The sequence below is a fragment of the Sandaracinaceae bacterium genome, assembly GCA_020633055.1.
Taxonomy (GTDB): domain Bacteria; phylum Myxococcota_A; class Polyangia; order Polyangiales; family Houyiibacteriaceae; genus JADJJE01.
The window spans coordinates 56297-113967 of the sequence record JACKEJ010000012.1 but is presented as its reverse complement, the minus strand read 5'-3'; the positions used below and the strand labels follow the sequence as shown (position 1 = coordinate 113967).

Here is a 57671-nt window from a genome sequence, read left to right as displayed (position 1 = left end):
CCTCGACGAAGGCCTCGTACTCCTCCTTCGTGAAGGGGCAGTTGCCGTACGCGTCGTCGCCGCCCTTGTCGTAGCGGCTCTGGCGGAACGCGACGTCCCAGTCGATGCTGTCCGCCGTGACGACGGGCGCGATGGCGTCGTAGTAGGCCAGGTGGGCCTCGCCGATGGCCGCAGCCAGGTCAGCCGCGAGCGCATCGCCCGTCAACGGACCGGTCGCGAGCACCACGGGGCGAGCGTCGGGGATGGCTTCGACCTCGGTCGCCACGCGCTCGATCAGCGGGTGCGCGTCGATGCGCCGGGTCATCTCCGCACTGAACAGGTCGCGGTCCACCGCGAACGCGCCACCCGCCGGCACCTGCGTCGCGGAGCCCACCGACATGACGAGCGACCCGACGCGCCGCAGCTCTTCCTTGAGGAGCCCGACCGCGTTGCCCAGGTCGTTCCCGCGAAACGAGTTGCTGCACACCAGCTCGGCCAGCGTGTCCATGTGCTGCGCGGGCGTGCGCTTGAGCGGCTTCTGCTCGAGGAGCCGCACGTGCACGCCACGCTCGGCGAGCTGGTAGGCACACTCGGTGCCCGCCAAGCCCGCCCCGACGACCGTCACCGTGGTCGCGATGGGGGTGCTCATCCCGAGCCGGTCTTCTTCTTGGCGGCGGCCTTCTTGGGCGGTGCGCTCTCCTCGGCCTCGGCGGCTGCCCGCTTCTCGGCGCGCTCCGCCGCGCGCTGCGCCTCTTGTTCGGCCTCGAACGCGTCCGGGTCGAACGGCGTCTCGTAGTCACAGGTGGGGTTCACGCACTTCAGCGTGGGGCTCTTCTTGCCGCCCATCCACACCAGGAACTGCGCGTCACACTGCTCGCAGGGCACCCCGATGGGCTTCTGCCACGAGCGGAAGTCGCACTTCTCGTCCGAGTTGTAGTTGGTGCAGCCGTAGAACGTCTTCCCGCCGCGCGAGCGGATCTCGATGATGTCGCCGACCTTGCACTTCGGGCAGTGGAACCCGAGGGGCACTGGTCGGGTGGCCTTGCACGTGGGGTAGCTGGAGCAGCCGAGGAAGAACCCGTTGCGCCCCCAGCGCTTCATCATCTTGGCGCCGCACTCGGTGCAGTCGTAGTCCGTCAGCTCGGGCTCGCGGCTCTGGTCCTCCTCGCCCTCCTTCGGGATGTTCCGCGTGTACTTGCACTCGGGGTAGTTCTCGCAGCCGATGAACACGCCGTTGCGGCCCCAGCGCTGCATCAGCTGCGCGCCGTCCTCGGGGCACGCCTCGCCGATGGCGAAGGGCTCGGGCCACCACTTGTCCTTGGTCTCGTTGGCCTTGGCGATTTGCGCCTGCAGCCGCTCGTGGAACGGCGCCAGCACGTCCAAGCGCTTGGCCGACGCCTCCGCCACGGCGTCGAGGCTCTCCTCCAGCTTGCGCGTGAACCCGATGTCGGCCAGGTCGAAGCCGTCCTCCACCAGCTTCTCGATCACCAGGCGGCCCAGGTCGCTGGGACGCAGCTGGTTGCCGACCTTCTCGACGTAGTCACGCGCCTGCACCTTGCTGATGATCTCGGCGTAGGTGGACGGGCGTCCGATGCCCTCCTCCTCCAGCTTCTTCACCATGCTCGCCTCGTTGAAGCGGGGCGGCGGCTCGGTAGCCTTGTGTGTGAACTGAGCGCCCGGCGGGTCCACCAGCGTCAGTGTCTCGCCGTCGTCCAGCAGCGGGAGCGTGCCGGACTCGGCCACCACCACGCCGTCCTCGCCGTTGCCTTCGACCTCTGCGTCGCTGGGCTCGCTGGACTCGGCATCGCTCTCGTCGCCCTTGCTCGCCGCGGCCAGCCACACCTCACGCCAGCCGGCCTTCTTGAGCACGCTTCCCGAAGCACGCAGCCCGTAGACGCTGCTCCCGCCGCGGGCCTCGATGTCCACGCTGGTCTGGTCGTAGACCGCGGGCACCATCTGCGACGCCACGAAGCGGTTCCAGATCATGCGGTAGAGCTTGAGCTGGGGCTCCTTCAGGTACTTGGCCACAGCCTCCGGCGGGTACTCCATGCTGGTCGGGCGGATGGCCTCGTGAGCGTCCTGTACGTTGGCCTTCTTCTTGGAGCTGAAGTCGTTGGGCTTGGGAGGCAGCGCGTCCTTGCCGAAGGTGGTCTCGATGTAGCCACGGCAGGCGGTGATGGCGTCGTCCGAGACGCGCGTGCTGTCCGTACGCATGTAGGTGATGAGACCGACGGTCTCGGCGCTCTTGCCCTTGCCCAGCTCGATGCCCTCGTAGAGCTGCTGTGCCACGGACATCGCGCGCTTGGGTGCCATGCCGAGCCTCGTGCTGGCGTCCTGCTGCAGCTTGCTCGTGATGTACGGCGCCGGGGCCTTGCGGCTCGACTGACGCCGGCCGATCTCGCGGATGCGGTAGGTCGCGGAGCGCAGGTCGCTGACGTAGCGCGCCGCGGCGGGTTCGCTGGTGGCGGCAGGGCGTGAGCCGACGCGCTCGAGCTTCTCGCCGTTCACCTCGACCAGGTTGGCGGCGAACGCCACGCCGCTCTTCCCGATCAGCTGCGCGTCGACCAACCAGTAGTTCTGCGGGACGAACGCCTCGCGCTCACGCTCGCGGTCGACGATGATACGCAGCGCTGGCGTCTGCACGCGCCCGGCCGACAGGCCGAACGTCAGCTTCTTCCACAGCAAGCTGCTGAGCGGATAGCCGCCGATGCGGTCGAGCACGCGCCGAGTGCGCTGCGCCTCGTACAGGTTGGCGTCCAGCTCGCGCGGCTCCTCGAGCCCGGCCAGGACGCCCTTCTTCGTGATCTCGTTGAAGAGCACGCGCTGCACCTCGACCTCGGGGTTCACGTCCTTGACGATGTCCCGCAGGTGGAACGCGATGGCCTCGCCCTCGCGGTCCGGGTCGGTCGCGAGCAGCACCTTGCCCACCTTCTTCGCGCTCGTCCGGATGGCCTTGATGATCTCGGCCTTGCCCTTCTCCTCGAGCAGCTCGTAGCTCTCCTCGAAGCCGTGCTCCATGTCGACCCCGCCCTTCTTGGGCAGGTCCTTGATGTGGCCCTTGCTGGCGAGCACGTCGTACCGGTTGCCCACGTACTTCTTGATGGTCTTGGCCTTGGCGGGGGACTCGACGATGAGGAGCGCTTTATCCATTGGCTTCCTTACTTGGGGCGTCTGTGGGGGCCGACGATTCCATACCGGCCGCCACTGCGTCCTTCGATCCAGCCTTCCATCTCGAGGGCCGTCAGCACGCTGAGGGCCTTGGGCGCCGACCATCCGGTCGCCTTGCAGAGCTCGTCGAGCGTGCGGCCCTGACCCCCGAGCGCATCGAGGGCGGAGCGCGCCGTGTCGTCGATCCTGTCGAGATTGTTGGGTTTTTGGCGCGAAGAGACGCTCCGGCACCGCACTCTGCGGGTCTCCGGAGCGATGACCGATAAGACATCTCCGGCCGATGTGCAAATCCTCGCCCCCCCGAGCAGGAGCCCGAGACCCCCCTCCGCGCGTCGTTCCCATGGCGCCGCCGGGACCACCCAGACGGGGCGTCCGAGCTTCGCGGCGAAGGCCGCCGTGGACAGCGTCCCGGAGCGCCGCGGGGCTTGGACGACGATCGTCGCGCGCGCGAGGGCGGCGATGAGCCGGTTGCGATGCAGGAAGCGGAAGCCGGCCATGACAGCGTCGTCGGGTGCCTCGGTGACCAGGGCGCCGTGCTTCGAAATTTTTTCGAACAGCGGGCCGTGGCTGGGTGGGTAGGGCGTGATCAAGCCGCTCGCGAGCACCGCGACCGTCCGGCCAGAGCCCAGCAGCGCCCCACGGTGGGCGGCAGCATCGACGCCGAGGGCGCCACCCGAGATGATGACGCACCCCGCCTCCGCCAGCTCCTGCGCGAGCCCGAACGTGAAGTCCAGCGCCTCCGGGGAGGCGCGCCGAGTCCCGACGATGGCCACAGCGCGGTCGAGCGACGGGAGGCGTCCCGAGACGCGCACGGGCCCATGGTCCGGCAGCGCCCGGAGCTCGGTTGGGTAGCTGGGGTCGAGCGGCAGGAGCAGCTCGGGCGGCGGCAGCGTCATCGGTGGCATGGCGCGCTTATCGCGTCGGCGACGGCGCGGTTTCGAAAACGACGGCCTTGGCGTGCCCCGTGCGCACATCGCGCTAGATCAGGGCGTGCTCCAGAGTCCCCTCCCCGTCCCCGACGTCCCGGAAGCGCAGCGCACCCGGGCCGCGTTCCCCCTCCGCTACGCCGACGTCGACCAGACGGGTGCGCTGAAGTTCACCGCGCTCCCGCTGGCCCTGGAGCGGTGCGGCTGGGACCACGTCATGCAGCCGGGGGCGCCCATGGAGCGACTGGCGCGCGAGCATGGGACCCTGGCCATTCTCACCCGCTTCCGCATGCGGTGCGGCACCGGCCCGATCTCGGTGAGCGACCCGGTGGAGGGCCACGGAGCGTTCACCTGGTCCCACACAGCGGATGACAACGACACCGCCAACCGCATCCTCTTCACCATCTTCGCCTCACTGTCGGGCAAGGTCGGACATACGCACGGGGAGCCTCCGCCCAACGCCGGAGACCCCGTGGCGCTCGGCGCGGTCGAGGCGGAGCACGTCTTCACCCGCCCGTTCGGGGCTCCCAAGGACCGGCGGGTCATGTCGCTGCCAGAGGGCTGCGGGCTCCCGAGCGTCCCAGGTCCACGCGCCACGTGGCGTGTCCCAGCGCGCCTGGTCATCCCGCCTGACGACGCGCGGCGCCTCGACCGCGAGCCGCGCCTAGCGCGCCGCGTGCTGTTCGGTCTCACCCACACGGACAGCAATCGCCACGTCAACTCGCTGGTGTATCCAGCGCTCTTCGAGGAGATGGCGCTCGAGCGCCTGCACGACCTGGGCGTCGCGACGGGCGATCTCCAGCTCCGCGACCTCGAGATCGCTTACCGGAAGCCATGCTTCGCCGGGGAGCGCGTGGAGGTGATGGTCCAGGCGCTCCGCAGCGGTGAGCGCTTTGGGGCCGTGGGCTCGTTCGTGCCGCTGGACCGGGAGGACCGCCGTCCGAGCTGCTACGTGCAGGTCTGGTTCTGACGTCGCGCCCCCCAGCTGGGAGAGGGTGCCGGACGGCCCATCGAGCGCACGCCGATGCGGCCCCGACGACGAGGGCGGGAGCGCGCACAGAAACGTGGCGGTCACCGCTCGAAACAAAAAAAACGGGGTGGTCTCGAGCGATTGCAAGAGACCACCCCGTCGGTGGAAAGTCACTGCCGGATCCACGACTTAACGAAGAGTCCGACGGCGTGCGCGCACGGTTTCCCGCTGGCGCACTACGCGCGTTGCTTGTCGAGTGCCACAGCTCCCTCCGACGCTTTGTCGTGCGGCGTCCATGTAGAACGGCCGCTCGGGCGTCACTTTCGGTGGAGTGGCCGAGACCGAGGCCTCGACGATGGACCGAACCAGGGCTCGGTCCGACTCCGGAGGTCACACGCCAGCCGAAGCTGGTGAGCGCCCTCGGGCACACGCGTTGGCCGAAGCCGGTGCGTGAGCCGTGGCCCATGCGTTGGCCGAAGCCGGTGCGTGAGCCGTCCTCCACGGGCGCCTAGGACCCGCAGATGAAAGTGGGTTCGCTGTGGTGGCCAGGGTGTTTCACCCGACCACGTGCTCAGTCGCCGCTCCGTTCGCCCGGGTTTAGCGGGCGGCGGTCCTGCGACCTGCACTTGCCATGCTCTCCCCGCGCTGACGACTAGCGTCAGGCGACCGCGGTGGACTCGCCCGAAGGCGCGCACCACGACGCGGGGTGTCGAACGTGAGCACACGAAGTGCCCATGACGCGTCCCGCCAATTCCAGAGGAACTGCTTCGCCACGTCCACGTGTAGACAACCTGTGGAGAGATGTCTGCAACTCGTATTCGATTTTCAAGCTCCGCGATTTGACCGCCGACCGAAATCAGCGGCCTCGTATTTCGCGACCTTCCAACAGTCAAGGTGCCAGAACGAACAGGAGACCGTCAACACAATTCGACATGAGCCCACGTTTTTTCTCACAGAGGCCCTCGCGAACGCGTATCCACAACTTATCCACAACCCGCATTTGTAGGTGCTTTCGCTACGATGGAACCCATGCGGCGCGGGCTCAGCGCGACAGATATAGCAATTGATTTTCGCGCGTTGTACAGCGTTTGAGTTCACCAGGAGAACGAAGACGTCACACAGTCGTGGTATGCGTACGAAATCATGAATTCGCCACTCGCCCACGCCACTCAAACCTGGTTGGTGCCGCTCCTCCTCGGCGCGCTGTTGGTGGCGTTCGCAGTCGCGATCGCGCTGTCCGTCAGGACGCTGGTCCGCAGCGTGCGCGCGCGAAGCCGAGCACGGCGCGCCCTGCGCGGCGAGCGGCGCGCAGCCTCGCTCCTGGCCGCCCATGGCTACCGTGTCCACGATGCACAGCTCTCCGTCACCTACCACCCCACCCTGTCGGGCATGGGGTTCGCCGTGCCTCTGCGGGCCGACTACCTGGTCTCCCGACGAGGCAGACGATACGTCGCCGAGGTCAAGACCGGGGCTCGGGCGCCGTCCCTCGCCCACGCGCCCACACGACGTCAGCTACTGGAGTACTCGGTGGCCTTCGACGTCCAAGGCGTGCTGCTCGTAGACGTCGAGGCTGGGCGCGTTCAGGAGGTGCGCTTCCCGCGGGGGCCTGCGATGCGGCACCGCCCGGGGCTCGCATGCGTCATCGCGGCGGTCGGCGCGCTGACGGCGGGCACCCTCTTGCAGGCGCCTCGGGGTGGCTACGCACGAACACTCGAGGCTGCGTTCCAGCGGGGCCGCACCATGGCGATTGAGCTATGGTCACGTCCATGAGCGCAAGTGTGTCGCCCCTCGGTCGCCTCGTGAGCGTCCTGCTGGGCGCTCTCGTGCTGGTCGCCGTAGGCGCGGGCATCGCCGGCATGACGTTGGACAATCACTTCCAGGCGAGCGCCAGCGTGATCATCGCCGCGCCGCGTCAGGCCGTCCACGCCTTCGTCGCGTCTCCCCGCCAGCATGCGACCTGGATCGGGTGGGACGACGGCGTGGATCCGTCGTTGCAGCGTACCTACGAGGGGCCCGACGCGGGCGTGGGCGCAGCGTCGCGCTTCGAGGGAGAGCTGGTGGGGGCTGGGTCGCTGCGCGTCGACGCCGAGGACCCGGACCGCGGCGTCGAGTGGACGCAGGCGCTGCCCAACGGCGTCCGCTCACGGGGGTCCGTGCGGTACGAAGCGCTCGCGCCCGACAGGACCCGCGTGACATGGCGAGAGGAAGGCACGATACCGCGGCCGCACGGGCCGTTCTTCGCGGGGCTGGTGTCCCGGAGCCTGACTCGCCACCAGGAGCGCGCGCTCCTGTTCTTGTCGGCCGCCGCCGAGGGGCGCCCGCCCCCAAACCGAAACCCGCGGTCTCCGTAGACACCCCGGAGGGACGCTGTGCGCGCTGCGAGCCCTCCGCGGAGCCATCCACGGATGGGGATGAAACGCTACACGCGCTGGCGATCGTCGGACAATCCGAGTATCAATGGGGGAGATGCTCACGCAGACGCTCTCTCCCCGCAGCGCCGCGACCTGGGTCGCGCTCGCTTGCTCTCTTGTCTTGGCTCCAGCTGGCTGTGGTACCTCGGGCGGCACGACGACTGACGGTGGCTCTGATGCGACCGTCGCGGACGCCGGGCCCGACACCGGGACAGAAGACATGGGACACGACGCGGGCGTCGACCTGGGTACGCTGCCCGACCTCGGCGCTGGGTGCGAAGGGGTGGTGTGTGACGTGCCCTTCTTCAGGTGTGTGGCAGGGACGTGCACTGAGTACGCCCGCTGTTTCACGTCGGCCACGTGCCCCAGCGGGTCCACCTGCACAGGGTTGCACTGCGTGCCCGACGACGTGGACGTGGACGGGGACACCTACCCCGCCGCGACCGACTGCAACGAGGCCGACCCCGGCGTGAACCCTGGCGCCACCGAGGTGTGCGGCCTACTGGACGACAACTGCTCCGGCACGGTCGACGAAGGCGACCCTGAGGTGCTGTGCGCTGCAGACGCCGCGGGCGACGTGTGCATGGCTTCGGTCTGCTGCCCCTACGGCCTCTACAACTTCGACGGTGACCCGGGGAACGCGTGCGAGTGCAGCGCGGCGCCAGCACTGAACACCGGCGCGACCTGCGGCGCGGCCATCAGCGTGGGCTCGGTCTCCGACGCGGGCGCGGGGCAGACGGTCACGGTCCTCGACAACGCCCTCCCTGCGGGTCGCGAGGTTTGGTACCGGTTCACAGCGACGGACTCCCCAGACACGACGTGCGACAACTTCCACGTGCGGGTGCGGTTCGTGCAGAACCCCGGCAACCGCTATCGCTTCAACCTGTACCGCGGCTGCGGGACGGTGCTCTGCGATGGCAACACGGGCTACGTGGACTCCAATTTCGCCGTGGACGCCAACGGGGCGGGGCGCGTCGGACAGTGCCCGTGCACCAACAACAGCAGCACGCAGAACTCGTGTGGCTCCGACACGCAGGACTTCATGGTGCGGGTCACCTGGGCGGACACCTCGGCGCCCTCCTGCGACCCGTTCGAGCTCGAGATCACCAACGGCGTATTCTGAGCGCCGCTGGTCTGGGCTCGCCCCGCGCCTGCGCTCGGGGCGAGCGTGCTCCGCTCAGTAGTGCCAGGGGAACTTGGAGTAGTCCTGCGGGCGCTTCTCCAAGAACGCGTCGCGGCCCTCGATGGCCTCGTCCGTCATGTACGCCAAGCGCGTGGCCTCACCCGCGAAGAGCTGCTGCCCGACCATCCCGTCGTCGATCATGTTGAACGCGTACTTCAGCATCCGCATGGCCGTGGGGCTCTTGCCGTTGATGATGCGCGCCCACTCGAGCGCGACCTCTTCGAGCTGCGCGTGCGGCACGACCTTGTTGACCATGCCCATCGCGGCGCCCTCTTCGGCCGTGTAGTTGATGCCGATCATGAACAGCTCGCGGGCCTTCTTCTGCCCGACCTGGCGCGCGAGCAGGGCGGACCCGAAGCCGCCGTCGAAGCTGCCCACGTCCGGGTCGGTCTGCTTGAAGACCGCGTGCTCCGCGCTGGCAAGCGTCATGTCGCACACAACGTGCAGCGAGTGCCCGCCACCGACGGCCCAGCCCGGGACCACCGCGATGACGATCTTGGGCATGAAGCGGATCATCCGCTGCACCTCGAGGATGTGCAGGCGGCCGAGCTTCGCGGGGTCGGCCGTGTGGGCCTCGGCGCCCTCGTACTTGTAGCCGTCCTTGCCGCGGATGCGCTGGTCGCCGCCGCTGCAGAAGGCCCAGCCACCGTCCTTGGGAGACGGTCCGTTCCCGGTGAGCAGCACGCAGCCCACGTCGCTCCAGCGCCGGGCGTGGTCGAGCGCCTCGTAGAGCTCGTCGACCGTCTTCGGGCGGAAGGCGTTGCGCACGTCGGGCCGGTTGATGGCGATGCGCACCGTGCCCTGGTCCTTGGCACGGTGGTAGGTGATGTCCTCGAACGCGAAGTCGGGGACCGCGTCCCACTTGGTGGGATCGAAGATGTCGCTGACCATGTGCTGTCTCCTCAGATGCGGCGGGCCTGATCGGCGGCGTTGCCGACGTACGTCGCGGGGGTGAGCGCGCACAGGCGCGCCTTCTCGGTGTCGGGGATGTCCAGGGTGTTCACGAACGCCACCACCTCGGCGGCGCTGATGCGCTTGCCACGCGTCAGCTCCTTGAGCTTCTCGTAGGGCTTCTCGATGCCGTAGCGGCGCATCACCGTCTGGATGGGCTCGGCCAGCACCTCCCAGTTCTCGTCCAGGTCCGCCGCCATGCGGTCCGGGCGCGCGTCCAGCTTGCCGAGCCCCTTGAGGGCCGCCTTGTAGGCGAGCAGCGAGTGGGCGAGGCCGAGGCCCAGGTTGCGCAAGACCGTGCTGTCGGTGAGGTCGCGCTGGAAGCGCGAGACGGGCAGCTTGGACGCCAGATGCCCGAGCACGGCGTTGGCGACGCCCAGGTTGCCCTCCGAGTTCTCGAAGTCGATGGGGTTCACCTTGTGCGGCATGGTCGACGAGCCGACCTCGCCCGCCACGACGCGCTGGGCAAAGTAGCCGAGCGAGATGTAGCCCCACACGTCGCGATCGAAGTCGATCAGGATGGTGTTGAAGCGCGCGACGGCGTCGAACAGCTCCGCGATGTAGTCGTGTGGCTCGATCTGCGTGGTGTACGCGTTCCACTCGAGCCCGAGCGAGGTGACGAACGCACGCGCGTGCGCCTCCCAGTCGACGTCCGGGTACGCGCTCAGGTGGGCGTTGTAGTTGCCCACGGCGCCGTTGATCTTGCCCAGCAGAGGCGTCGCGGCCACCAGCTGCCGCTGCCGCCCCAGGCGCGCGACCACGTTGGCGAGCTCCTTGCCGAGCGTGGTCGGCGAGGCCGGCTGCCCGTGCGTACGGCTCAGCATCGGGACGTCCGCGTAGCGGTGCGCCAGGCCGCGCACGGCCTCGATCAGCTCGTCCATGACGGGCAGGACCACCTGGTCGCGGGCGCCCGTCAGCATGGCGCCGTGCGACAGGTTGTTGATGTCCTCGGACGTGCACGCGAAGTGCAGGAACTCCGTCACGGCCTCGAGCTCCGCGTTCCCGGCGATGCGCTCCTTGAGGAAGTACTCGACGGCCTTCACGTCGTGGTTGGTGGTGCGCTCGATGGCCTTCACGCGGCGCGCGTCGTCCTCGCCGAAATGGTCGACGATGCCCTCGAGCACTTGCACGGCGGCCGCGGAGAACGACGGGACCTCGGGCACGCCCGGGTTCTCGGCCAGCGAGAGCAGCCAGCGCACCTCGACCCGCACGCGATGGTGGATGAGCCCGAACTCGCTGAGGAAGGGGCGCAGGGCGTCCACGCTCGAGGCGTAGCGGCCGTCCATGGGAGAGAGCGCGGTGAGGGTCGAGAACTCCATCGGCGGGGCTTATCAGCGCTTGGCCCCACCCGCAACGACCGCGCGGCCACCGCTGACCCCATGGCCCGCGAGGGCGCCGCGCGGCTCCGGACGGACGCGCCGGATGGTCCCGCAGACGCGCCGCACCGTCGACACATACGCATCACGTGGCGCGCGCGAGCGCACTGTACCGTCTGCGTGAGGCTGCTATCGTCCGCCGCATGCCGACCGTTTTCGCGACACAAGATGCCCTGCGGGGCGCAGCCGGGACCGACCTGGGGGTCACCGACTGGCTGACCATCACCCAGGAGCGGATCAACCAGTTCGCCGAGGCCACTGGGGACCACCAGTGGATCCACGTCGACCCCGAGCGCGCCAAGACCGGGCCGTTCGGCACGACCATCGCGCACGGCTACCTGACGCTCGCGCTGTCGAACCTGTTCCTGCCGCAGCTGCTCGACGTGCAGGGCATGAAGATGGGCGTCAACTACGGCTGCGACAAGATCCGCTTCCCCGCCCCCGTGAAGGTGAACGCGCGCGTGCGCGGGCGGGGTGAGATCAAAGAGGTGATCGAGGTGAAGGGGGGCCTGCAGGCCACCACGGTGATCACGATCGAGATCGAGGGCGAAGACCGCCCCGGCTGCGTGATCGAGTCTCTCAGCCGGTACTTCTATTGATGGAGCCGGTCTCGTTCGTCCTGGGCGCGGCCCCCAAGGCCGTCGACACCGCCATGAAGCTGGTGGGCGCGTATCGGGCGCACCAGGACGCACGCGAGGCCGAGCTGCGGCTCTTGCGCCTGTTGTACTTCGAGGTGTGTCGCAACCTGGGCGTGCTCGACCGCTTCTACGTGGCCGACCGTGACGGCATCGCGTCGAACGACGACGCCTATCGAGGCGTCGCCAAGCTGCTGGACGTGGACGCGCACCTGGCGGTGGTGCTGGTGCGGCGTGAGGACGACGACGAGCGTGAGGCGGTGACGCGAGAGCGCGCCCGCGCCTACGAAGAGCGGCTGCTCGCAGCGGAGGACGCAGCGCGCGCAGCAGAGCGAGCGCTCGAACGCGAACGAGCGGAGCAGGCGCGCCACGAGCGCCTCGTCGCGTTCCGCGCCGTGTGGGGAGACCTGTGCGACGAGACCTGGGTGCTCGACGGCGGGGATGTGGATCCCGTCGACGACGACGCGCCAGCGCCGTCGGACGCGGCTGGCGCGCGAGAGGCTTCCCGCGCCGCGTCCAGCAAGCTCACCACCATGCTGCGGTCGCTGGCATTCGTCAGCGTGAAGGTGCCCACCCTCGCCACGCTGGGCGAGGTCGACGACGCGACGCGCGCGGTCATGCGCGACGTACGCATCGCGGTACGCCTCGAACAGATCCGTCAACACGAGAGCGCGCTCAAGCGCCGTCTCGAGTCGCTCCCCGCCATCGCGTCCGTCCGCGTCTGAGCCGGTCGGTGACGGCAGGTGCGTCCCTCGCGTGCCGTCACCGCGCAGGCGCCTGTCGTGCGAAGTCAGCGCGCAGGCGAGGCTCCGCGGCCTGCGCGGACACGGGCGACCACCTCGCGCAGCGCGTGCACCCCTTCGACCAGGCGCGGGCCAGGACGCCCCAAGAACGCCTCCGGCACGCAGTAGACGTGGCCGTCGCGAACGGCCGCCAGCTCGCGCCAGGCCTCGCGCCGCAGGACGACGTCTGGCCTGTACTTCGCAGCTGGGACCCCACACCAGCTGATGACTACGGCCTCCGGGGCGAGCGCCACGGCCTCCGCGTCGGTGATCGGGGACGACTCGACCGGCCGCTCACCCATCGGGTTGAGTCCGCCGGCGGCGAGCAGCTGCTGCGTGACCCAGCTGCGCTGCCCGGGCACGATCACGGGGCGCGGCCACCACTCGACCAGCACACGAGGCGGTGCGGCAGCTTCCGGTCGCGCGTCCAGCACGCTCTGCATGGACGCGACCAGCGCGGCCGCCTGCGAGGCCCGCCCGAGCAGCGCGCCGATGCGCGTGACGTCTCGGTACACATCGAGCACGGACTTCGGCTCGAGGACCTCGACGGGCAGACCCTCGGCCAACAGCGCCGCGACCACGCGTTCGTGACCCGGCACGGTGAGCGAAGCGAGCACCAGATCCGGGCGCAGCGCGGCCACGGCCCGGGCATCCACGCTCAGGTCCGGCCCAACCCGCGCCAGTCGACCCACCACGTCCACGGGGAAGTCGCTGTGGTCGTCCACCCCCACCAGCACGTGCGCCGCGCCCAGCGCACACACGATCTCGGTGTTGGAGCAGGTGAGGGAGACAACGCGCATCGAAGGCCCACCCTACCCCACGGACGCGATGGGCGCAGGCCAGCGCGGGGAGGCACGTTGGCGTCGCCACCTCGCAGAGGTCCGTGCGACGCCGCCTACCCCAGAGGCGCAGGCGGCGCAGGCCAGCGCACGCTCGGGTGCGGGTAGCCCGGCCGGGCCAGCAGGTAGCCCTGCACGTACTGCGCGCCCGCGTCGATGCAAGCGTGCAGCTCACCCACCGTCTCGACGCCCTCGGCCACCACCTTGGCGCCGAGCTGCCGGCACAGGTCGACCAGCCCCTTCACCAGGATCTGCTGCCGCCGCTCGCGGTCGAGCCCGGACACGAGGGAGCGGTCCAGCTTCACGACCGACGGGTGCAGGTCGACGATGCGCTTGAGGTTGCTGTACCCCGCTCCGAAGTCGTCGATGACGAGGCGCGCTCCCATGCGGTCACGCACTTCGCGGAGGACGTCCATGCAGAGCTCGAAGTACGCGAAGGCGGCGGCCTCGGTGATCTCGAGGAACACCTCGCCCTCGTACAAGCACAGCGGGTCGTCCGGACGCACCAGCCAGCGCTCGCTGAGCTCCTCCGGGTGGATGTTCACGAAGATCGGCCCGCCATCCGCGTCGCGCACCACCACCTCGCGGATGCGTCGCCCGAGGCGCCCCGTGCACTGCTCGTTCGTGGCCGCCTCGAACAGCGCGATGGGACTCTGGAACATGGGCACGTCGCAGCGGACGAGCGCCTCGTGCGCGAACGTGCGCCGCGTGTCGACGGCCACGATGGGTTGGAACACGACGCGCAGCTGTTCCGTCGTGACCTCCCTCACGCCGGAGCGAACGAACGAGAGCCCGGTTTCGGGGTCTATGGTCCAGTTCTTCTGCGACACGGACCGAGACTAGCAGGCCCGTTGCCATCTCAACAGGACTCGTTCACGCTGACTGGACAATTGTCCTACTTGAGGAAGGGCAACAGCTTCTTTTCCAGCGCCTGAAGCGTGGCGGCGTCTGTGAGCACTCGCCCACGTTGTAGGTCATCACCCGACGTCTTCACGAGCTGATAGTCCTTCAATGCCTTCAGCGCGGTCTCGAGCTTGGGCTTCGAGATGCTCTCGCGGCGGATGATCTCGCCCGCCAGGTACATGCGCTGGCCAGTCGCGAGCGCCTGCTTGAACCATTCTTTGCGCGAGATCTCGTCGCGCTCGAGCAGCGCGCCCGAGCTCCGCAGCGCGAGGATGTAGGCCTCGAAGTAGGACCGCAGCATGGACGCGTAGATGTCCACGATGGCGCCGGGCCTCCCCGGGGCGGGCCGCACGTCGTCCCCGTCGAGCACCAGCTCCTCGTGGGCCACCATGCTCGCCAGCGCGTCCTCGAAGATGTCCTCGAAGGCCGCGTCGGCGCGGAAGTGGAACTCGTACTTGAAGAGCTTCGAGAGCTGCCGCACGCGCTCGCGCAGCGTCTGCACGGTGATGGTCTTGCCCGAGCTGACCATCAGCGCGGAGGCGATGAGCGCGCTGGGCACGAAGAAGTGCAGGACGTTGTTGTTGTAGTACTCGAGCGCGATGCGTCGCTCGCTCGGGATCTTGTAGATGGCCTGCTCGCCCTCGCCGTGGCGCTGGATGAGCTTCCCGTCCAGGAACAGCTCGATGGCCTCGTGGACCGTGTCGGAGCGGATGGTGCCGTGTTCGTCGCGCAGCTGACCGGCCGTGCGCGCGTGCTGACGTTCGAGGGCCGAGAGCAGACACTCCGCCGTGTGGAGCAGGTCGGCGTGCGTCATCCCGCGCTGCTTGTGGGTGAGCAGCGCCATCGCGACGAGGGCCGCAGGGGTGACCACCGTCACCCGGTCGATCTGGTAGGTGACCAAGTGCGCCAGCCGCTGGATCATCACGCGCCGCTCACGCGGGCTCAGGTCCTGTCTGTCGCGCTGCGACGCGAGCACCACCCCGTCCCCACCGCTCGAGGGCTTGAGGGCGACGGAGCCCGACAAGATGGCTTCGGCGTCGAACTCGCCCGTCTCGTCGGCCAGCGGCTCGGCCAGCGCGTCGTCGAGCAGGTCGTCGAAGGAGATGATCTCGCCGAAGTGGACGTACAGCCGCCCGTACTTGGAGCGCAGGATGTCGGACGACCGCAGGAGGCCCCCGACGTTCTCCTTCTGCTTCTCGCCCCCGCCCAGCTCGTGCATGTAGGAGCGCTCTTCGATGATGCGCTCGTAGCCGATGGAGATGGGCACGAAGAACACCTTGCGCGCGCGCAGCAGCAGCGACGCGTCCACGACCATGGAGAGGAGGCCGTACTTCGGCGGGAGCAGCTTGCCCGTGCGTGAGCGCCCACCCTCGATGAAGAACTCGATGGGGAAGCCCTCCACGAGGAGGCGCCGCATGTAGCCGTCCACCAGGGCCGCGTAGAGCTTCTTGCCCCGGAAGCTGCGCTTGATGAAGAAAGCGCCGCCGCGCCGCAGGATGGGCCCCAGCGGGAAGAAGCCGAGGTTCTCGCCGGCGGCGATGAGCGGGGGCAGCAGCTGGCGGCTGTAGAGCACGGAGCTGAGGACCAGGTAGTCGACGTGGCTCTTGTGGCTGGGCAGGAGCACGATGGCGCCCTCGCGCGCCTTCTCGCGCAGGCGTTCGATGCCCTCGTCGTCGATGACGATGCCGTCGTAGATGCGGTTCCAGACCCAGTCGAGGAAGCGCGCCAAGAGGGCCACGACGTAGGGCTGCTGGTTCGCGCACAGCTTGCTGAGCTCCTTGCGCGCCTCCTTCTCGACCTTGGCGATGGAGCGCCCGGACCCCTTGGCCTCCGACTCGATGTGCTTGCGGATGCGGGGGCTGCGGAGGAGATCGTCCTGGATCCGCCCGAGGGTCTTCTTGGTGGGCCCGAGCACCAGCGTGCGCTCGCGCTCCATGCGGCGCAGGAGGGCGTAGCGGACCTTGTCCGCGAGGTCGGCGTCCTCGAGTTCGGGGTGCTCCACCAGGAACGCCTGGAGGTCGAATGGGTCGCCCGAGCGCAGGAGCGCGTTGCGGTAATTGAACAGGAACTGCAGCAAGACCCGCACGCGGCCGGGCCACTCGACCGTGCCGAAGACGCCGTCGAAGAGCCCGCGGCGGGCCTGGGGGGGGCGCTTGGTCCACACGAACGTCTGCGGCACCAACAAGATGGGCTGCGTCGTACGCCGCTGCGTCTCGATCAGCGTGCGGATGAGGTCCGTGTCGAGCTCCTCGCCGCGACGCTTGGGCCTCCCGAGGCGCGGCGGCCGACGTAGGAAGAGCAGCGCGCTGAACTGACTCTCTACCACCTCGTTGAGCGCGGCGTGCTCGGGGATCTGCCGCCGCAGCCGCAGGCGGCGCTCGCCCTTCCCGAACGGCTCGAGGATCCAGAGCCCGAGATCGTTCACGAAGCGCACGAGCGGCAGCCCGAAGCGCTTCAGCAGGAAATCCAAGCAGAGGAAGTCGAGCAGCGAGAGGGAGCGCATGACGTACACGACCACGCCCTTGCGAGCCGCGTCGCGCACGACGCCGCTCCAGCGCTCGTCGACCTGGATGTGCGTGAAGAAGCGCCTTAGTAGACTCCAGCGCAGCAGCCAGTGCGGCTCGGCGTAAGGTCAGGCACCCTCGATGGCCGTCCCGGGCGTCTCCCCCTTGGAGCTCGACTCGCTGGCGGCTCATGGGGCGACCCTGGCAGCAGTCCGTCCCGGCACTCTGCGCGGCAGCCCGCGGGGAGACGCGTGGGGCGATTGTGCTGGCGAGTGTCCGGGAGCTGCGCTAGACGCCGCTCGCGATTGGAGCCCTTCCATCGCGGTGTGGAGCCCCCGTCCCGACGGGGCCAGGTTTCGCACGCCTTGACACGGTGCCCCCAGGGGCTACTAAACGCGCCCCAGAGCGGAAGACCCGCCGGGAAGAGGTTTTGTCATGCGCACGCTCAGCGCCAAAGAATCGCAAATCGATCGCACCTGGTACGTCATCGACGCTACCGACCAGCCCCTCGGGCGTCTCGCCTCGCGCGTGGCCACCGTCCTCCGCGGCAAGCACCGCCCGGACTACACGCCGCACGCAGACGTGGGTGACTTCGTCGTCATCGTGAACGCGGGAGAAGGTGCGCCTCCACGCACCAGGTGGCCAGCAGACGGTTCACTACCGTCACTCCGGGCACCCCTGGGCGGCCTCACCTCGCGGACCTTCGGTGAAGAGGTGGCCACCGCGCCGGACCGCTTCGTCGAGCGCGTGGTCAAGGGCATGCTCCCGAAGACCAGCCTGGGTCGCCGTCAGCTGCGCAAGCTGAAGGTGTACCGCTGGCGCAGCGCACCGCGCATTACGGCGCAGCAGCAGCCCTTCAACTTGATCCGCGACCCGAGACCGAGATACGCAGATGTCCAACGCCAAGATCATCCACGGCCGCTTCTACGGCACCGGCAAGCGCAAGAACGCTGTCGCTCGTGTGTTCCTCTCGCCCGGCACCGGGACCGTCACGGTCAACGGCCGCACCTTCGAGGACTACTTTCCGCGCGACATCCTGCGCATGATCATCGAGCAGCCCTTCGGCGTCATCGAGCGCCCTGGCCAGTACGACGTGCGCGTCAACGTGCATGGCGGCGGCATCGCCGCGCAGGCCCAGGCCGTTCGTCACGGCATCTCGCGCGCCCTCATCGGCAGCGAGGAGGCGCTCCGCCCGCCGCTCAAGCGCGCCGGCTTCCTCACCCGCGACGCACGTGAGAAGGAGCGCAAGAAGCCCGGTCAGCCGGGCGCGCGCAAGAAGTTCCAGTACTCGAAGCGCTGATTCGCTTCGTGCATGTCGAAAGGCCACCTCCGGGTGGCCTTTTGCGTTTCCGTCGACCCCTCGGCGCGCGCGGCGTTCAGTGGCTGTAGGGCTCGTTCCGGAGGATGGTGAAGCCCCGGTAGATCTGCTCGGCGAGCAGCAAGCGGGCCAGTCGGTGCGGCAGCGTCATGGGGGACAGCGAGAGCTGCAGATCCGCGCGCTGGGAGATGGCCGGCGGCAGCCCGTACGCACCGCCGATCAAGAACACGGCGCTCTGCACGCCCTCCCCCTCACAGCGGCCCAGGTGCTGCGCGAGCTGCTCGCTGGACCAGCCCTTGCCCAGCACCTCGAGCGCCACGACGCGCGCCCGGTCCGGGATGGCCCGCTCGAAGCGCTCGCGCACCTCGTCCTCGGTGCCGTCCTTGAGCTCCACCTCCTCCAAGCGCGCGTAGCGATCGATGCGGGCGTAGTAGTCCCGCAGCAGCTCGCGGGTGGCCTTCTCCTTGATCTTGCCGACCGCGACGATGCGCACCTTCACGCGCAGGCCCTCACGCGCGAGGGCGCCGCGCGCTCACTCGTCGTCACCGTCGTCGAGCGGGTCGAAGTCGTCCAGCGGGCCGAGGGAGCGCGTGCGCTCCGCGCCGGGCACCGAGACGCGCGCCGCGTCGATCCAGAGCGCCTCCAGATCGTAGTAGCCACGCATGTCGTGGTGGAAGACGTGCACGACCACGTCGCCGAAGTCGAGCAGCGCCCAGTGCCCCTGCTGGAGACCCTCCGCGCCGAGGCAGCGCACGCCGTGATCCGTCCGTAGGTCACGCTGCACGCCCTGCGCGATGGCCGCGACCTGACGATCGCTGCGACCGCTCATCAGGACCACGTAGTCCGCGTAGTCGACCTTGCCGCGCACGTCGATGATCTCGACGTTCAGGGCCTTCTTGTCCAAGCCCGCGGCGGCGATGTGCAGCGCCATGGCGCGCGAGGACTCACCCTCGCGGTCGGTGTCGGCCGCGGGGCGAGGGGTGCTGGCGAGGGCGCCACGGGGACCGCCCGTGGGCCGATTTTCGTCTCGAGATGTCACTGTCGAACCTGACCACTACCGTAGCCCACCCACTTGGTGGTGCACAGCTCATTGAGGCCCATGGGGCCGTATGCATGCAGCTTGGAAGTGGAGATGCCCATCTCGGCCCCCAACCCCAGCTGAAAACCGTCGTTGAAGCGCGTGGACGCGTTCACCAGCACGAGGCTGGCGTCCACCTCGCGCACCCAGCGTCGCCCCTTGGCCACACTGCGGGTGATGATGCTCTCCGTATGATGGCTCCCGTGGCGAGCGACGTGCGCGATGGCCGCGTCGAGATCGTCCACCACGGCCACGTTGAGTTCGAGCGCCAGGTACTCGCTGTCCCACGCGCCCTCGGGAGCCTCCGTGGCTCCATTTCCCAGGAGCGCGAGGGCACGCGCGTCCGCGTGCATGTGGACGCCACGGTCACGCATGGCGGCCCCGAGGAGCGGCAGGAACACGTCGGCGACCGCTTGGTCGACCAACAGCGTCTCCATCGCGTTGCACACCCCGGGACGCTGCGTCTTGGCGTTGAGTGCGACCCGCAGCGCCACGTCGAGGTCCGCCTCACGCTCGACGAACACGTGGCACATGCCCTTCGCGTGGTGGATCACCGGCACGCGCGCGTGCTCGGCCACGAAGCGCATGAGGCTCTCGCCGCCGCGGGGGATCACGAGGTCGAGCACACCGTCGAGGCCGATCATGATCGAAGTCGCCTCCCGGTCCGTGGTGGGCAGGAGGGTGGCGCAGCTTCGTGGCAGGCCCTCCGCCTCGAGGGCCGCCCCGAAGACGGCGGCGATCGCCGTGTTGGTGCGGAAAGCCTCGGAGCCACCGCGCAGCAGCACGGCGTTGCCGCTCTTGATACACAGCGCCGCGGCGTCCGCCGTGACGTTCGGGCGTGCCTCGTAGATGATGCCGATCAACCCGAGGGGCACGCGCATGCGGCTCGTCTCGAGGCCGTTCGGCAGCCGCCGCGGCTCGAGCACGTCACCCACCGGATCGGGCAGCGCCGCGATCGCTTCGATCCCCTCGGCCACGTCGTCGAGGCGCGCCCGGGTCAAGGTGAGTCGGTCGACCAGCGCCGGCGAGAGGCCTTGCCGCACCGCCTCCTCCACGTCCACGCGGTTCGCGGCGACAGCAGCGTCCCCCTCCGGACCACGCAACGCAGCCGCAGCCCGCAAGAGCACCATGTTCTTGCGTGTGGTCTCGGCCACGGCAAGCTCTCGCGACGCTCGCTTGGCCTGCGTAGCGAGGCTCGTGACGAGCGCTGTGAGGTCTTCTGCCATGGAACCGCCGAGGGGTAGCAGGGAACCTCGGCTCCCGAAAGGCGACGTCAAGCCGCGTGACGCGTTCCCGGGCGAGACAAGGCCGGAACGCGTCACGCGGTCCCTACGTATGGGGCGTGTCGCCCACCATGTTGACCATGTCGTCCTTGTGGACGAGCACGTCACCGTCGTGCCGGCCGATCCGGTCGCTGATCTCGCTGCTCTTGGCGCCCGCGAGACGCGCCGCGTGGCTGGTCCCGTAACGCGCGAGCCCGCGCGCGATCTCCACGCCGTCGACGTCCTGGATGGACACTGCGTCGCCCGCCTCGAAGTCGCCGCGCACGCCCACGACGCCGCGCGGCAAGAGGCTGACCTTGCCCGCAGAGAGCGCCTTGGCCGCGCCCCGGTCCACCACCAGGGCCCCGCGGGGCTTCAAGGTGTACGCGATCCAGTGCTTGCGGCTCGCGAGCGGGGCTCCTTTGGGGAGGATCAAGGTGCCGACGTCCTCACCGCGCAGGACCTTCTCGAGGAGGTCGGGGTCACGCGCGTCGCCGATGACCACAGGGACGCCGTAGCGAGTGGCGCGCCGGGCCGCCTCGAGCTTGCTCGCCATACCCCCCAGTCCCACGTCGTCCGTGGGCGGACGCACGAGCTCGGCGACGTCCGTTGTGTCGCTGGCGACGCTCACGCGCTTGCCGGCGTAGTCGAGCACGCCCTCCACGTCGGTCATGAGGATGAGTAGATCGGCACCAGCCAGGTTCGCCACCATGGCCGCGAGCTGGTCGTTGTCGGAGAAGCGCAGCTCATCCACGCTGACCGTGTCGTTCTCGTTGATGATGGGGATGACGTTCAGCTCGAGCAGCGCGTCGATGGCGCTGCGCGCGTTCAGGTAGCGGTCCCGGTCGGCGAGATCGGCGTGTGTGAAGAGCACCTGGGCCACATCCACGCCGTGTTGTTCGAAGGCGTCCTCGTAGGCGCGCATGAGCCTGCTCTGGCCGGTGGCGGCGGCCGCCTGCAGCTTGTCGATGGCCTTCGGGCGTTCGGTCATGCCGAGTCGCAAGCGGCCAACCGCCACAGCGCCACTCGAGACGAGCACGGGTTCGCGTCCCAGCGCGCGCTGCGCCGAGAGCTGCCGCGCCAGCGACTCGTAGCGCTTGGTTCCGTCGGCCATCAGCGAGCGGCTGCCGATCTTGACCACCAGGCGACGGGTCTCGTGCAGGGATCCGCGCGCGGCCGAGAGGTCCGCTGGAGGGAGCTTCGGCTGGCTCATCGCGCGCTCCTCGGCTTGGCCTGATCGCTGGCGAGCGCCTCGTCGAAGCGTTGACGGATGGCATCGGACACGCCGTCCGGGGCGTCCGCCAACGCGTCGAGCAGCGCGTCCACCATACGCTCGACGGCAGGCCGTCCCTCTGGGTCGTTGGCCGTGGCCGCGTCCACCCCGGCCTTGAGCGCGATGAACGTGGACATCGGGACCCCACGCAGCGCGTCCGCGGCGCCCTTGCCTGCCGCGCCCTTCATGGCCCGCTGGATGGTCCGCGCCTCGTCCTCGTCCAGCGGAGCGCCTTCGCGTCGGTCGGTCGTCGTGAGATAGTGGTCCAGCAACGCCGCGGCCGAGAAGGCCCCCAAGGCCTCCTCCGCGCGGTTCCAGATGCGCAGGGGGGCGACGAACCGGCCCACCAGGCTCCGGACGACACGCAGCCCTTTCTCCGTGCGCAACGAGTCCTCACCGCGCGCGAGCACCTCACGCGCCGCTGGCGTCAGCCGCACGCCGTGCCGCTGAGCGACGCGACGCATGGCCGCGCCCCGGGCGAGGCTCGCCAGCAGCGAGTCCAGGAACGGGACGGGGAGCGCGGAGAGCACGCCGGCCGCCGCCGCGTACATGCCCACGTGTCCGTCTCCTCGACCCCCGGCGACCAAGTTGGACGGGGCGGTCTCTCGGAGACCGCCGGTGGGAGGTTCGGCGTGCGCGCCGGCGGAGGATCCACGCGTGTCGTCTTCTGGTTCGGTCACAGCGGCGTAGTGTACCTGCGGACCGCGGCGGCACCACCGCCGACCACACGTCCTGCCACCAGTCGCCGCACAAGCAGCTGGCGTGGCCGCGTCCGTTCGTCAGGCGACGCGGCCGCTGATATGGTCCGGGACGATGTACGCCAGTGAACTTCCTGAAGCGCTCGTCCGCGCGATCGCGTTCGTGTTCGGGGCGACTTGGGGCAGCTTCTTCAACGTCTGCATCTATCGCTGGCCACGGCACATGTCCGTGGTGAGCCCACCGAGCCATTGCCCGGCCTGCGGCGCGCCAGTGCAAGCGTGGCGGAACGTGCCGATCCTCGGCTACCTCTTGCTGCGGGGCCGCGCCGCGTGCTGCGGAGCCCCCATGACGCCGCGCTACGTCGTCGTCGAGGTGCTCGGCGCCGTGTTGTGCGTCGGGGTCGCCGAGCGCTTCGTCGTACACGCGGGCCCGGGCGCGGAGCTGCTCCCCGCGTCGCTGTCGGCCCTGGCCTACTTCATGTTCGCGGGTGGACTGCTCGTCGCGACGTTCATCGACCTGGAGTGGCTGGTCATCCCGGACGAGGTGAGCCTCCCCGGGGCGGCCCTCGGTCTGATGGTGGCTGGCAACGGCATCGGGCTGGTGAGCGCGGAGGACGCGGCGCTCGGTGCGGCGATGGGCTTCCTGTTCGTGCAGTTGGTCTTCGTCTGGGCCTACGAGCGCTTCACGGGCCGCCGAGGGATGGGCGAGGGTGACCCGAAGCTCCTCCTGATGATCGGCGCGTTCCTGGGCTGGAAGGGCGTGTTGTTTGCGGTCGTGGCCGGGTCGATGCAGGGGCTCGTGGCCGCGGCGGTGGCGTTCGTCGCCGGCCACTCGCTGCTCCCTCCTCCCGCCGACGACCCCCTCGACACCTGGGACCGTGAGAGCCTGTTGATGTATCTGAAGGACCTCTTCGGCCGACACCCAGAGCTGCAGCGCGGCGAGGAGGCGCTGCTGCGGCTCCGCTTGACGGGCGCGGAAAACGGGGGTGCGGCCGCTGGGGAGGCTGCGGGGGAGGCGCTGGCCGAGGACCCCGCGGACACCGATGGGCGCGATTCGGACGACCGCGACCGGCCGATGATCCCCTTCGGTCCCTTCCTGGCCCTGGGCGCCCTCGAGTTCTTCTTTTTCGGCGAGCGCGTGATCGACGCGTACTTCGGACTCTTCGAGTAGGCGCCCACGTGCCGCCGAGGCGGGGACGTACAAAGGGTCCGTTGGGGCGCTCATACGGAGCAATCCCAACGATGGTGCAAAAATCCACTTTCGCCGCACGCGATGGTTCGCTAGCTTACGGTCACGCGCCGCGTCGGGCGGCGTGCAGGGAGTGTGAACCGTGTCGCCAATCACCAGCCAATGCGGGCCCCAAGGGGCCCCGCCTGCGAGCCGCACCCGCCCGCACGGCAGAAGCGCCCACGCGGCGCTGTCTCTGATCGCCACCTTCGCGGCCCTGCTGGGGTCTTTCGCCCCAGCTACCGCGCAAGCCCAGACCTGCCCGGCCGGGCGGCGCTGCTACTACGTCCCGCCGCAGATGCCGACCCCGACCAACTACATGGGGGTAGGCTGGGACCTGGTCATCGCGAGCTCGACGGGAACGGCCACTGGCACGTACCGCTTCGGCAACGGCACACCCGTCGCGTTCACCGCGACGGCGGCGGCACCCGCGATCGTCGCGCTGTCCACCGCCAACGGGGTCGCGGCGAGCTACCACACGGTGGAGACGCGCGGCATCTTCATCGAGTCCGACATCGACATCTTCGTGGCGGCGCGCACCATCGCAGGCCCCTGGCAGAGCTCGGCGTCCATCAAGGAGGCGTCCTACGCCCTCGGGACACGCTTCCGCGCGGGCGGCTACAACTTGAACGCCGACAACACGCCGAACACGGGACACGACACCCTGTCCTTCTACGCACCCACCGGCGCGAGCGTGACCGTCACGGCCCCGCCCGGCGCCATGGGCAACTTCTGGCAGGGTGTGACCGGGCTCACCCACACCTTCACGCTGGCGGCCGGCGAGACCTTCGTCATGCGGAGCGTGGCGGACACCTGCAACAACGAGATCGATGGCGCGCTGATCACGGCCACGGCTCCCATCGCCGTGCTCAGCGGCGGCCGCGGCTGGAGCGGCACGTGCAGCGTCACGGGCAGCTGCGGCGACGACGGCCTCGACAACATCCTGCCGACCACCCAGTGGGGCAGCGTGTTCACCGTCACGAACTACCCGGGCGGTGACACGCAGGGCGAAGACGTGCGCGTCGTCGCCGACACCGACAACACCGAGGTGATGGTCAACGGCTCGCTGGTGGCCACGCTCGACGCGGGCGAGCGCCACCGCTTCGTGCCCGCGGCCGGGGCGACCTTGATCGAGACGTCCAACCCCGTCGCCGTGTACCAGAACGCGGCCCAGACCGGCTGCGAGATCGGCCTCAGCTTCCTGCCGCCCACCGAGTTCCGTGGGTCGACCTCGCTCAACGTGGCCGTCGACGTGGACGGCAACGGCACCGCCGTGGTGACCATCGAGACGAACCGCGTGAGCTCGCTGCGCCTGGACGGCGCCGTCCTCTCGAGCCCCACCCTGAACGTCGTCCCCGGGCGCCCGGACGTCACCATGGTGCGCTTCGCGATCGCCGACGGCGTGCACATCGTGTCGTCGTCGGGCGACTTCCAGATGGGGCTCGTGACCGGGCGCAGCGGCACCGGCTTGTTCGCGTTCTACAACCCCTTCCGGGTGCCGGGCTGCGGCAACGGCCAGATCGACGCGGGTGAGGGCTGCGACGACGGAGGCGTCATGAGCGGCGACGGCTGCTCGGCGAACTGTCGCATCGAGATCGGGACGATGGGCTGCCTGTCGGACGCGCAGTGCGTCGCGGGCGGTCACTGCGACGCCATGGGCGTGTGCCGCGCGTGCATCACGGACGCGCACTGCAACGACGGCAACGCGTGCTCCACGGACACGTGCGTGGCCAACGTGTGCGTGAACACCTCGCTCATGGCGGGCGTCACGTGCCCCGGGGGCGTGTGTGACGGTGCGGCGATGAACCCCTCGTGCGTCACGTGCATCGACACCGCCGCGGGCATGGGCCAGGACCTGGGCTGCACGGCGGGCGCGCCGCAGTGCACCAGTGACGGCATGGGCGGGTTCGCCTGCGTGGGCTGTCTGCTCCCGACCGACTGCTTGGACGGGAACCCCTGCACCACCGACCTGTGTGTCCTCGGGACGTGCTCCAACCCGCCCGTACTCGCGGGTCTGCCGTGCGCCGGCGGCGTGTGCAATGGGAGCGTGGGCGCCCCCGAGTGCGTCGTGTGCATCGACAGCACACCAGGCACTGGGCTCGACGCCGGCTGCACGCTCGGCACGCCGATGTGCGACCGCTCTGGCAGCCCCGCGGTCTGTGTGGAGTGCATCACGTCCACCAACTGCGGCAGCAGCGGCGACATCTGCGTGGGTGGCACGTGTGACGCGCCGAGCATCACGCTGAGCGCGCCGACGGGGACCATCACGGCCCTCAGCACGACGCCGAGCGGCGGCGCGACGCACCTCCCGAACGGGACGATGCTCAGCGTCACCGTCACCAGCACGACGAGCAGCGACATGTTCACGTGCACGGGCTTCGTGATGGGCACGACGTGGACGTGCGCGGCGGGGTCCATCAGCGGGCTCACGGCCGGCACGACCTACGACGTCAGCGTCACGGGGACCGTGGACGGCGTCATGGTGTCCGCCACCGGGTCGTTCTCGGTGGGGGGCTGCGCGGGCGCGACCGCGGGTGATGCGTGCACCAGTGGGGCGTCGCCGGGCACCTGCCAGGGCAGCGGCACGCTGTCTTGCTGCACGGGCTGCTGGGACGGATCGACGTGTCGAACCGGCAACACGGTGCTGGCCTGTGGAACGGCAGGCGGCGCGTGCGCGGCGTGCGCGGACGCCAACGAGTGCACGGACGACGTGTGCGGCGCGGGCGCTTGCACCAACCCGCCCACGACCGAGGGCACCACGTGCAGCACGGGCGTGTGTGACGGCCTGGGCTCGGCCCTGTGCGAGGTCTGCGTCGACGACGGCAGCGGCGTCGACTCGGGTTGCAGCGCAGGCGCGCCGGACTGCATCGGGGCCAGTGGCTCGCGCGAGTGCGTGGCCTGCACGGCGGACGCTCAGTGCGACGACGGGAACGTGTGCACGACCGACGCGTGCGTCGGGAACACGTGCATGGCGACCCCGGTGGCGGCTGGTGACGCCGGCATGTGCATGGGCGGCGAGGTGTGCTCCGGCGCGCCGAGCAACATGTGCGTGACCTGCGCCGACACCGACCCGACAGGCACGGACGCCGGTTGCACAGGCGGCGCGCCGTTCTGCGTTGTCGGCATGTCCGGCGCGACCTGCGAGCTGTGCGTCGATGACGGCGCCGGTACGGACACGGGCTGCGACGCCGCCACCCCCAACTGTGTGGTGGGCAGCGGCGGCGCGAACGAGTGCGTCAGCTGCGCTGCGAACAGCGAGTGCAGTGACGGCAACGAGTGCACGGACGACGTGTGCTCGGCCGGCATGTGCAGCAACCCGACCGTCACGGAGTTCACGACCTGCTCGGCGGGCGTGTGCACCGCAGCGGCCATGTGCGCCGCCGTGCAGGTGACGATCACCTCGCCGGCGGACCAGAGCGTGTCGAACAACAACACGCCTACGCTGACCGGCACCGGCACGCCGGGCGCGACCATCGAGCTGAGCCTCGACATGGGCGGGCCGCTGACGACGACGGTGGACGCCTCGGGCAACTGGTCGCTGACGCTGTCGTCTCCGCTGGAAGACGGGGGCCACGGCCTGCTCGCGATCATCAACGTGGCGCTCCTGAGCGACACCGACATGGTGAACTTCGCCATCGACACCATGACCGACGTGGCGATCACCGCGCCGGCCGACGGAAGCACGTCGCTCGACGCCACGCCGACCATCACCGGCACCGGTGAACCGGGCGCGACGGTGGTCGTCAGCATCGACGGCACCGAGGTGGGCACCACCACGGTCGACGGCAACGGCGCCTGGACCGTGACGCCCAGCACGCCGCTCACCAACGGGCAGCACGACGTCGAGGTCGTCGCGACCGACGTGGCTGGGAACAGCGCGTCGGACGCCGTGACGTTCACGGTCGACTCGAACACGGACGTCGCCATCACCCAGCCTGCCAACGGCTCGGTGACGAGCGACAACACGCCGACGGTGTCGGGCACGGCCGTGCCTGGTGCGTCGGTCGAGGTGACCATCGTGGTCGACGGGTCCGACGTGTCCCTGGGCACCGTGATCGCCGACGCGAGCGGCAACTGGAGCGTGGACGTCACGAGCGCCCTGCTCGACGGCACCTACACGGTCACGGCGACGGCGACCGACACCGCCGCGAACATGGCGCAGGACAGCGCCTCGTTCACGGTCGACACCGCGACCACGGTCTCCATCGACACGGCGGACTCGGTCACCGGCGTGATCACCGGGACGGGCGAGCCCGGCGCCACGGTGGTCGTGAGCATCGACGGTACCGTCGTCGGAACCGCGACGGTGGACGGGAGCGGGAGCTGGACGCTCACGGTCGGTCCGCTGAGCGCCGGCGATCACACGATCACGGCCGACGCCACCGACGTCGCGGGCAACACCGCCGACGACATGCTGCAGCTGACGGTGTCCGTCATGGACGGCGGCGTACCGGACGGCGGCTTCGCGCCCGACGGCGGCGTGAGCACGACCGGCGGTGTCTCGGGCGGCGCCCTCTGCGCCACGCACACGCCGACTGGCGAGGGTTGGCCAGCGCTGCTCGGTCTCCTCGCGGTGGGCCTGGTGGTGAGCGCGCGTCGGCGCCGCCGCTGACCCCCAGGGCCGTCGGCCCGACCTACGAGCGCGGGCCGTCGGCCCGACCTACAAACGCGGAGAGCCGCCTCGGACCGAGGCGGCTCTCCGCGTTCTACGACCTGCCCGAGAGCTGCTTCAGGACCCGTAGGATGCCATCGGCATAGCGCTCCAGCTTCTTCTCGCCGACCCCGGGCACCGCGCCGAGGTCCGCACGTGTCGCTGGTGAAGCGATGGCTACCTCGCCCAGCTGCCGGTCGGTCAGCACGCGGAACGCCGGGACGCGCTGCTGCTTGGACACCCCCAAGCGCCACGCGCGCAGCGCCTCTACGACTTCGGCCGGGGCGTCGATCTGCGCGAGGGGGCTGACCCGGGTGACGCGGGCCCCCTTGCGGACGCCGCCGGCGCTCGACCCCTTGCGCGCTCCTGTCGCTGAGGCTGCGGCGCTGCCCGTGCTGGACCGACGTCGACCGCGCTTGCTCGTGGCCCGGGCTCCCTTGCGCGCACGGCCCGCGGCGCCGCGCGGCGGAACCAACCGCACGGCCCGGAGATCGTCCTCCGTGGGCGCCTCGTCCCCGACGAAGAGCAAGTGAGCCCGACGAAAGCGGATGACCTGTCCGTCCTTCTCGAACTGGTCATCGTCGCAGCGCACGAGCCCCGCGCGCGCGAGCCCGTCGAGCAGCCGCTCGACATCTGCGCGAGCGATGCCTGCACCATGCGGGCGGTCGGTCAGCTCGCGGTGGAGACGCCCCGTCGCCTGGCCGTTCCACTCCAGCAGGAGCTCCACGAGTGCACGCATGGCGCTCCGCTCGTCGTCCGTCGGCGCCGAGAGCTCGAGCAACGCCGTCTGCCCGGGAGCGCACACGTCGCACATGCCGCACAGCGTTCCGTCGTCGGCGCGATCGCCGAAGTGACCGACGAGGTCCAGCATGCGACACCGGGTCGAGGCCACGAAGCCCTGCACCGCGTCGAGCTGCGCCACCTTGTGGGCGCGCTGGACCTCGTAGCGGGCCATCCAGCCAGCGCTCCCACGGACCGCGCCGCCGTCCTCGTCGAGCACCGCGCCCCCCGCCACCCACAGCTTGCTCAGCCAGCGCTCCACCTCGTCCAAGTCGAGCCGCGCACGCACCGCCAGAGCGTCCGGTGTGGCAGGTTCGCTCGAGAGCGCCATGAAGAGCGTGTTCAGACGGCGCGCCTCGGGGTAGTCCCGCGCCAGGAAGAACTCGTGTGTGCGGCGGTCCGCGAAGGAGTGCATCAGCACCGCCCGGCTCGGCGCGCCGTCACGCCCGGCGCGGCCGATCTCCTGGTAGTAGCCCTCGAGCGTGGCGGGCAGCGCCGTGTGCACCACGGTGCGGACGTTCGCCTTGTCGATACCCATACCAAACGCGATGGTGGCGACGACCACGTCCAGTTCGCCCGCCTGGAACGCCGCCTGCACCGCGTCACGCTCGGGAGCCGGCAGACCCGCGTGGTAGGCCCCCACGCGCAGCTTCTTGCCCAGCGCCCTGGCCTGCTCTTCACACGCCTTGCGGGTGGGGGCGTACACGATGGCGGGGAGCCGGCCGGGCCCGCGCAGCAGCGCCGCTGCGCGCTGCACACGCTCCGGGATACTGACCTCGACCACCTCGACGGCGATGTTGGTGCGCCGGAAGCCGAACGTGAAGGTCTGCGCTGCGCGCCCGGCGCCGGTCAGCCCCAGCTGCTGGAGGATGTCGGCCTGCACCCGCGGCGTGGCCGTGGCCGTGAGGGCGACGATGGGAACGTCGCGCAGCGCTGCGAGGCGCTCGTGTAGCATGCGGTAGTCCGGCCGGAAGTCATGGCCCCAGTCCGAGATGCAGTGCGCTTCGTCGATGGCGATCAAGGTGGGCGGGCGCTTGGCCAGCAGCTCCGGGAAGCCCCGCACGCCCAGGCGCTCCGGTGCTACGAAGAGAAAGTCCAGCTGCCCTTCGACGTACTCGCGGCACACCGCGCGGCTCTGATCGCGGCCGCGCCCGGCGTGGATGCGCTCCGCCTGTAGGCCGAGCCGTTGGAGCTTCTGGACTTGGTCCTCGATCAGCGCGACCAGCGGACTCACGACCAAGGTCGTCCCTCCGCGCGCGAGGCCAGGGAGCTGATAGCACAAGGACTTGCCGGCCCCCGTCGGCATCACGACCAGCGCGTGCGCACCCCCGCTCACCGCGGCACAGATGTCTTCCTGGTGCGGCCGGAACCGTTCGAAGCCGAAGACGTCCTTCAGCCACGCAGACAAGCTGCGCCCGTCGCTCGGTGGCCCCGGCGGCCTGGCTCCGCGGGCTTCCCTCGCGCTCGCCGAGGGAGCGTGCACCGCTGCCCGTGCCTCGACCGGCGTGCATGTCGGCGCCCGATTGACGGTCGACCGGGCCACCGGCGGCAGGCCCTCCGCGACGCCACCGCCGCGGACCGAGCCCTCGCCTGCGGGAGCCGCCCTGGCCGGAGAGGATGCCCCCTGCCCCGCGTGCCCGCGCGGCGCATGCCCCTGCGCTCGAGGCTCATGGGCGCTCCCCGACGAGGCCGGGACACCCCGCCGGCTGGGGGGCGGGCCGCTCTCCTTCACGTGCCCGACGACGTCGCGTACGAACGCCTCGATGTCCTCCATGAAGCGCTCGAAGGGCTCGTCGCCGCGCTGCATGCGGGCGAGGCGCAGCTCCCACTCGCCCGTCAGCTCCGCGCTGCGGACCCGCTCGTCCACGCGCGCGATGAGGTCCACCCCCTTTGCCGTGGCCCGTATGAGCTTCTTGCCCTCTCGCGCCAGGTACCCGCGTTCCAGCAAGGTCTCGAGAATGGCGGCGCGTGTGGCGGGCGTGCCAAGGCCACGCTCGCGCATGGCGTCCGACATGGCCTTCTCGTCCAGCGTGCGCCCGGCGGTCTCCATGGCCGTCAGCAGCGTCGCCTCGTTGTGCGGCTTGGGGGGCTGGGTCTGCTTGTCCTCGATGCGGACGCTCCGCAGCGACGCCGCCTGCCCCACCCGCAGGCCGGCGGGAAGGTCGGGCTTGGGAGGGCGCGCGCGGGCCGTGTGGACGTCCAGGGTGCGGAAGCCCACCTGCTCCACGCTGGAACCGCGGCTGCGAAAACGGTCCACGCCACCTGTCGCGCCTTCTCCCAGGGCAGCGGCGCCAGCGGCAGCGTCACCCTCTGTTTGCGCAGGCGCGACGCCAGCGGCAGCGTCACCCTCCGCTCGCGTGGGCCACGCGACCTCGGTCAGCACGCTCGTGAGCGCCTCGACGTGGTCCGGCTGGTAGGCGGCGAGGAGGCGGCGCGCGACCAAGTCGTACACCTTGAACGCGTCGCTCTCGGAGCGGAGCGAGCACCTGGCCTCGGTCGGGAGGATGGCGTGGTGGTCCGTGACTCGCGCGTCGTCGACGAAGCGCCTCCCCAGCGGCCGCGTGAGGCTCCCCGCGGCGAGCGCGTCGGCGTAGCGGGGCCCGACCGCGGCCAGCACCGGCGCGAGTCCCCCCGCCACGTCCGTCGACAGAAAGCGGCTGTCCGTGCGCGGGTAGCTGATGAGCTTGTGCTTCTCGTAGAGGTCCTGCGCGACGTCGAGGGTGTGCTTGGCCGAGAAGCCGTAGAGACGGTTGGCCTCGCGCTGCAGCTCGGTCAGGTCGAAGAGGGCCGGAGGAGGCGTGCGCCTCCGCTTGCGCTCGACCTCGGCGATGCGGATCCGGTCCTCGCTGGCCCCCGAGACGCGCGCGAGCACCGCCTGCGCCTCACGCGCACCGTCGGCCCCCAGCAGCTTGCGCTCCTCGCGCACGCGGCCCCGCTCGTCGGGGCGCGGCACGACATAGACGCCCTCGTACTCGCCCTGCTGGGCCCCGAAGCCGGCGTGGACCTCGTGGTACGGCTCGGGCACGAAGCGCAGGATCTCGTCGTCACGCTGGACGACCAGCGCGAGCGTGGGCGTCTGCACGCGCCCCACCGACAGGTGGTCGTCGTAGCGCAGGCTGTAGGCCCGCGAGAGGTTCATGCCCACCAGCCAGTCGGCCCTGCTGCGCGCCCTGGCCGCGCTGGCGAGCGTGTCGTAGTCGGCCGCGGGCTGCAACGCCGCGAACCCGCGCCGGATGGCCTCTGGGGTGAGCGACGAGACCCACAGGCGGCGCACCGGCTTCCGACACAGCGCGTGCTCGTACACGTACCGGAAGATGAGCTCCCCCTCACGCCCCGCGTCCGTGGCACAGACCACCTCCGACGTGTCGCGCGCGTTCAGCAGCTGGGTCACCAAGGCGAGCTGGTCGCCCACGCGCTCTCGCGCGACCAGCGGCCAACGCCCCGGCAGCATGGGCAGCTCGGCGTAGCTCCAGCGCGACCACGCCGGGTTCATGGCCCCGGGCTCGGCGAGGCCGACCAAGTGGCCCAGTGCCCAGGTGACACGGTAGCCCGAGCCCTCGAGGTAGCCCTTGCGCTTCTGCGTGGCGCCCAGCACCTCGGCGAGGTCCCGGGCCACGGCAGGCTTCTCTGCGAGCACGACGGTGAACATGCTGCGAGCTGTATCGGACCGGTGTGACACCAGTTGCGGTTCTAGCGCTCATTGCGACACTGAACAAGCAATCAGATACGCGCCCCTGGTCGCTCGGTTGGTCCGCTCGGCGCGTGGTACGCGACGCACGCACGACGAGCCCGGCCTTCCCGATACCCCACCGCTTCCCTGGGTGTCCCTTGGCGCGTAGCCTGGCGAGGTACTCATGACTCCGACCGCCCCCGAGAGGGCTCGCCGCTATGTGCCGGAAGAGCTCGGCCAGCTCGACCTCGCGTGGGTGGACCCACGGGTGGCGTGGGCGACGAGCGCGACGGCCTCGTCGGAGTGGAGCAGCTCGTACGCCGCCGCCGCGGCCTGCGGTCCGCCGTGTGTCTTCCCCAGACATGGCGATCACGAGGGCACGTGGCTGCCCGACTCCTCGGACCAGCGTCCGCACATCGACGTGACGCTCCCCGAGGCCACGCTCGCCCACGCCGTGGTCGTGTGCGAGACCTGCGGCACGGGCTCGGTGCGCCGGATCCGGGACCTCGACCGGGAGACGGTACTGTTCGATGATCAGGCGCCGCGTCCGAAGGACCGCCGCAAGGCGCAGTTGCTCGTCGTGCCACTCGCGCCGAGCACACCCGCGCCACGCCGTCTGCGCGTCGAGCTGCGTGGGCGCAAGGAAGACTACGAGGAGATCGACGCGATCGGTCTCCTGCTCGCCCCGCTCTCCGAGCTGATGAACACCCGCCCTGCGCCAAGCGAGGCGCGGCACGCGCGCTACGCCCCCGACGAGCACGGCGTCGACGACCTACGCGGCGACTGGCGGCTGTCGTGGGCCAAGGCAGGGCGAGCGTCCTCCGAATACTCGTCCGACTACGCCGCGCGCCATGCGCTCGGAAAGCCGCGCGTGTTCCCGAAGGGAGGTGACCACGCGAAGACGTGGCTCTCGGACAATGACGACCGGTACGCATGGCTCGAGGTGTCGTTTCACGACGAAGGCCCCTGCCACGGCTTCATCGCGCTCGAGACGTGCGGCGCGGGCGCCGTCGTACGTGCCACGGACCCCTCTGGCGCGGAGCTGTGGCAGGGAGCCGTCGACGAGGCGCCGAGGCGCGAGGCGCGCCTGCTGTGCGTCGAGTTCACCACCCCACGCGAGCTCACGGATCTGCGACTCTACGTCTCGCCCGCCATCAGCGACTACCGTGAGATCGACGCGGTCGCCCTGCTTCGCTGCCCGTTCGAGGAGCTTCGACGGCCCGCACCACCGCGTCCGCCGCCGCCGCCCAAGCCCGTCCCGGGAGAGCCGAGGGGAGGCTTCACCCGACTCGGGGGGACCTTGCGAGGTCCGACGCCGGAGGCGCCCCTGCTGCACCTCACGCTCGCGCACGCGGGCGGCACGCTGAACGTGAACCACGGGGGGCCGGCCACGCTGCGACTCGCAGATGGCCACGAGCTGTCACTCGAGCTGGAACGGACCGTCATCTACGGTGCGCCTCTGCAGCGCCACACGGCACCCTTTGGCGAGCTGGTCGCTTCGCTCCCCCCGCTGCGCGACGCGCTGGGGTCGCTGGCCCTGCCCGACGACACCGTGGCCACGTTGGTCGGCACGCAGCTGGTCGGAGGCGAGCACGTGCTGGTCGCGGGGACCCCCGTCGTTGCGGACGCGGGCTTCCGCGAGGCCGCAGGTCGGCTCGAGGGCATCCGAGTGGCGGCGCTGAGCACCCGCCCGTGGGACCAGACCACGTTCGCGGCGCGTGGCATCCACGACTTCGAGCGAGACGTGCGCGCCACGGGTGGCGCGGCCGAGGCACGTACCGAAGGAGCGTTCGAGCGCTGGCGACGCATCGCCAACCGAAGCGCCAGCCTCGCCGCGGTGCTGTTGTGCGCGGCGTCCTGGTACGCGGCGCGTACGACGATCTTGCAGGGCTGGGCGGCCACTCTGCTGACGGCCACACTGCTCGCGACGGTGACCAGCGCGGTGTTCGCCTTGGAGCTCCACGGTCGCGCGCGCTTGGTCACCGTGGTCGAGGACGGCGGACGACGACGGCGGGGGAGGATTCGCGGGACGCCACCCGGGTGGACGGCGTTCGGCACGGGGTTCTTGCTGTGCTTTGCGTTGCTGGTCGGGGGCATCGCGGTAGGTACCGCGGCGGCGCGCGTGGGAGAGCTGGTCCTACGAGTGGTCTTCGCCATCGGCGGAGCCCACGCGCTCGTGCGCCTCGTGATGTGGCGCTGGGCCGACCGCGGTGCGCTGCGGGCGACGCTGCCGCTGCTGCTCGGGCGACCGGCTGCGCTCGTGGAAGGCAGCCGTGGGTTGCTGGCAGGAGCGCTGGGCGAGAGGCACCGCACGACGGAGGCGCTGAGTGCCCACTCCGAGCACTTGGGGAGCTACGAGTCGACCGACGAGCAGGGCCGCGTCACTGTGCACGAGCAGTACCGAAACTGGAACGAGTCGCACCTGAGCTGCGATGCAGGGCAAGGGACGCGCATCTTCCTGGCGGACGGCACACTCGTGGTGGCTGGGAACGTGCGGCGCGTCGTCGACGCTGGCGTTTCGCCCCGGAAACCGAAACGCGACGAGGACTACGCGCGCTTCGAGAGCCAGCACCAGGAGGGCGACCCCGCGGTGCTCCTGGGTCGGCTCGTGCGTCGGGACGAGCATTGGGAGGTAGACGACGCGGTGCTCTTGCTGGGGAGCCGAAGCCAGCTCTGGCGAGAGACGGCGCCCCAGCTGGTGGGCGTGCTCGGGCTGACGGTCATCATGGCGGCGGGTGTCATCGCGGCGACGGGTGTCATCGCGGCCGTGGGTTGAGCGCGCGGGGTGTTGCGGGGCTTTCGGGCTTGAACTAAGAGGTCCCCACCGTCTCATTGAGCCCCTTGTCCTCCATCAGGAACGTGCGACCCATGGCCGAAGAGCCCACCCCCATCCCCAACGCGTTCGCCCCTGTTTCGCGCGACGATTGGCGCGCCAAGGTCGAGGCCGACCTGCGGGGAAAGCCCGTCTCCTCTCTGAGCACCGAGCTCGAGCCGGGCATCACGCTGCAGCCCCTGTACATGGCCGAGGATCTCCCCGCGTCAGCGGTCCCGTTCCCCGGGCTTCCGCCGTTCACGCGCGGCGGGGAGGCCCTTGGCAAGGCGGGTGACGGCTGGCTGGTGTGCCAGGAGTACGATGACCCCCGCATGGAGGTCGCCGGGGCCATGATCAAGGCGGACCTCGAGAATGGCGCGGGGGGCGTGTGGGTGCGCATGGCCTGCGACGCCGGAGTGCGTGTGCTGACGGCAGGCGACGTCGAGACGGTGCTCGAGAGCGTCGACCTGCGGAAGCACGCGGTGCACCTCGAGTCGCAGAGCGACGTGTTGCTGGTGGCGTCGGCGCTGTTCGCCGTGGCCGAGGCACGTGGCGTGCCGCACGGCGAGCTGCGCGGCGGGCTGGGTGCCGACCCGCTGGCCACCCTCGCGGAGACCGGCACCCTGCCGGACGGTTACGAAGCGGCGGCCCGCACGATGGTGGAGCTGGCGCGCTTCTGCAGCGAGCGCGCGCCGGGGGTCAAGGCGGTGTGCGTGTCGAGCCGTCCCTACGCGGACGCAGGCGCCAACGCCACGCAGGAGCTGGCCTACGTGCTGGCCACGAGCGCGGAGTACCTGCGGCGACTGATCGGCGCGGGGCTCTCGCCCGACGCCGCCGCGCAGCAGATGAGCCTGTCGCTCTCTGTGTCGTCCGACTTCTTCGCGCAGATCGCCAAGCTGCGCGCCGCACGCACGCTGTTCGCGAAGGTCACCGCCGCGTTCGGCGCGAGCGCCGAGGCACAGACGACCACGCTCCATGCGCGCACCGCCTCGTTCAATAAGACGCGCCGCGACCCGTGGGTGAACATGCTGCGCGCCACCACCGAGACCGCGGCGGCCGCCATCGGGGGCGCCGACAGCGTCGCGACGGGCGCGTTCGACGAGCTGTGCGGGCCCTCGGACGGCTTCGCGCGGCGCGTGGCGCGCAACACGCACGTGGTGCTGCGCGACGAGTCGCACCTGAGCCGTGTGGCCGACCCCGCGGGAGGCAGCTGGTTCATCGAGTCGCTCAGCGACCAGCTGGCGCGCGCCGCCTGGGCCCTGTTCCAGAGCATCGAGGGCAAGGGCGGCATGCGCCGCGCCCTCGGCGCCGGCCTGGTGCACACGGCCCTGGCCGAGGGCAGCGCCGCCCAGCGCCGAGCGGTCGCCACGCGACGCACGGCCGTCGTGGGCGTCAACGAGTTCCCCAACCTCACCGAGCAGAGCCTGGCGCGCTCCCCGGTGTCGCTGGAAGACGTCGAAGGCGAGCTGGGCAACCCGTTCGGGCGCGGCACGCCCGACGAGCGCCAGGACCTGCTGCTCCGCCTCGCCCGCGCGGCCCGCGGCACCTCCGAAGCGGGCACGCTCGTGCCGGCCGCCATCGCGGCGACGCTGGCCGGGGTCGACATGATGAACCTCGGCACCATGCTGCGCGACGGCTTCCCCTCGCTGCACGTGGAGCCCCTCCCCCGCTGGCACGTCGCCGACGCCTGGGAGGCCCTGCGCGACGCGAGCGACACCACGCTGGCCCGTGACGGGCGTCGCCCCCGCGCCTTCCTGGCGCAGCTGGGTCCCATTCCCGAGCACAAGGCGCGCGGCACCTGGACCGCCAACCTGCTCGCCGCGGGCGGCATCGAGAGCGCCGAGAACGAGGGCTTCGCGGACGCCAGCGCCGCGCTCGCCGCGTACGACGGCAGCGAGGTGGTGGTGTTCGTCGGCAAGGACGAGCGCTACGACGACGCGGTCGAGCTGAGCGACGCCTTCCGCAAGGCCGGCGCCAAGCAGATCGTGGTCGCGGGCAAGGTGCCCGACAAACAAGAGCAGTTCCGCGCCCAGGGCGTGGACACCTTCCTCTACGCGGGCGCCGACGCGCTCGAGACCCTGTCCAAGCTCCACGCGGAGCTGGAGGTGGCGCGATGAGCTCCTTCCCCGACTTCAGCACCCTGCCCTTCGACGGCGTCGCCAGCAGCTCCTCCACCGCCAGCGCAGACGCGTGGCGCGCCTTGGCCGGCGCTGCCGCCGAGCGCACCGAGCCGACCCCCGAAGGCATCCCGGTCAAGCCCGTGTACAGCGCGGCGGACCTCGAAGGACTCACGCACCTGGGCGGCGCCCCGGGCATCGCGCCCTACGTGCGCGGCCCCTACTCGAGCATGTACGTCCAGCGCCCCTGGACCATCCGCCAGTACGCGGGCTTCTCCACCGCGGAGCAGAGCAACGCCTTCTACCGCCGCAACCTCGCCGCGGGTCAGAAGGGCCTCAGCATCGCCTTCGACCTCGCGACGCACCGCGGCTACGACTCGGACAACCCGCGCGTGGCGGGCGACGTCGGCATGGCGGGCGTCGCGATCGACTCCATCAAGGACATGCGCATCCTGTTCGACGGCATCCCGCTCGACCAGATGAGCGTCTCCATGACCATGAACGGGGCTGTGCTGCCCATCCTCGCGCTGTTCATCGTGGCGGGCGAGGAGCAGGGCGTGCCGCCCGAGCAACTCGCCGGGACCATCCAGAACGACATCCTCAAGGAGTTCATGGTCCGCAACACGTACATCTACCCGCCCACGCCCTCGATGCGGATCATCGCGGACATCTTCCGCTACACGTCGGAGAAGATGCCCAAGTTCAACAGCATCAGCATCTCCGGCTACCACATGCAGGAGGCTGGGGCGTCGCTGGACCTCGAGCTCGGGTACACGCTGGCAGACGGGCTCGAGTACCTGCGCACGGGCATTGCGTCGGGCCTCTCGGTGGACGCGTTCGCGCCGCGCCTCTCGTTCTTCTGGGCCATCGGCACCAACTTCTTCATGGAGATCGCCAAGATGCGGGCCGCGCGCCTGCTGTGGGCGAACATCGTGAAGGGCTTCGACGCGAAGAACAGCAAGAGCCTGGCGCTGCGCACGCACTGCCAGACCTCGGGCTGGAGCCTCACGGCGCAGGACGTCTACAACAACGTCGCGCGCACCTGCATCGAGGCCATGGCGGCGACCCAGGGGCACACCCAGTCGCTGCACACCAACTCGCTGGACGAGGCCATCGCGCTGCCGACGGACTTCAGCGCGCGCATCGCCCGTAACACGCAGCTCTATCTGCAGATGGAGAGCGGCACCACGCGCGTCATCGACCCGTGGGGCGGCAGCTACTACGTCGAGCGCCTCACGCACGAGATCGCGCAGCGCGCCTGGGCGCACATCCAGGAGGTCGAGGAGCTCGGCGGCATGACCAAGGCCATCGAGAAGGGCCTCCCCAAGCTGCGCATCGAAGAGGCCGCGGCGAGGACGCAGGCGCGCATCGACTCCGGACGTCAGGTCATCGTCGGTGTGAACAAGCACGTGCTCGAGAAGGAGGACGCGCTCGAGGTCCTCAAGATCGAGAACGCGGCGGTGCGCGAGGCGCAGATCGCGCGCCTGAAGGAGCTGCGCGCAGAGCGCGACGAAGCGGCGCTGGCGGTGAAGCTCGAGGCGCTGACCAACGCGGCCGCGTCGGGCGAGGGCAACCTGCTGGAGCTCGCGGTGGACGCCGCCCGCCAGAACGCGACGGTGGGCGAGATCAGCCTCGCCCTCGAGAAGGTCTACGGCCGCCACGAGGCCACCATCCGGAGCATCCAGGGCGTGTACAGCAGCGAGGCCAACAAGGGCGGCGACGGGACCGACGGCATGGAGGCGGTGCGCGCGCGCAGCGCCAAGTTCGGCGAGGATCACGGGCGCCGGCCGCGCATCCTGGTGGCGAAGATGGGCCAGGACGGCCACGACCGCGGTCAGAAGGTCATCGCCACGGCCTTCGCCGACCTGGGCTTCGACGTGGACATCGGGCCGCTGTTCCAGACGCCGGCCGAGACCGCCCGTCAGGCCGTCGAGAACGACGTGCACGTGGTGGGCGCGAGCTCGCTGGCCGCCGGTCACCTGACGCTGGTGCCGGAGCTCAAGCGTGAGCTGGCCGCGCTGGGCCGTGAGGACATCATGGTCGTGGTGGGCGGCGTCATCCCGCCGCAGGACTACGACGAGCTGTACGCGGCGGGCGCCGCGGCCATCTTCGGGCCGGGCACCGTCATCTCGAAGGCGGCCCTCGAGCTGCTGGACAAGCTCGACGCCATCGTGGCGGACGACTGAGCGCCGCCGTGGCCACGCGCAAGCGCCTGAGCGTCGACGACTACGTGGCGGGCTTCCGAGCGGGTGACCGCGCGGTGCTCGCGCGCGCCATCACGCTGGTGGAGAGCGACGCCCCGCGGCACGTCGCGCTCGCGCAGGAGGTGCTCACCGCGCTCCTGCCGCAGACTGGCGGCGCGCGGCGCGTGGGCATCAGCGGCGTGCCGGGCGTGGGCAAGAGCACGTTCATCGACGCCTTCGGCACCCTGCTCACCCAGCAGGGGCTGAGCGTGGCCGTGCTGGCGATCGACCCGAGCAGCAGCGTCACCGGCGGGAGCATCCTCGGGGACAAGACGCGCATGGCGAAGCTGTCGCGCGACGACAAGGCCTTCATCCGCCCTTCCCCCACCAGCGGCACGCTGGGCGGCGTCCACCGCAAGACGCGCGAGACCATGCTGCTGTGCGAGGCCTTCGGCTTCGACGTGGTGCTGATCGAGACCGTCGGCGTGGGCCAGTCCGAGACGGTGGTGGCCGACATGGTGGACTTCTACCTGGTGCTCATGCTCGCGGGCGCGGGCGACGAGCTGCAGGGCATCAAGCGCGGCATCCTCGAGGTGGCCGACATGCTGGCCATCAACAAGGCCGACGGCGAGAACGAGATCTACGCCAAGCGCGCGCGGGTGGAGTACGAGACGGCCCTGCACTTGATGCGCGGGCACGGAGGCTCGTGGCACCCGCCCGTGCTCACCTGCAGCGCGCTGCTGGGTGTGGGGCTCGCCGAGCTCTGGGCCAAGGTCGAGGAGCACCACAAAAAGCTGAGCGCGACCGGCGAGCTGGAGGCCCGCCGGCAGAAGCAGCTGGTGCGCTGGATGTGGAACATGATCGAGGAGCGGCTCATGTCCGAGCTGCACGCGGCCCCCGCCGTGCGCGCCTTGCTGCCCACGCTGGAGCAGCAGCTGCGCGGCGGTCAGGTGACGGCGACCACCGCCGCCACCGCCGTCCTCGACGCCTTCGAGCACCACAAGACCCACGCGTAGAGCGCGGTCCCCGACCGCGCGTTCGACCACGGCTCAGGGGCGCCATGCGCTCGCGCGGCTGCACGACGTGCGCCGCGCCGCGACCGCCGGGCGCACGTCTGCACCTCGAGTCAGCGCCGTCGCCGCACGCGCACGAGGCCGATGACACCGAGCACCAACCAGAGCGCTGCGGTGCCGTCTCGGCCCTCCGTTCCCACCGCACACCCGGAGCCGCCGCTCAGGCCGCCCATGAACGACACGTTCTCCGACGATGGGTCGAGGTAGTCCGGGACCCCGTCACCGTCCACGTCCGCGCGCCCCTCGGTCATGTCGGGGATACCGTCCCCGTCCGAGTCGGTGTCCAACCATGCAGGCACGCCGTCGTCATCAGGGTTGCCATGGCGTCCCACGTCCATGCGCTCGGTCGCCGTGGGGATCCCGTCCCCGTCGTCGTCGTCGTCCAGGTAGTCCGGCACGGTGTCCATGTCGGTGTCCACGTCCACGTCGCCGGGCCGTTCGTCACGCGTGAGCAGCGTGTCCCCGTCGTCGTCACTGTCGCGGTGGTCGGGGATGCCGTCGCCGTCCGTGTCGCGGGCGACCCCGTCGGGCGCCTCCACGGCGGTCGGGACGCCGTCCCCGTCGTCGTCATCGTCGAGGTAGTCGGGGACGTCGTCCCCGTCGGTGTCGACGTCGCTGGGGATCTCGAGGACCGTGGGGACGCCGTCGCCGTCGTCGTCGGGGTCGGCGATGTCCGGGACACCGTCGTCGTCGGTGTCTGGGCAGGTCCCAGCCGCATCAGGGCACTCGACGTCGTCGGGCACGCCGTCTCCATCACGGTCGCCGGTGTCCGTGCCGTTCATGACGGTGAAGCTCGCGCTGTCCATCGACACCGCTCCTCCTGGGGTCGTCGCCGTGACGACCACCGTGTGCGCTCCATCCGCGAGCCCGGCCCCCGGCCGGAAGCTGAAGGTGCCGGTCACGTCCGCCACGACCGTACCTGCAGACGTGTCGTCGATGCGGACGACCACGCTCGCGCCCGGCGTCGCGAGCCCGGCGACGACGGGCCGGTCGACGCCCAGGTGAGCGCCGTCGACGGGTGAGAGCAGCAAGACAGAACGCTCGGTCGGCGTGCTCGTGTCGACCAGGAAGTCGCGCGTCACGCTGCTCTGGTTCCCGGCGGAATCCGTGGCCGTGACCACGACCTGGTGCGCTGCATCGCTCAGGTCGGTGGGCGGGGTGAACGCGAAGCTCCCGTCGTCCGCGACCACGACCGTGCCAGCGACGTTCCCGTCGATGGTCACGCGGATCTGGTTCCCGGGCTCGCCCGTGCCGACGATGGCCGGGCGTGGCTCGGACAGCTGTTCATCCTGGAGCGGGGACGTGACGGTCAGCGGCGGGGCCGTCAGATCGACGGTGAACGCGTGCGTGTCGGTGGCGGGCGCGCCTCCGTCGGTCGTGGCCGCGACGACGCTGTGCGCCCCTTCGCCCAGGTCGCTGGGCGCCGTGAGCGCCCACTGCCCGGCCGCGTCGGCGGTGGCAGTCCCAATCGCGCCACCGTCCAGCATCAGCGACACGCTGGCCCCTGGCGCCGCCGTCCCGGAGATGACCGGTCGGACCATGTTCGTGAAGCCCTGGTGGGCGGGCTGAACGATGTCGAGGGGTGCGAGCCCGGCCACCACGGTGAACGCGACGCTCGCGCTGGCGCTGTTACCCGCGCCGTCCGTCGCGACGACCATGGCGGAGTGCGCGCCGTTCGAGAGAGGCGTGCCCACCACGGTCGACCACTCGCCCTGTGCGTTCGCCACGACGGTCGCGATGACCCCTGCGTCCACCGAGACCTGCACGGAAGCGCCAGGCTCGGCTCGGCCCGCGATGCGCGGCGTGCTGTCCCCCACCTGCGCTGCGTCCGTCGGCTCGTCGATGGTGACCAGGGTCATGAGGTCGACGCTGACCTGCAGCGTGCGCGTCGCGGTGCCGCCGTTCGGGCCCGTGGCGACGACCTGGATGGCGTGGGCACCGTCCGTGAGTGGCGTGCTGACCGCGACCATCCAGCCGCCCCCGCCGTCGGCCGTATCGGAGCCCACCATCACACCGTCGACACTCACGACGACCGTCGCGCCCGGCTCTGCCGTACCGCTGACCGTAGGCGTGGCCGTGCCCAGCTGGGCCCCGGCGAGAGGCGAGGTGACGACGAGCGCGACGCACGTGCTGCCATCGCCCGTGAAGCCCGTGGCGCACTGACACTCGAAGCCCCCTGGCGTGTTGACGCAGGCAGCGTTCGCGCTGCACCCCGCTCCGCCGAGGGCGCACTCGTCGATGTCGGTACAACCCGCAGGCAGGGGGCTGATGCTGCAGGTTCCGTCCCCGCTGGGGTTCGCTGGATTGTTGTTGCACAGCGGAACCCCAGCGTAGCCGGCAGGACACGTCACGCCGGCGCCCAGCAACGTTCCGTCACACGCCTCGCACGCGTCGACCGAGCCGTTGTTGCAGCCGGGGAGCGTGCCGCCCCACGAGCGGATGCGGAACACGCCTGCCTCACCCACGTTGGAGCGCGAGGTGAGCATCAGCACGCCCGGTGTCCCCGAGCCGGGCAGCGCCTGGGCCGTGCCGGCGCCGTCATCGAGCCCCGCGGTGGCCTCGGTGCCCCCGAGCCCGCCGTTGCCAGAGCTCGCGTCCCCCGTGGTCCATGTCAGGGCCGCATAGCGAAACTCCACGTCCACGCCGCGCGTCGCGGCACCCGTGCCACATGCGACGTCCGGGACGCTGAGGATGACCTGGAAACTGTTGAGCTGATCAGGACGAAACCCGTTGGACGAATTGTAGTAGGTGACATTCTCCCAGGTGACCATGATCCTGTCACCCGGTGTCTGAACACCACTGTTCAAATCTGACACAACGCAGAGATAGACGGTTCCTGGGTTTGGAATGTCCGGCAGCAGAAGGCGATTGAAATCGCGCAGATCGACGTCGGCGAAGTACGCCGCCACCGACGCCGTGCGAAGGCCCGGGATAGCCGTCGGCGTGTACGTGTAGACCGGCTCGCCGAACGAGATGGTGCCGTTGACGTTGACGTAGAGCTCGGTGCTGTTCGACGCGAACGGAATCCCGTCCGTGCCGAACACGTTCAGGATGTCGGCCTCGGGGATGCGATAGGCGCCGTCGTCGCGGGCCGAGCGCGAGATGCCACTGTTCGTGAAGAGCGCGTCGAGCGGTGTGCCAAAACCGGACACCCCACACGTCCGAAGCGTCGCCTGTGCCAGCGCGCCCGGTGGTCGCGAAAGGCATCCGACAAACAACGCGAGCGCGACGCCCACGAATCCCATGAACCGAGACACAGAGGTCTTTGATTTCTCCACGGTTCCCCCTTGGTACGAAACAACTACTGGAATAGAACAGTTCCAAGATGAGAACGGTTCGCTATGGTTGTTTACCCTTATCTATCAGCCGTGAATGAGGACGCTCATGCGCGCCGATCAATCATGACGATCCGCTCACGGTCCATCGCGAGACACACGTCGCCGGCCATGAGGCGCGCGAGCGAGCGGCCGAGGAGCTCGTGGCGCCACCCGTCCGCGAGGGGCGTGCCGGGCTGTCCGGACACGTACGCGGCGATGTCCTCTCGCTTGGCCAAGCGCGGCAGGTCGATGCTCTCGTCGTCGGCTCGCTGACTGGCCCACGCCATCGCCAGCGCGATCAGCCCAGGTGGCGCGGTGGCGGGTGTCGCGGCCGGGGGCTGATGCAGCTCGGCGAGGTCCAGCTGCTGACCCCGCGCGAGCGCCGCCAACAGTCCGGGCTCGTGGGACCGCAGCGCGCGCCGATCCAGCCCGCGCACGCGCTCGAGGTCACCCGCCGTCTTGGGAGGCCGGTCGATCATGGCTTGCACGGCGACGTCCGGGATCACGCGCCGCACGGGGACGTTCATCGCCATCGCCGTACGTTCTCGAAACGCCAGCAGCTCTTGCGCCACCGCGGCGGCGCGGGGGCGCAAAGACGAGCTGCCCTTCACCTTCCACCAAGCCGTCTCGGGGTCACGCGACACACGCGCGCTCGCTCGCACACGCTCGCACTCCTCCTCGCACCAAGCCAGGCGCCCGCGGTCACGCAGACGCGCGACGAGCACCTCCGTGAGCTCGATCAGGTGCAGCACGTCATCGGCGGCGTATTGCAGCTCGTCGGACGCGAGCGGCCGGCGCGTCCAGTCGGCGAGCTGTGCGCCCTTGCGGAGCTGTCGCCCGAGACCCTCGAACACCAGCTTGCCCAGGTTGGGCATCCCCATCCCCAAGAACGACGCAGCGATCTGAGGGTCGAACAACCTGCGCGGGGCCCGCCCCACCTCGCGCAGGAGAATCTCGAGGTCTTGGGAGCAGGCGTGAACCACGCAGAGGCCTGGACCTGCGAGCAGCGGCTCGAGCGCCCGCAGGTCTACGCGTAGGGCGTCGACGAGCACCACGCGGTCCAGAAAGGCGAGCTGCACGAGGCACACCTTCGCGAAGTACGTGGTCTCGCGGTGGAACTCGGTGTCCAGCGCGTAGGTGGGTGCTGCGGACGCAGCTTCGACGATGCCCGCGAGAGCCTCGGGCGTGTCGACGTACTCGAAGTCGGCCGTGGTCATTCCGGGAGCTTGTCACGCTCCGGCGCCGCTGCATCTACGACGGGTCTCGACTCGCGCGCTTCCGCGTCTGGCTCACTCGTCTCGGACGCCCCCTCCGAGGCGACGTGCTCCTCTGTGCGCTGCGTGTCGCCCGCGTCGCCCGCGGGCGCGGGGTCGTGTCGGTCGCCCGCATCGCCAGGCGCGGGGTCGTTCACGGCGCCCGAGCTGGCGGGCGCCGGGCCGTCCCCATCGCTCCGCACCAAACGGAAGGTGAGCGCGCCGAGCAGCAGCACGACGACGACGAGCACCACCAGCAAGGCGGTCTCGGTCACGGCGTCGCGGCTGGGGCTCGGAGGCGCGTAGCCCGGGTTCGCCTCGAGCGGCCCGAGCTCCGCTGAAGCAGCGCGCAGGGAGAGCACCAGCTCACGGGCGCTCTCGAGGTCGTAGGAGGGTGAGTCGATCAGCGCGTTCCCCACGAGCAGCTGGTACTCGCCCGCGGGCGCTGCCATGAAGAGGTCTCGGACCTGCACCACGACCGACGCGGCCCGGACGCGTAGCGGCTGCTCGTCGCCGTCCCGCACACGCAGCTCGAGCGCCCGCACGGTGGCACCCACCGAGACGCGGAGCTGCGGGTCGCGGGTGCTCGGGCCGCGCTCGATCGTGCTGGTCTCGAGCAGGTAGGGCTCTCCCTCGAGCGAGTCGCTGCCCCACACCTCGACGCGTCGGCTCACGAGCGCGGCTTCGACGTCGAGCAGCACCTCTTCCACACGCACGACACCCGGGAGCTCAAGGCGGAACGTCGTGGCGCGCTCTGCCGGACGCGGCGTGGCGGTGAGCGTGACCTCCATGGCGCGAAGCTCGGGCTCGTCCCCCCACAGATACGGCCACTGCCGCCCTTCCCGGTCCACCACACGCACGTCGTCCGCGCCCGTGCGCGCCTGCGCCAGCGTCTCGACGTCGAGGGGCACGCGCACAAGACCCTCCGGCGTCTCGGGCACGTGCACGGCCCGCGTGTGGGAGAAACCCGCGGTGTCGACCGGGGCGCCTGGCCTCATCGCGAACGCGAGCACGGGGCCTGCGTGGAAGCGCGTGTTGTCCGTGGCGGGCCGCACCCGGGCCTCGGACACCGCGGCGCCCGGCGTGAAGCGGCCCTGCAGCTCGCGCAGTCCGTACGCCGGGCGCGTGGCGCGCGCGCCCCCGAAGTACAGCTGCGCCTCGCTCCCGTAGGTCTCGAAGACCAGCGCAGGCTGTCGGACGCGCGCCGTGACGCGCAGCTCCGCGAGCGGCGGGGCGTCACCATCCAGTACGCGCACGCGCAGCTGGTCGCCCGTCGCGGCGCTGATGGGGAGCGACAAGAGCGCCTCGTGCCAGCTGGGGATGTTGTACACGACGGCTCGACCGATCTCGGCCCCACGCGCCCCCACGCCGGTGTCCTCCACGACCACCTCGCGGTGGAACGCGCCGCTGCTGGTCGCGAACACGAGCGCGTCGGGGACGACCCCGCGTGGCCGCTGCACCGTCAGCACGGTCTCCTGCTGATCGGCGCTACGCTCCGACGCCAGCACCTCGAGGGGCACGCTCAGCTCGCGCGGGTTCGTCGGCGAGCTCTCCGTGTGCAGCGTCACCGTCGGGCGTTGGGCTGGCGCGGGCCCTCGGAGCCGGAGCCGCAGGCGCGCGCCGGGCAGCGGTTCCACCCGCACCGAGAGCTTCTCGCGCAGTGGCCCCTGCATGCGGAACAGGGTGGTGTCCGCGAGGGGCGACTCGGCGCCCGCCTCGTCTACACGGTGGATGCTGAGCTCTCGCACCAGCTCGCCGGGCGCCATGCCGAAAGCAAGCCGCCACGCGAGGGGTTCGTCGTCCGTCGTGACGGGAGCGTCGCCGGGCAGCTGCACGTCCCATGTCTCGACCACCTGCGGCTGGGCGCGGTCACCCATCACCTGCTCACGCACGTCGAGGGGCGCGAGGGGCCAGGTCGTGCTCGGCGTGCGAGGGGGGTCCGCCTCGATCACGAACTCCACGGACCGCCCTGCGACGAACACGCGCACGTCCGCCAGGTCGGCCCGCACCGCCGCGAGCACCTCGGCCGGGAGCGGGGCGCGTACGAGCCCGTCGGCGCCCTGCGTGTCGATGTCCGCCACCCTGGGGAACAGCGCCCGCAGGTCGTCCTCCGAGGCTTGCGCCACGACGCCCGACACCACGAGCGCGAGGCACAGCGGGACGGCCAGACAGGCCAGAGCCCGCGAGGTCACGCGCCGGCCATCGTCGAAGAAGCGCTTCATGTCGGTCCACCTTCCTGCTCGCTCGTGGCCGCAGGGGGGAACACGAAGCGGCGGTACGCTAGCGAGATGATGATGAGAGAGAACGCGAGGCCCACCAGGGACGCGACGCGGTAGAGGTCCTGCAGGTTGCCGAGGTCCACCAGGAAGACCTTCCCGATGGTGAGCATCACCAGGCACAGGCTGAGGCCACGCAGCGAGGTGCTCTTGCGCCACATGCCGAGCCCCAGGAGGCCAGCGCCGTAGACCGCCCACGCGAGGCTGAGCGTGAGGTCGCGCGCCGGGCGCCGATCGAAGTCGAGCTCGAGCGGGCCCTCGGGCGCGAAGGCGTCGATGATGGTGAGGTTGACCCACGCGAACCCGATGGCCACGGCGAGCACACCGAGCGCGTTGGCCAACAGCGTGACTTGCTTGGGCATCAGGCTGGCCTCGAACGGGCGCCTTCGCGCGATCTCGATGTCGCGCAGCCACATGAACCCCAGGCAGGCGGCCGCGGCGGGCACGAGGTAGGTGTAGGCCAGCCAGTTGACGAACGGCCAGGCGGACACCGGGTGGTACTCCAGCACGTAGGGGTTCAGCAGGAGGCGCACCCCGACGGCCGCGAAGTGCAGCAGCGCGAAGTACTTGAGCCCGGCGTGATCGATACGCCGGAAGAGCGCGAGCAGACCGGCGCCCAGCAGCGCCCAGCCCACGGTGACCCACTCGTTCTCCAGCTGCAGCGGGATGGCCACGCTGGCGAAGCCGAGGGCTGTCGCGGCCGGCCACGCCATTGCGGAGACGCGCACCGTCGCAGGCGCTCGGACGCGCGACACGGCCAGCATCGTGAGCACGACGGCGCTGGACAGCACGGCGGGGATGCCGTCCGTGTGGCGCCCGAACACGTCGCGGTAGGCCTCGAGGATGGGCAAGAAGAACAGCGGCATGGCCAGCGCGCTCCCACGGTAGAGCCCGCGCGACGCGCGTGCCCGCGCCCCCAACGCCAGCATCGGTACGCAGGTGGCGCCCGCGGCCACCAGCACGAGGACGGTCAGCCACGACCCCTCTGCGCTGGCGATGCTCTCGTGCCCATCCAGCCAGGCGGCGCGGATGGAGAGCGCGAGCACGACCCAACCGAAGGAGGCGCCTGCCCCCGAGCGCGCGAGGGGCAACCAGACCGCGACGAGGGCGACCGCGGCCGCCACGGCGAACAGCCCCACCGTGACCGGGACGCCAGGCGGGAGCACGGTCAGGTGCACCGCGAACACGAGCGCGGCGATACCCGCCGCGTGGTCGAGCGGAGAGCGCTTCTCGACGTCGCGCACCAGCACCCCCACGTTCGCGCCGAGCACGGGCGCGATGGTGAGCACCAGCCACACCCACTCGCTCGGTCGTCCTGGCAGCGCCCCTTGCGTCACGTGCAGCGCAGCGACCGACACCGTGGCCAGCGGCGCGACCAACGCGGCCAGCCAGCGCAGCGGTGACGCCGCGGCGACGCCCAAGCTCGTGATCACGATGAGGAGCGCGGTGAGGGTCCCAGCGAGGGGAAGCACCCGCTCGGCGCCCATGAGCAGCGCGAACGAGGCGGCGACCGCGAACAACACCGCGGCGTGACTGGGCTGGAACGAGAGGCCGAGGGGACTCGGCGTGTCCGACGAGGGCGCGGCCTGTGCTCGCCCTTCGGTGCGGACGAAACGCAGCACCACCCCCGCATGGACCAACGTCAGCGCCGCGATCAGCGCGCAGAAGGCTCCGCCGAGCGCGGCCTCGTGCGAGGCCACGACGTGCATCAACAGCGTGACGCCGCCCGCCGCCGCAGCAGCCACCTGGATCCAGAACGCGCGCGTCGCGAGCGCGACCACGCCTGCCCCCACGGTCAGCGCGCTGACGAGGACCAGCGTGGGCCAGAGGTCCATGCGCAGGTCACGGTGCGTCGCGAAGAACAGCGGGAACAGGAACGGCAGCAGGAGGGCAAGGGCCTGGGTGGCCTGCGCCATGAGCGTCTCGAGCGGCCGCGGCGCACCATCTGCGGGCGCTCCCGCTGCGGCCCGCCGCCCCGCGAGCACGGTCCCCAGCGCGAACACGGAGGTGAAGAGCGCGATGATGACCACGCCCCACCACACGCGCTCGGCCCCCATGCGACCCATGATCCATCCGAGCTGGTACACGAACGTGCCCAGCACGCTGAGCAGCGCCAGCAAGCCCCAGCGCGTGCGCTGCGCCACGGCCAGCAGGGCCACGTCCAGCAGCAGCAGGTAGCCGAACAAGGCGAGCGGACGGTCCTGCCCCGTGGACAACGAGATGGGCGTCACGAAGCCGCCGAGCAGACCGATCAACGCGATGCTCTGGGCCTTGTGCCGCAGCGCCAACGCGCAGCAAGCCGCCGTGGTCACGCCCATCAACCCGAACGCCAGGGGCCGCGGCACGAGGTCGTACAGCGCCGCGCTGGCCCAGCTCGCGAGATAGAGCAGCGCGACGCCAGCACCGGCGATGAAGTTCGCGAGCAGCTCGTGCCGTGCCCGCAGCGGCTTCTCGGACGCGCCGATGCAGGCGACGCCCAGGATCAGCCCGACGATGACGCGCATGGCGGGGGTGATGAGCCCGTGCTCGACCGAGTAACGGAAGAAGTACACGCCGGCGATCACCAGCGTCAGCGCGCCGACGAGCGCGATGCCACGCACGCCGAGCCACTCTTCGAGCCCAGGCCCCTTGCGGGGTGGTGGCGCGTTCGCCCCAGGCGGTGAGGGCGCGCGCCCCCCAGCGCCTGATGGCCCATGGGCAGGCCCAACGGCCGTCGAGCCGGCCTCCGGCGCCGACTGCGCCACCTCTCCCGTCTCGACCGTGGGCGGCTGGTCGACGCGCACCACAGCTCCCGGCGAGGTCAGGTCGCCCTCACCCCGCGCGTCCATCGACGCCGAGGGCTGCGGTTCCTCCGACGGCACGTTCGCCGTGGAGGCCACGAGGTCGGGCGGCACCGTCAGGGACGCCGCGAGCGGCTCCGATCCGACCGCGGTCGAGGCGGCTGTTTCGGGCGTGGCGCCCGCGTCGTTCGACGGGACTCTGGAGACGCCGACCACGGCGGACGTGGAAGCCGGGGTGCCCAGGGGCGACGTGTCCACCCGTTGCGCCGTGGGGATACGCCCCACCTCGGTCGGCACCTCCGTCGCCACAGGTCCCTCGCGCGCCTCAAGCGCCGTCAGCTTCTGCAGCAGCGCCATGTGGCGCACGTGCAGCTGATCGAGATCGACACGCAGCGCCGCGGTCTCGTTCCGGCGCTGCCGGTTTGCGCTCGCCGCGACCAGTCCAGCCACGACGAGAAACATCAGGAGGACAGGTCCTCCGCAGAAAAACGTAACGAGTGCGAGTTCTTCCATCGATGTTCCTCTTCGGCGCCGGACAGGGCGGCACAAAGCAGGTTCCACGCCAACCTACGGACGGAGCGTCTCACATCTTCGTTTTGCGCGGGGTCTGCATGCCTCTCACGCCGTATGACCCTGCCCCCATACGTGCCTTCCCAGCGTTGGTCACACACAATCCGTGCATGGCGTGTACATCGAACGCGCGCTGCTGACGCCCACGGTTCACCCGGGTGTCGGTCACGTTTTTCGTGCCGTCGCGCGGACAACCCGTTACCCTCTCGGGCCATGACTAGGGTTGTGTTGGTAGTTGCGGGGTTGCTGGCCTTGAGCGCGTGTTCACCAGGACTGAGCGCGGCCAAGCGCCAAGCCGAAGTAGACTTCGCGTGCGACAGCTCGGATCTCGAGACCACGCGGCGCAGCAATGACACGTACATCGTGCGCGGCTGCGGCCGGACGGGCGTGTACCAGTGCCCGACCGGGGTCGGAACGGATCACCGTTGGTGCTCCAACCTCACCATCCTCGCCAACCAACGCTTCGCGGCAGAGTTCTCCTGCGCCGAGTCGGAGCTCTCGGTGTCCGAACTCAGCCCGTACGTGTTCCGGGTCTCCGGTTGTGACAACCAGGCCACGTACCACTGCAGCGCCGCCGACGGTAGCCCTCGGTGTACGGTCGACGCCGCGCGCTGAACGCGCTCATTGGAAGCCGCGCGCGTTCAGCGCGCGTTGGAGCACGCCTGGCCCCACGGTGACCAGGCGCCCCACCCCGACGCCCGTCCCACGGTGACGAGGCGTCGCGTCCGAGAGGGGAACGCCTCAGCGGCAGACGCCAGGTCCCGCCGGGGGCCGCATCCACGCATCGCGTGCGTCGAGCCACGCGCGCACGTCCGGATGCATGGGGCCTGCAGCGCGCCGCGCCTCGGCCGCCGTCGTGATCGGCGCGCGCAGCCTCTCGGGGCCTGCCATGCGTGGCGTCGCGCCGGCCGACGCCAAGCGTGCCCGGTGCCAGGGTGGCATGGGTCCCGAGTCCCGACACCCTGCGGCCAGGTCGTCCACGCTGCAGAACACGCGGATGTGGAAGTGGTCGTCGTGAGGATAGCCAGGCTGGCACGCCACCTGCTCGAAGCGCCGTAGGACCGCCCGTGACGCCCCTGCGCGCCGCCCGTGCCTCAGCAGGCGTTGCCGCAGATGGCGCGCCACGAACATGCGTTGGACCCAGGCGTCGGGGTCCGACAGCAGGGCCTCCACGAAGGCCCAGGTGCGCACGACGTCGAGCTGGACCGGGACGTCGTCCGCCGCGACGCTCAGGTCCTGAAAGTCCACCCCCCGACCCGCGAGGTCGAGCGGCGCCCCCACCGACGGCCGGGGCTCTCCCTCCGCCGTGAGCGTGTAGAAGAGCACGTCCACGTCACGCCCCCCCTGGTGGCTGCCGTGGTGCGCGATGGGCCCGCCCGAGATCAGGCTCAGGTCGTTGACGACGAGCTCCCCACCGTGGCGGGCGTGCACGGCGGCTCCCGCGCGCAGGAGCGCCTGCACCAACTCGACGGTGCCGTAGCGCGCCCGGGCGTCGCGGCGGGGGTTGAAGTGCGCCCCCTCGGCCTGCAGCGGAAAGGGCACGCCGCCCTCGAGAGAACCGGCGCTCGGCCCGCCACGCGAGGTGCTGGCCGTCGGGAGTAGCCCGAGCACGTGCTGCACCTCTGGGTGCGAGTCTCTGGTCCCGACCGGAGGAGCGGGCCCGTCCTGTGCGCCGTCACCCGTTCGTCTCGGAGCCGGGCTCGCCGCGGTGACGTTCCGGCCAGCGCCATCATCCTCCCCGTCAGCGGTGGGCTGCGCGACGGCGCCATCATGGTCGGGCGCGAAGGTCGTCACGGCCAGCAGCGCGAGCACACCCACGACCGCTCGCGCGCGAGGAGACGAGCAGACCTGTCGGATGCGCGTCAGCGCTGGACGGTGGAGAACAGGGCGATGCATTGACGAACGATGAGGTCGGCCAGCGCGTCCCGGGAGATGCGCTTGTGCTCGACCCACTCGATGCTCACGGTCTCGACGTAGCCGATGTAGCCGCGCAGCGTGATGTCGACCTCGGGCGACTGGGGCAGGAGGGCCGCTGCGTCGCGAACGCGCTCGAGGAACGCCATGCGCGTGCGATCGACGATGGCTTGCACCTCTTCATCCACGCCGTCCCCGCCACGCACCAGCAGCAGGTAGTTGCGCGCGTGGCGGTCGACGTAGTCGAGGTAGCGCGTCACGCCCTCGCGCATCTCGTCCATGGTCGGCACGTCGCCCACGGTCTCCACCTCGGTCGACTCCAGCAGGCTCTCGGCGGCGGCCTCCACCGCCGCGACGAAGAACGCGCGCTTGCTGGAGAAGTAGTGGTAGAGCAGCCCCTTCGACACGCCCGCCTCCTTCGCGATCTCGTCGATGGAGATCTCGTCGTAGGGGCGGTTGCCGAAGAGCTCGAGGGCCAGGTCGAGGAGCTGCTTGCGTCGCTCGTCGACGCCGAGGCGATGGCGCGCGGCTTGATTCACGGACCCCACCTAGCAGCTGTGCGGGGCGGAGTCATCCAGCCGGTACATGTCGACACCGTGTCAGCGTACCATCCCAGGATGCAGTCAGACAGCCCCAGCCGCACGGCCATGCTGGTCGCCGCGTATCGCGCGCTCGCCACCGAGGCTCCCGAGCCCATCTGCCACGACCCGTTCGCGCGCCACCTGGCGGGTGACGAGGGCTTCGCGTTCGCGCGCCAGATGGACCGCGTCGCGCCGAACATGCAGCTCTGGATCGCCGTGCGCACCGCCTACCTCGACGCCGTGGTGCGCGAGCACACGCGCGCTGGCACGCAGCAGGTGGTGATCCTGGGTGCCGGCTTCGACACGCGCGCCAAGCGGCTCGCGGCCGAAGGGGTGCGCTTCTTCGAGGTCGACGCGCCGGCCTCGCTGCGTGAGCGGGAGCGCAGGCTGTCGCAGCTGCCCGACTACGGCACGCACGCCACCAGCGTCGCGTGCGACTTCGAGCACGAGGACTTCGTCGAGCGGTTGGTGTCAGTCGGGTTCGAGGTGCACCAGCCAGCCCTCGTGGTGTGGGAGGGGGTCAGCTACTACCTCAGCGAGCCCGCGGTGTGCGCCACCCTGCAACGCGCGGCGGAGGGGCTGCACCCAGACACGACCGTCGTGTTCGACCACGTGGGGAAGCGCTTCGTAGCGGGGGACACGCGCAGCGCGGAGGACGCCGCGACGCGTTCACGGTTGGGTGAGGCGGGCGAGCCGATGATCTGGGGCATGGACCACCCGTTCCCGCTGCTCTACGAGCTGGGCTACCGCGACGTGCGCCAAGACACGTTCGACGAGGCGTGCCTGCGCTTCACGGGGACCTACGACCGTGAGCGCAGGTTCCGCTTCCAATACCTGGTGCAAGCCCGCGTGCAGGGTGCCGCGAGCGCCCGCTGACACGCGACGCGCGCCGCCAACACCCACCGACGAGGGCTAGCGAGCGTCGCAGCGCTCAGTCCTTGCGAAGCGCGTCCGCCAGCTCGGCATACAGGCGCACCGCGGCGCGGGTGCCCTTCTTCCAGTCGTCGATGAGCAGGCTCTCGTTCTCGGAGTGCGCATGACACAGGGGGTCTTCGACGCCCGTGAGCAGCGCCGGCACGCCCCCCAGCACCTTCGCGAACGGGCCGACGAAAGGGATGGTCCCGCCGCAGCCGATGATCTCGCAATCGCGCCCGTAACCCGCGCTCATCGCTCGTCGCGCGGCGTCGAAGGCCGGCCCGACCGCGGGGGCGAGCCACGCGTTGGCGGTCTCGTCGCGCTCGACGCTCACCTCGAGACCGAAGGGCACGCGCTGCTCGAAGTGGCGCACCAACGCGTCCTGAACCGCCCGCGCCTCCTGGTTGGGCACCACCCGGACGCTGACACGCGCCCGCGCCGCATCGATGATCTGGTTGCTGGAACCCGCGATGGCGCGCGACTCGAAGGCGATCACGGTGACCGCCGGCTCGCGCCAGATGCGCGCGTACAGCGGGACGTCCTTGCGCCCAGTGAGCTGAGCCCCGGGCACCAGCCCCGCCTGCTCACGGAACGCCCCCTCGTCGAACGGGAGCTGCGAAAGCTCGGCGCGCTCGACGTCCGTGAGCTCGGCCACGCCTTCGCGGAGCGCCGGCATCACCCGGCCGTCGTCGTCCACCAGCTCTCCGAGCGCGCGGGAGAGCGCGATGACCGGGTCGGGGAGTGGGCCGCCCCACATGCCACTATGCAGAGGCTGCCGTAGGGCGCGCACCTCGACGGTGACGGCCGCGAGGCCGCGCAGTGACGCGGTCAACGACGGGATCCCCGCGTCGAGGTTGGCCGTGTCCGTCAGCACGATGCAGTCGGCCGCGAGCCGCTCGGCGTGCGTCTCGAGGAAGCGCTCGAGGTTGCCCGAGCCGATCTCCTCTTCGCCCTCGACGATGAACTTCACGTTGACGGGCAGCGTGCCGGTCGCGTCCAGCCACGCCGCGCAGGCCGCGACGTGCATCATCACGCCGGCCTTGTCGTCGACCGCGCCTCGCCCATACATGCGTCCCTCGCGCACATCGGGCTCGAACGGCGGCGTCACCCACTTGGCCTCGCGTCCCACCGGCTGCACGTCGTGGTGGCCGTAGAGCAGGAGGGTCGGAGCTCCGGGCGCGCCCAGCCACTCCGCGTAGGCGTAGGGGTGCGCTCCCGGCAGCTCGAGCACCTGCGCGCCGTGGAGGCCCGCGCGCTCCATGAGGCGCACCACCGCCTGCGCGCTCTCGAGCAGCTTGGGGTTGGGTGGGGGGTCGGCGCTGACCCCGCCGATGCGGACCAGGTCGGCCAGGTCGGCCAGGTGACGATCGAGGCTGGCTTCGAGCCGCGCGAGGGCGGCGTCGAGGGGGACGTGTTGGCTCATGCGACTACTCCGAGGGGGGGGCCTTGACGCGGCCGGGGCGGGTGGCGATCCCGGCATCGGGTGAGGGTGCCGCCACCTGTGGAGGGCGAGCATGCGGCGCCGCCGCGGACTCTGCCAGCACCGTGGGCAGGCGCGTGCGCGTGGGCTCGTGGGGCGCAGCGGACACGACGACGGGATCGCGCGGCGCGCTGTCGTCGGCGAGCAAGAGGGTGCCCTGATCGAGCTCGGTCTCGCGCAGCCGCGTGTGGGCCAGCGCCTCGTGTGTGGTGGAGAGATCACTGTCCACGTGGTCCGCGAGCGCGCCCACGACGCGCCCGAGGATGAGCTGCGCGGTGCCCGGCGGAGACAGCGCCACCAGCTCGTCCAAGAACTCGGAGGCCGTGCGATAGCGGCGCTCCGGGTCCGGCTCGAGCAGCCGCTCGACGGCCGCGGCGAAGGCTCGGTCGACGCTGGGCACGGCCTCCGAGAGCCGCGCATAGCGCCCTCGCTGCAGGTTCTCGAGCGTCTCCAGGTCGTTCGCGCCGTCGAACGGTCGTCGGCCCCGCACGCACTCGTAGAGCGTGACCCCGAGTGAGAAGAGGTCACTCTGCGCGTTGAAGTGCCCCGCGCTCGCGTACTCCGGCGCCATGTAAGGGAGCTTGCCCTTGACCGCGGCCGTGCGGGTGGCCACGTCGGCGCTCATCGCCTTCGCGATCCCGAAGTCCGTGAGCTTTACCTCTCCCTCCCGACTGAGCAGTACGTTGCTCGGGCTGATGTCTCGGTGCACGACCCCCCGCGCCCGCCCGCTGGGGGTCGCGGCGTGCGCGTACTCGAGCGCCCCCGCCAGCTCGAACGCCAGGTGCGCCACCACCCCCGTGGTGAGCCGGTCGTCCAGCTCGACCAACCTCGAGATGACAGTGCGCAGGTCGAGCCCCTCGACCAGCTCGAGCGCCAGGTAGTGCGAACCCTCGACCTCCCCGAAGTCGAGCACCTGAGCGATGCCACCATGGTGCAGGCTGGCCGAGACGCGCGCCTCCTCGAGGAACAGCCGCAGAAACTCCGTGTCCCGCTCGAACGCGGGGAGGATACGCTTGATACACACCCTCTGGCTGACGCCGGAGGCGCCGTGGCGAATGGCCTCGAAGGTCTCGGCCATGCCCCCCCGGCCGAGGCGGCGCACCAGCTCGAAGGGCCCGAATTGCGTCACCTCGGACACGCCCGGACCCTACGCGAATTCGGGCGCGTGCGCGAGCGGGCCCACGCATTGGCCGAATCTTTGACTCCGCGTCGGATGATCAGTATTGTCGGGGGCGATACCTGCACAGCTTGACAGCTTGAACACATGCACAGTATCTTCGGAGGCAGCCTAGAACCATGCAGAAGCTCACCGATAGACAGCGCGCCGTCCTGGAGTTCATCTCCGAGTCCATCTCGGACCGCGGGTTCCCCCCCACCCTCCGCGAGATCGGCAATCGGCTGGGCATCCGCAGCACCAATGGCGTCAACGACCACCTGCGCGCCCTCGAGCGCAAGGGCTACCTCACGCGCGAAGACATGAAGAGCCGTACCCTCCGCCTGGTGCGCTCGCCTGACGGGCACACGTTGGGTGACGGCGAGGACGAGGGCGACTCCGACGCGGACACGTTGCTCCACATGGCATCGGCGGGCCCGGGCTTGCACGCGGTGGGTGGTTTCGGTGGTCGCACGGCCGGGCCCGCGCCAGCGCCAGCGGCAGCGGCAGCGCCAGCGCCAGCGCCAGCGAATGATGCACGGCTCGACGACGACCTGCTCGAGATCCCCATCGTTGGGCGCGTCGCGGCGGGCCTGTTGGCGGAGGCCATCCAGGAGCCAGAGGACACCGTGCGCATCGACCGCATGCTCGTCGGCGGCAAC

Annotated in this window: 38 protein-coding genes and 1 pseudogene (2 of these 39 running past the window's edge); 17 read left to right on the top strand and 22 right to left on the bottom strand. The window is 70.4% G+C overall.

The features are described 5' to 3' along the window. The 3 genes in view from trmFO to H6726_26890 are tightly spaced (at most 8 nt apart) and all read right to left on the bottom strand, a layout consistent with a single transcriptional unit that may run on beyond the window. Nucleotides 1–616: the 5' portion of a methylenetetrahydrofolate--tRNA-(uracil(54)-C(5))-methyltransferase (FADH(2)-oxidizing) TrmFO gene (trmFO, locus tag H6726_26900; protein ID MCB9661306.1), read on the bottom strand. Its footprint begins 698 nt before the window's first position; the window shows 616 of its 1314 coding nt (coding positions 1–616); the start codon lies at nt 614–616; the stop codon falls past the left edge of the window. Between the two features lie 8 nt (nt 617–624). Next, complete coding sequence (topA, locus tag H6726_26895) at nt 625–3129, bottom strand: type I DNA topoisomerase (GenBank protein ID MCB9661305.1); 2505 nt, start codon at nt 3127–3129, stop codon at nt 625–627. A gap of 8 nt (nt 3130–3137) precedes the next feature. Then, on the bottom strand, nt 3138–4052 hold the full coding sequence (locus tag H6726_26890) for a DNA-protecting protein DprA (GenBank protein MCB9661304.1): 915 nt from the start codon (nt 4050–4052) through the stop codon (nt 3138–3140). A gap of 85 nt (nt 4053–4137) precedes the next feature. Here H6726_26890 and H6726_26885 point away from each other — a divergent pair, with 85 nt between their 5' ends. The 4 genes from H6726_26885 (at nt 4138) to H6726_26870 (ending at nt 8577) form a co-directional block, all read left to right on the top strand. After that, a complete protein-coding gene (locus H6726_26885; GenBank protein ID MCB9661303.1) occupies nt 4138–5043 on the top strand; it encodes an acyl-CoA thioesterase in 906 nt (301 codons plus the stop codon). 1143 nt (nt 5044–6186) lie between these two features. Further along, the gene (locus tag H6726_26880; protein ID MCB9661302.1) at nt 6187–6813 is read left to right on the top strand and encodes a hypothetical protein; all 627 of its coding nucleotides are present in this window, start codon (nt 6187–6189) and stop codon (nt 6811–6813) included. Further along, nucleotides 6810–7394, top strand: a complete 585-nt coding sequence (locus tag H6726_26875) for an SRPBCC family protein (protein MCB9661301.1) — start codon at nt 6810–6812, stop codon at nt 7392–7394. Before H6726_26880 ends, H6726_26875 begins: the two co-directional genes overlap by 4 nt. Nucleotides 7395–7674: 280 nt before the next feature. After that, a complete protein-coding gene (locus H6726_26870) occupies nt 7675–8577 on the top strand; it encodes a hypothetical protein (GenBank protein MCB9661300.1) in 903 nt (300 codons plus the stop codon). A gap of 54 nt (nt 8578–8631) precedes the next feature. On the opposite strand, the gene H6726_26865 is transcribed toward H6726_26870, so the two are convergent. Beyond that, the gene (locus H6726_26865; GenBank protein ID MCB9661299.1) at nt 8632–9528 is read right to left on the bottom strand and encodes a 1,4-dihydroxy-2-naphthoyl-CoA synthase; all 897 of its coding nucleotides are present in this window, start codon (nt 9526–9528) and stop codon (nt 8632–8634) included. 11 nt (nt 9529–9539) lie between these two features. Beyond that, complete coding sequence (gene purB / locus H6726_26860) at nt 9540–10907, bottom strand: adenylosuccinate lyase (GenBank protein MCB9661298.1); 1368 nt, start codon at nt 10905–10907, stop codon at nt 9540–9542. 200 nt (nt 10908–11107) lie between these two features. Between purB and H6726_26855 the strand changes: the two genes are divergently transcribed. Together H6726_26855 and H6726_26850 are read left to right on the top strand one after the other, a co-directional pair. After that, nucleotides 11108–11563: a MaoC family dehydratase gene (locus H6726_26855; GenBank protein MCB9661297.1), complete on the top strand. Its 456-nt coding sequence runs from the start codon at nt 11108–11110 to the stop codon at nt 11561–11563. Then, nucleotides 11563–12324, top strand: coding sequence for a hypothetical protein (locus tag H6726_26850; GenBank protein MCB9661296.1), 762 nt, complete (start codon nt 11563–11565; stop codon nt 12322–12324). The genes H6726_26855 and H6726_26850 overlap by 1 nt, the downstream gene beginning before the upstream one ends. Before the next feature lie 65 nt (nt 12325–12389). On the opposite strand, the gene H6726_26845 is transcribed toward H6726_26850, so the two are convergent. From H6726_26845 to H6726_26835, 3 genes are all read right to left on the bottom strand, one after another. Further along, entirely contained in the window at nt 12390–13181 is a 792-nt protein-coding gene (locus H6726_26845) for an ABC transporter substrate-binding protein (protein MCB9661295.1), read from the bottom strand. A gap of 95 nt (nt 13182–13276) precedes the next feature. Continuing rightward, nucleotides 13277–14050: an EAL domain-containing protein gene (locus H6726_26840; GenBank protein ID MCB9661294.1), complete on the bottom strand. Its 774-nt coding sequence runs from the start codon at nt 14048–14050 to the stop codon at nt 13277–13279. Nucleotides 14051–14115: 65 nt separating this feature from the next. After that, nucleotides 14116–16665 (bottom strand): 1-acyl-sn-glycerol-3-phosphate acyltransferase, encoded by a 2550-nt coding sequence (locus H6726_26835; GenBank protein MCB9661293.1) that lies wholly within the window; start codon nt 16663–16665, stop codon nt 14116–14118. A 397-nt stretch (nt 16666–17062) separates the two neighbouring features. Here H6726_26835 and rplM point away from each other — a divergent pair. After that, nucleotides 17063–17476, top strand: a pseudogene (gene rplM / locus H6726_26830) (50S ribosomal protein L13). A gap of 58 nt (nt 17477–17534) precedes the next feature. Next, the gene (rpsI, locus tag H6726_26825; protein MCB9661292.1) at nt 17535–17927 is read left to right on the top strand and encodes a 30S ribosomal protein S9; all 393 of its coding nucleotides are present in this window, start codon (nt 17535–17537) and stop codon (nt 17925–17927) included. Nucleotides 17928–18003: 76 nt separating this feature from the next. On the opposite strand, the gene H6726_26820 is transcribed toward rpsI, so the two are convergent. The 5 genes from H6726_26820 to H6726_26800 form a co-directional block, all read right to left on the bottom strand. Beyond that, on the bottom strand, nt 18004–18444 hold the full coding sequence (locus tag H6726_26820; GenBank protein ID MCB9661291.1) for a 23S rRNA (pseudouridine(1915)-N(3))-methyltransferase RlmH: 441 nt from the start codon (nt 18442–18444) through the stop codon (nt 18004–18006). A gap of 33 nt (nt 18445–18477) precedes the next feature. Continuing rightward, nucleotides 18478–18876 (bottom strand): ribosome silencing factor, encoded by a 399-nt coding sequence (gene rsfS / locus H6726_26815; GenBank protein MCB9661290.1) that lies wholly within the window; start codon nt 18874–18876, stop codon nt 18478–18480. Nucleotides 18877–18980: 104 nt separating this feature from the next. Continuing rightward, entirely contained in the window at nt 18981–20249 is a 1269-nt protein-coding gene (locus H6726_26810) for a glutamate-5-semialdehyde dehydrogenase (protein ID MCB9661289.1), read from the bottom strand. 103 nt (nt 20250–20352) lie between these two features. Next, entirely contained in the window at nt 20353–21498 is a 1146-nt protein-coding gene (gene proB, locus H6726_26805; protein MCB9661288.1) for a glutamate 5-kinase, read from the bottom strand. Continuing rightward, nucleotides 21495–22238 carry a hypothetical protein gene (locus tag H6726_26800; GenBank protein ID MCB9661287.1) on the bottom strand — a complete coding sequence of 248 codons (744 nt, stop codon included), beginning with the start codon at nt 22236–22238 and terminating at the stop codon, nt 21495–21497. The genes proB and H6726_26800 overlap by 4 nt, the downstream gene beginning before the upstream one ends. A 133-nt stretch (nt 22239–22371) precedes the next feature. Between H6726_26800 and H6726_26795 the strand changes: the two genes are divergently transcribed. Both H6726_26795 and H6726_26790 read left to right on the top strand, forming a co-directional pair. Next, the gene (locus H6726_26795; GenBank protein ID MCB9661286.1) at nt 22372–23427 is read left to right on the top strand and encodes a prepilin peptidase; all 1056 of its coding nucleotides are present in this window, start codon (nt 22372–22374) and stop codon (nt 23425–23427) included. Nucleotides 23428–23782: 355 nt separating this feature from the next. Beyond that, nucleotides 23783–28096, top strand: a complete 4314-nt coding sequence (locus H6726_26790) for a hypothetical protein (protein ID MCB9661285.1) — start codon at nt 23783–23785, stop codon at nt 28094–28096. 94 nt (nt 28097–28190) lie between these two features. Here H6726_26790 and H6726_26785 read toward each other — a convergent pair whose 3' ends face one another. Beyond that, a complete protein-coding gene (locus tag H6726_26785; GenBank protein ID MCB9661284.1) occupies nt 28191–32564 on the bottom strand; it encodes a RecQ family ATP-dependent DNA helicase in 4374 nt (1457 codons plus the stop codon). A gap of 205 nt (nt 32565–32769) precedes the next feature. On the opposite strand from H6726_26785, the gene H6726_26780 reads away from it, so the two are divergent. The 4 genes from H6726_26780 to meaB all read left to right on the top strand — a co-directional run bounded on the left by H6726_26780 (nt 32770) and on the right by meaB (nt 40713). Next, nucleotides 32770–35361 carry a hypothetical protein gene (locus H6726_26780; GenBank protein ID MCB9661283.1) on the top strand — a complete coding sequence of 864 codons (2592 nt, stop codon included), beginning with the start codon at nt 32770–32772 and terminating at the stop codon, nt 35359–35361. A gap of 92 nt (nt 35362–35453) precedes the next feature. Next, a complete protein-coding gene (locus H6726_26775) occupies nt 35454–37514 on the top strand; it encodes a methylmalonyl-CoA mutase small subunit (protein MCB9661282.1) in 2061 nt (686 codons plus the stop codon). Next, nucleotides 37511–39700 (top strand): methylmalonyl-CoA mutase, encoded by a 2190-nt coding sequence (gene scpA, locus H6726_26770; GenBank protein MCB9661281.1) that lies wholly within the window; start codon nt 37511–37513, stop codon nt 39698–39700. Before H6726_26775 ends, scpA begins: the two co-directional genes overlap by 4 nt. 8 nt (nt 39701–39708) lie before the next feature. After that, complete coding sequence (gene meaB, locus H6726_26765; GenBank protein MCB9661280.1) at nt 39709–40713, top strand: methylmalonyl Co-A mutase-associated GTPase MeaB; 1005 nt, start codon at nt 39709–39711, stop codon at nt 40711–40713. A gap of 110 nt (nt 40714–40823) precedes the next feature. Here meaB and H6726_26760 read toward each other — a convergent pair whose 3' ends face one another. The 4 genes from H6726_26760 to H6726_26745 form a co-directional block, all read right to left on the bottom strand. Beyond that, nucleotides 40824–43922, bottom strand: a complete 3099-nt coding sequence (locus tag H6726_26760; protein MCB9661279.1) for a hypothetical protein — start codon at nt 43920–43922, stop codon at nt 40824–40826. Nucleotides 43923–44152: 230 nt separating this feature from the next. After that, the gene (locus H6726_26755) at nt 44153–45304 is read right to left on the bottom strand and encodes an HRDC domain-containing protein (GenBank protein ID MCB9661278.1); all 1152 of its coding nucleotides are present in this window, start codon (nt 45302–45304) and stop codon (nt 44153–44155) included. Beyond that, nucleotides 45301–47562: a hypothetical protein gene (locus tag H6726_26750; protein MCB9661277.1), complete on the bottom strand. Its 2262-nt coding sequence runs from the start codon at nt 47560–47562 to the stop codon at nt 45301–45303. The genes H6726_26755 and H6726_26750 overlap by 4 nt, the downstream gene beginning before the upstream one ends. Further along, nucleotides 47559–50858 carry a DUF2339 domain-containing protein gene (locus H6726_26745; protein ID MCB9661276.1) on the bottom strand — a complete coding sequence of 1100 codons (3300 nt, stop codon included), beginning with the start codon at nt 50856–50858 and terminating at the stop codon, nt 47559–47561. The genes H6726_26750 and H6726_26745 overlap by 4 nt, the downstream gene beginning before the upstream one ends. A gap of 321 nt (nt 50859–51179) precedes the next feature. On the opposite strand from H6726_26745, the gene H6726_26740 reads away from it, so the two are divergent. Beyond that, a complete protein-coding gene (locus H6726_26740) occupies nt 51180–51581 on the top strand; it encodes a hypothetical protein (GenBank protein ID MCB9661275.1) in 402 nt (133 codons plus the stop codon). A 126-nt stretch (nt 51582–51707) separates the two neighbouring features. On the opposite strand, the gene H6726_26735 is transcribed toward H6726_26740, so the two are convergent. Continuing rightward, entirely contained in the window at nt 51708–52862 is a 1155-nt protein-coding gene (locus H6726_26735; GenBank protein ID MCB9661274.1) for a penicillin-insensitive murein endopeptidase, read from the bottom strand. Beyond that, entirely contained in the window at nt 52829–53419 is a 591-nt protein-coding gene (locus tag H6726_26730) for a TetR/AcrR family transcriptional regulator (protein ID MCB9661273.1), read from the bottom strand. Before H6726_26730 ends, H6726_26735 begins: the two co-directional genes overlap by 34 nt. A gap of 78 nt (nt 53420–53497) precedes the next feature. Here H6726_26730 and H6726_26725 point away from each other — a divergent pair, with 78 nt between their 5' ends. Next, nucleotides 53498–54337 carry an SAM-dependent methyltransferase gene (locus H6726_26725; GenBank protein ID MCB9661272.1) on the top strand — a complete coding sequence of 280 codons (840 nt, stop codon included), beginning with the start codon at nt 53498–53500 and terminating at the stop codon, nt 54335–54337. Nucleotides 54338–54392: 55 nt separating this feature from the next. Here the strand turns inward: H6726_26725 and H6726_26720 are convergent, their stop codons facing one another. Both H6726_26720 and H6726_26715 read right to left on the bottom strand, forming a co-directional pair. Beyond that, nucleotides 54393–55799, bottom strand: a complete 1407-nt coding sequence (locus H6726_26720; GenBank protein MCB9661271.1) for a M20/M25/M40 family metallo-hydrolase — start codon at nt 55797–55799, stop codon at nt 54393–54395. A gap of 4 nt (nt 55800–55803) precedes the next feature. Continuing rightward, nucleotides 55804–56994 carry a serine/threonine protein kinase gene (locus H6726_26715; protein ID MCB9661270.1) on the bottom strand — a complete coding sequence of 397 codons (1191 nt, stop codon included), beginning with the start codon at nt 56992–56994 and terminating at the stop codon, nt 55804–55806. A gap of 158 nt (nt 56995–57152) precedes the next feature. Between H6726_26715 and lexA the strand changes: the two genes are divergently transcribed. Beyond that, nucleotides 57153–57671 carry the 5' portion of a transcriptional repressor LexA gene (gene lexA / locus H6726_26710; protein MCB9661269.1) on the top strand. The gene runs 285 nt beyond the window's last position, so only the first 519 of its 804 coding nucleotides appear in the window; its start codon is at nt 57153–57155; its stop codon lies beyond the right edge, outside the window.

Bases quoted from the DNA above. Each gene is read 5' to 3' on its own strand.
- topA (MCB9661305.1), bottom strand. From the start codon at position 3,129: ATGGATAAAGCGCTCCTCATCGTCGAGTCCCCCGCCAAGGCCAAGACC.
- H6726_26890 (MCB9661304.1), bottom strand. From the start codon at position 4,052: ATGCCACCGATGACGCTGCCGCCGCCCGAGCTGCTCCTGCCGCTCGAC.
- H6726_26880 (MCB9661302.1), top strand. From the start codon at position 6,187: ATGAATTCGCCACTCGCCCACGCCACTCAAACCTGGTTGGTGCCGCTC.
- H6726_26875 (MCB9661301.1), top strand. From the start codon at position 6,810: ATGAGCGCAAGTGTGTCGCCCCTCGGTCGCCTCGTGAGCGTCCTGCTG.
- H6726_26870 (MCB9661300.1), top strand. From the start codon at position 7,675: ATGGGACACGACGCGGGCGTCGACCTGGGTACGCTGCCCGACCTCGGC.
- H6726_26865 (MCB9661299.1), bottom strand. From the start codon at position 9,528: ATGGTCAGCGACATCTTCGATCCCACCAAGTGGGACGCGGTCCCCGAC.
- purB (MCB9661298.1), bottom strand. From the start codon at position 10,907: ATGGAGTTCTCGACCCTCACCGCGCTCTCTCCCATGGACGGCCGCTAC.
- H6726_26855 (MCB9661297.1), top strand. From the start codon at position 11,108: ATGCCGACCGTTTTCGCGACACAAGATGCCCTGCGGGGCGCAGCCGGG.
- H6726_26850 (MCB9661296.1), top strand. From the start codon at position 11,563: ATGGAGCCGGTCTCGTTCGTCCTGGGCGCGGCCCCCAAGGCCGTCGAC.
- H6726_26845 (MCB9661295.1), bottom strand. From the start codon at position 13,181: ATGCGCGTTGTCTCCCTCACCTGCTCCAACACCGAGATCGTGTGTGCG.
- rsfS (MCB9661290.1), bottom strand. From the start codon at position 18,876: ATGGCGCTGCACATCGCCGCCGCGGGCTTGGACAAGAAGGCCCTGAAC.
- H6726_26810 (MCB9661289.1), bottom strand. From the start codon at position 20,249: ATGGCAGAAGACCTCACAGCGCTCGTCACGAGCCTCGCTACGCAGGCC.
- proB (MCB9661288.1), bottom strand. From the start codon at position 21,498: ATGAGCCAGCCGAAGCTCCCTCCAGCGGACCTCTCGGCCGCGCGCGGA.
- H6726_26795 (MCB9661286.1), top strand. From the start codon at position 22,372: ATGTACGCCAGTGAACTTCCTGAAGCGCTCGTCCGCGCGATCGCGTTC.
- H6726_26790 (MCB9661285.1), top strand. From the start codon at position 23,783: ATGCCGACCCCGACCAACTACATGGGGGTAGGCTGGGACCTGGTCATC.
- H6726_26785 (MCB9661284.1), bottom strand. From the start codon at position 32,564: ATGTTCACCGTCGTGCTCGCAGAGAAGCCTGCCGTGGCCCGGGACCTC.
- H6726_26780 (MCB9661283.1), top strand. From the start codon at position 32,770: ATGACTCCGACCGCCCCCGAGAGGGCTCGCCGCTATGTGCCGGAAGAG.
- H6726_26775 (MCB9661282.1), top strand. From the start codon at position 35,454: ATGGCCGAAGAGCCCACCCCCATCCCCAACGCGTTCGCCCCTGTTTCG.
- scpA (MCB9661281.1), top strand. From the start codon at position 37,511: ATGAGCTCCTTCCCCGACTTCAGCACCCTGCCCTTCGACGGCGTCGCC.
- H6726_26755 (MCB9661278.1), bottom strand. From the start codon at position 45,304: ATGACCACGGCCGACTTCGAGTACGTCGACACGCCCGAGGCTCTCGCG.
- H6726_26750 (MCB9661277.1), bottom strand. From the start codon at position 47,562: ATGAAGCGCTTCTTCGACGATGGCCGGCGCGTGACCTCGCGGGCTCTG.
- H6726_26745 (MCB9661276.1), bottom strand. From the start codon at position 50,858: ATGTTTCTCGTCGTGGCTGGACTGGTCGCGGCGAGCGCAAACCGGCAG.
- H6726_26740 (MCB9661275.1), top strand. From the start codon at position 51,180: ATGACTAGGGTTGTGTTGGTAGTTGCGGGGTTGCTGGCCTTGAGCGCG.
- H6726_26735 (MCB9661274.1), bottom strand. From the start codon at position 52,862: ATGCATCGCCCTGTTCTCCACCGTCCAGCGCTGACGCGCATCCGACAG.
- H6726_26725 (MCB9661272.1), top strand. From the start codon at position 53,498: ATGCAGTCAGACAGCCCCAGCCGCACGGCCATGCTGGTCGCCGCGTAT.
- H6726_26720 (MCB9661271.1), bottom strand. From the start codon at position 55,799: ATGAGCCAACACGTCCCCCTCGACGCCGCCCTCGCGCGGCTCGAAGCC.